The following is a 54974-nucleotide window of genomic DNA, read 5'->3' as shown; positions in this document are numbered from 1 at the left end:
GCCAGGGCCTCGTAGGCGACCCGGACGCCGTGCTCCTCGGCGGCTCCGGCCAGTCGGTGGAGCTGCTCGGCGGCCAGCGCGTCGTCGTCCACGGCGAGCGGGGAGACACTGGAGCAGACCAGCACGGTGTCGGCCCCGAGGCGGCGCATCAGGGCGAACTTGTGGCGGGCGCGGCGCAGGTTGCGCGCGAACTCCTCGGGCGGCACCGCCTCGATGTCGCGCATCGGCTGGTAGAGCTCGATCCGCAGACCGAGGTCGGCGCACCGGTCGCGGATCTCCTCGGGGGTGAGCGGGCTGGCCAGCAGGTCGTTCTCGAAGATCTCCACACCGTCGAATCCGGCGCGGGAGGCGGCGGTCAGCTTCTCGGTGAGCGAGCCGCTGAGCGAGACGGTGGCGATGGACGTGCGCACGGGATGCTCCTTGCACGGCGACGGGCAGAGTGACGGGCGGCGTGACGGGACTGGACGGTGCGGCCCGGCGGGCCGGGGGTTCAGCCGCGGGTCCCCGCCGCGCCGGCCAGGGCGGCGAACTCCGCGAGCATCCGCTCGGCGTCCGGCTCCCGGCCCGTGAAGAGGCGGAACGCGTCGACGGCCTGGAAGACGGCCATGCCCCCGCCGTCGAGGGTGGCGCAGCCGGCCGCGCGGGCGGCCCGCAGCAGTTCGGTCTCCAGCGGGCGGTAGACCACCTCGGCCACCCACAGCCGGGGGTCGAGGAGTTCGGCGGGGAACGGCAGACCGGGGTGGTGGGCCATGCCGGTGGGGGTGGCGTGGACGACGCCGTCGGCCCGGGCCAGCAGCCCGGCCAGCGTGTCCGTGCCGGCGGGTGCCGCGGTGGCGCGGCCGTCGCCGAAGTGCGCGGTCAGCGCGGCGGCGAGGGCTTCGGCGCGGCCGGGCAGGGCGTCCACCACGGTGATCCGCCCCGCGCCGAGGGTGAGCAGGGCGTGGGCGACGGCGGCGCCCGCTCCCCCGGCGCCGAGCTGGACCACGTGCTCCAGCGGCGCATCGGGCAGGCCGCGGGCGAAGGAGGCGGCGAACCCGGTGACGTCGGTGTTGTGACCGGTGGCCCGTCCGTCCCGGAACACCACGGTGTTGACCGCGCCGAGCGCCTCGGCCTGCGGCGAGAGCGCGTCGAGGTGCTCGACGACCAACTGCTTGCACGGGTGGGTGATGTTGAGGCCGTCGAAGCCGAGCTCCCGCGCGGCGCGCACCAGGCGGCCGACGTCCTCGGGGGCGGCCCCGAGGACGTCGATGTCGATCAGGCGGTAGAGACAGCGCAGCCCCTGTCGGCCGGCCTCCTGTTCGTGGAGCGCCGGACTCAGCGACGGCCCGATCCCCGACCCGATCAGTCCCACCAGATACGAGCCCTCGGCCACTGCGCCTCCTAATGTACGAACTAGTACGTTACTCATATCAGCTGCGCCTGCTCGACCGGAAGCCTCGGGGCGTTTCCTAGAATCACGCTGACACCCTCCGGCCGCCGGGCGGCCGGCAGCACCTAGCCCTGCGAGGATCCGCATTGACCAGCGTCGACAAGCCCGCGGGGAAGACCGGCGGCCGGGTACGGGACGCCGCCCGCACCCAGGCCGAGATCCTCGAGGTGGCCACCGAGGAGTTCGCCCGCGCCGGGTACGCGGGGGCGAGGGTGGACGAGATCGCCGCCCGCACCCGCACCACCAAGCGGATGATCTACTACTACTTCGGCGGCAAGGAGCAGCTCTTCACCGCGGTGCTGGAACGCGCCTACGCCGTGATCCGCGAGGCCGAGCAGGACCTGGACGTCGACCACCTCGACCCGGTGTCGGCGATCCGCCGGCTGTGCGAGGTCACCTTCGACCACCATGAGCGGCACCCGGACTTCATCCGGCTGGTGAGCATCGAGAACATCCACGAGGCCGAGCACATCGTCTCGTCGGAGCGGCTGACGCGGATGGGCAGTCCGGCGCTGGACGTGATCGGGCGCATCCTGGCGTCGGGCCGGGCGGCCGGCGTCTTCCGGGACGACGTGGACGCCGTGGACCTGCACGCCATGATCAGCGCGTTCTGCTTCTTCCGGGTCTCCAACCGGCATACGTTCGGCGCCCTGTTCGGACGGGACCTGGTGGCCGAGGAGCGGCGCGAGCACTACCGGAACATGCTCTGCGACACGGTCGTCGCCTATCTGACCGCCGCCTGACCGGCCGGGGGCCGCACCGCCGGAGGACGGAACACACCCCCTTGACACCCGCGACACCTCGGCGCAACATCACTGCCCAACCCCTAGTAACTATCCAGTGGGTTAATTAGCCGGGGTCGCACCGGGACCCCGGTCCGGCCGCCCAGCACCACAGGGTTCCGGCTCCCCGTCCCCTCCCCCCTTCCTCCGCCTCACGCCGGAGTTCGCCGAAGGAGCACGCCCGTGTCCGTCCCCGCCGCACCGCCCGAGACGCCGACGGCCCAGCCGAGAAAGGCCGCCGCCGCGGCCTGGATCGGCAGCGCGCTGGAGTACTACGACTTCTTCATCTACGGCAGCGCGGCGGCCCTGATCTTCCCGAAGATCTTCTTCGACGAGTCCGATCCGGCGACCGCGACGCTGCTCTCGCTGGGCTCGTTCGGCGTCGCCTACGCGGCACGGCCACTGGGTGCGCTCTTCCTGGGCCACTACGGCGACCGGCTGGGCCGCAAGAAGATCATGGTGTTCACCCTGTTCCTCATGGGCATCTCGACCTTCCTGATCGGATGTCTGCCGACGTACGAGCAGGTCGGCGTGCTCGCCCCGACGCTGCTGGTGTTCTGCCGCGTCCTGCAGGGCATATCCGCCGCCGGTGAGCAGGCCAGCGCGAGTTCGATGACGCTCGAGCACGCGCCGCCGGGCAGGCGCGGGTTCTTCACCAGCTTCACCCTCAGCGGCACCCAGGGCGGTCAGCTGATCGCCACGCTGGTCTTCATCCCGGTCGCGGCGCTCCCCGAGGAGCAGCTGATGAGCTGGGGCTGGCGGGTGCCGTTCTGGCTGAGCGTCGCGGTGATGGTGGTGGGTTACGTGATCCGCCGCCGTCTGGACGAGACCCCCGCGTTCACCGAGCAGGCCGCCACCGAGGGCGTGGTGAAGCTGCCGCTGGTGGTGCTGATGCGCGAGCACTGGCAGGACGTGCTGCGGGTGGTGGCCGGCGCGCTGGTCGCCTCGGTGTCCACCATCTTCACGGTGTGGGCGCTCTCGTACGCCACCAGCGACGCGGTCGGCATGTCGCGGACCGGGATGCTGTGGGTGGCGGCGCTCGCCAACGCCGTGGCGCTGGCGGCGATTCCGCTGTGGGCCTCGCTGTCCGACCGGATCGGGCGGCGGCCGGTGTACCTGATCGGCGCGGTGGGCAGCCCGGTGCTGATGTTCGCCTACCTGTGGGCCATCTCCACCGGTTCGTTCCCGCTGGTCCTGGTGCTCGGCATCCTGCTCTTCGGCGTGGTCTACAGCGCGGCGAACGGCATCTGGCCGGCCTTCTACGGCGAGATGTTCTCCACCCGGGTGCGCCTGTCCGGCATGGCGATCGGCACCCAGATCGGCTTCGCGATCTCCGGTTTCGCGGTCACCTTCGCGGCGGAGTTCGCCGGGCCGAACGGTGACGACTGGTCCGCGGTGGCCCTGTTCACCGCCGTCCTGTGCCTGGGCCCGCTGGTGGCGGGGCTCACCGCGCGGGAGACGGCCCAGGTGCCGACCGAGCGGCTGGGTCTGCGGCAGGCCGCCTGACCCGACCGGTGACCGGCGTGTCCCGGCGCGGTCCGCGCCGCGGCACGCCGGTCGTCGCGTCGTCCGCCCGCCCGCACCCGCGGCCCGCACCGCGCCCTTCGCGATGCGGGGCGTGCGGGGCTGGACGATCCTGGAACGGGCCGTGTGCGCGGCGACGGGCGTGAGGACGACGACGGGAGCGGACCGATGAGCGAGGAGCCCCGGGGCGGCGCGGCGCCGCGCTGCCTGGTCACCGGTGCGACCGGTTACATCGGGGGGCGTCTGGTCCCCGAACTGCTGGCCGCCGGGTACCGGGTGCGCTGCCTGGCGCGCTCCCCCGGCAAGCTCCGCGACCATCCGTGGGCCGGGCAGGTGGAGGTGGTCCGCGGTGACGTCACCGACGCCGCCTCCACGGCGGACGCCCTGCGGGACGTCGACGTGGCGTACTACCTGGTCCACGCGCTGGGGACCGGCCCGGGCTTCGAGGACACCGACCGGCGGGCCGCGACGATCTTCGGCGAGCGGGCCCGCGCAGCGGGTGTCCGCAGGATCGTCTACCTGGGCGGCCTCACCCCGGCGGGCGTGCCGGAGGAGGAGCTGTCGCCGCACCTGCGCTCGCGGGCGGAGGTGGGCCGGGTCCTGCTGGCCTCGGGCGTGCCGACGGCGGTGCTGCGGGCCGCCGTGATCATCGGCTCCGGCTCGGCCTCCTTCGAGATGCTGCGCTACCTGACCGAGCGGCTGCCGGTGATGGTCACCCCGAGCTGGGTGCGGACGCGGATCCAGCCCGTCGCGGTCCGCGACGTCCTGCGGCTGCTGGTGGGCTGCGCCCGGCTGCCCGAGGACGTCAACCGGACCTTCGACGTCGGGGGGCCGGACATCCTCACGTACCGGGACATGATGCGGGGCTACGCGGAGGTGGCGGGCCTGCCGCACCGGGTGATCGTGCCGGTCCCGGTGCTCACACCGCGCCTGTCCAGCCACTGGGTGGGCCTGGTGACGCCGGTGCCGGCGTCGATCGCCAAGCCGCTGACCGAGTCGCTGCGGCACGAGGTGGTGTGCCGGGAGCAGGACATCAGCCGGTACGTGCCGGACCCGCCCGGCGGCATGTTGAGCTTCGAGCAGGCGGTACGGCTGGCGCTGCGCAACGTCCGGGAGGCGCGGGTGGACACCCGCTGGTCGAACGCCGCGGTGCCGGGAGCGCCCAGCGACCCGCTGCCCACGGACCCGGACTGGGCGGGCGGCAGCCTGTACACGGACGAACGGGAGCGGACGGTGGACGCCCCGCCGGAGGCGTTGTGGCGGGTGGTGGAGGGCATCGGTGGCGAGAACGGCTGGTACTCGTTCCCGCTGGCCTGGTCGGTGCGGGGTCTGCTCGACCGGCTGGCGGGCGGTGTCGGCCTGCGCCGTGGCCGCCGGGACGCGACACGGCTGCGGGCGGGGGACTCCCTCGACTTCTGGCGGGTCGAGGAGATCGACCGCGGCCGGTCCCTGCGGCTGCGGGCGGAGATGCGGCTGCCGGGGCTCGCCTGGCTGGAGATGTGCGTGGACACCGGGCCGGACGGCCGCACCCGGTACCGGCAGCGGGCCCTGTTCCATCCGCACGGTCTGCTGGGCCACGCCTACTGGTGGGGGGTGTCGCCCTTCCACGCGGTGGTCTTCGGCGGCATGGCCCGCAACATCGCCCGCACGGCAGAACGCGGCGGCACCGCCCCGCGGTCCGGCCGCCGCGCCCGGCGGCAACACCGCGGGTAGCGGGTGAGCGGGGCGGGGGCCGTTCGTGCGAGGACCGCACGAGGCTCCGGTCGGCCCGGCCGCGCGGTCCGGCCACAGGAGTACGACCGGTCGGCCTGCGTCGTATCCACCTCGGTGTTCCGGGCGGCGCGTGCGTGGGTTCAGCCGGTGGAGGAGGATCCGGCGCCGTCCGCGCATCACCCGCACATGGACGGCTCCTGTAGCTCTCGCGGGGGATGCGCCCCGGGAAGGGATCGGGCACCCGTGCCTGAGCCGGACACCGTGACCGCCGCCGCGGCGGCGAGGTCCGCTCCTCTCAGTGGTGCGCCCCGGAACGGTAGAGCCGCCCGATCACCTCCGGCAGCAGCCGTTCCGCCAGGGCGGGTGGCATGGCCTGGAGCACGGCCAGGACCGGCGCGGTCCGCCCGGGCAGGGTGCCGTCGTCGGCGACCCCGGCGAGCGCGAGGGCGGCGGCGACCTCCTCGGGTCCGAGCGTGTCCGGGTCCAGGGCGGCCGCGAGGGCGGCGATCCGCGGGTCCACCACCGCGGGCCCCACCGCCCTGGCCCGCTGGGCCGCCTTCTCCAGCTCGGCCAGCAGCTCGCCCGTCCGGGACTCGTCGGCGGCGGCCGCGGTGACGGTCAGGTGCAGGTTGGCCGGGGAGGAACCGCGGGCCGGCTGGGGCTGCAGGTACCAGCCGGCCGTCCTCATCTCGTCGGCCAGCACGAACGGGTCCAGCGCCGGGTCGTCGGAGGCCACGGCGAGCAGGGAGGCGCGGGGCCGCCCCAGCACCCGCAGGCCGTCCACGGCGGCGATGCCCTCGGCGAGCCGGGCCGTGGCCGCGTGGACGCGCCGGGCGAGCGCGGTGTACCCGTCCGTGCCGATGTGTTCCAGCACCGCCCAGGCGCCGGCCAGCGGCGCGGCCGAACGCGTGCCCTGCAGCGTGGGGTTGACCACCGGATACCCCGGCCATCCGGCGTGGGCGAACCAGCCGTGGCGCCGGAGGTCCGCGTCCTGGAACAGGAGCACCGAGGCGCCCTTGGGGGTGTACCCGTACTTGTGCAGGTCCACGGAGAGCGAGGTGACGCCGGGTACGGAGAGGTCGAAGGCGGGCAGCTCCGGGGCGTCGGGGGCGAGCCGGAGATGGCCGAGGTACCAGCCGCCGATGCAGGCGTCGACGTGGCAGAGCACCCCGCGGGCGGCCGCCGCGGCGGCGACCTCGGCGACGGGGTCGATCACGCCGTGCGGGTAGGACGGGGCGGAGACCACCACCAGGGCGGTGCGGCCGGTGATCGCGGCGGCCATGTCCTCGGCCCTCGCCTCGCAGGTCACCGGGTCGACGGGCACCTCCACGACGTCCAGCCCGAAGAGGTGCGCGGCCTTGTGGAAGGCGGCGTGCGCGGTGGTGGGCAGCACCAGCTCGGCGCCGGCCCGCGGGCCGCGCGTGCGGCGGGCGTGCTCGCGCGCCGTCAGGACGGCGAGCAGGCAGCTCTCGGTCCCGCCGCTGGTGAACACGCCCGCGGTGCGCCCGTCGCCGCCGAGCAGCCGGGCCGCGCGGGCGACCACCTCGTTCTCCAGGGCGACGACGCTGGGGAACACGGTCATGTCCAGCCCGTTGACGCCGGCCGCCCGGGCCTGGGCCGCGAGCGCCAGTTCCTCGGTCTCGTCGAGTCCGGAGTCGTAGACGTACGCCATGGTCCGGCCGCCGCGCACGGGCAGGTCGGCGGCGCGCAGCGCGTCGAGGCGGGCGAGGACGTCGGCCGTGGTCCGGCCCGGCAGATCTGGCATGCGCGCAACCTAGAACACGCGGGCGGCGGCGGACCAGACCTCGGACGGCGCCCGCCGCGCCCCCGGTGCCGGGGGCGCGGCGGGCGCCCTGGCGCGGCGGGGCCGGTCAGGCCGGTTCGTCGGCCCAGGCCGGGTCGTCGTCCTCGAGGAATCCGCCGGACTGGTGCTCCCACAGCTTGGCGTAGACGCCGCCGGCGGTGAGCAGTTCCTGGTGGGCGCCCTGCTCGATGATCCGTCCCCGGTCCAGGACCACCAGGCGGTCCATGCCGGCCACCGTGCTGAGCCGGTGGGCCACCACCAGTGCCGTGCGGCCCTCCATCAGCCGCCAGAGCGCCTCCTGGATGAGGATCTCGCTCTCCGAGTCGAGCGCGCTGGTGGCCTCGTCGAGGAGCAGCACCGGCGCGTCGCGCAGGATGGCCCGGGCGAGCGCCACCCGCTGGCGCTGGCCTCCGGAGAGCTTGACGCCGCGTTCGCCCACCATGGTGTCGAAGCCGTCGGGCAGGGCGTCGGCGAACTCGGTGACGTGCGCGGCCTCGGCCGCGCGGCGGATCTCCGCGTCCGTGGCGTCCGGCCTGGCGAAGGCGATGTTCTCCTTCAGGGTGCGGTGGAACATCGCCGGTTCCTGCGGGACGTAGGCGATCATGCTGCGCAGGTCGGCCTGGCGCAGCTTGCTGATGTCCTGACCGCCGATCAGGATGCGGCCCCGGTCGATGTCGGTCATCCGCAGCAGCAGCCGGGTCAGGGTGGTCTTGCCGCCGCCGGAGCGGCCGACCAGGCCGATCTTGGACCCGCCGGGGACCGTGAGGTCCAGGTCCTCGAAGAGCGGCTTGCCGCCCCCGTGCGCGGGCGGCTTGCCGCCCCCGTGCGCGAACGTCACCCGCTCGAAGCGGACGTCGGACCCGTCGGGCCGCAGCGGCTCGGGCTCCGGCGGGTCGAGCACCGTCGGGGGGTCCAGGAGCAGCTCGGTGAACTGGGCGGCCTCGGTCATCGAGCTCTCCAGACGGCGGTAGATCTGGTTGAACTCGAACATGATGCGGGTGGCGTTGGTGTAGTAGGTGAAGGCGACGACGACGGCCTCCACGCTGTGGGAGCCGCCGCCGAGCGACACCGCCAGCGTCAGTCCCAGCAGGTTGGTGAGGACGGACATGGGGGCGATCAGCGTGTCGATGCGCAGGTTGCCGTAGTCCCACGACCGCAGGGTGAGCCGTCGTGACTCGGCCACCCGGGCGCGGTGTTCGGCGGCTTCGCGCCGCTCGGCGGCGAAGGCGCGGACGGTCTCCATGTTCATCAGGCTGTCGGCGACGTGTCCGGAGACGCGGGCGATGGCCTCCTCCCGCCGGGCGACCAGCCTCTGGCGGCGGCGGATCAGCGGCACCACGCAGACGGCGGTCACCGCGAGCATGGTCAGCAGCCCGACGACGAGCAGCGGGTCGTAGTTCCACAGGACCACGGAACCGAAGGCGAGCGGCACGAAGCTGCCCATGATGTTGAAGGTCAGTGTGTCGGCGAACTCCTCGAAGCGGGTGGCGAAGCTGAGGACCCGTTTGGTGAGGGAGCCGGCGAAGTTGTCGTGGAAGAAGGCCGAGTCCTTGGCGTAGAGCTCGTCCATGCCGACGACGTAGAGGTGCTCGATGCCGTAGGAGTCGACGCGGTTCAGGCAGTGCAGGCCCAGCCGCCAGAGCGCCTCGGCGAACAGCAGCACGCCGGCGAAGCCGAGGACGTAGGGCAGCGCGGAGCCGGCCCCGGCGGTGGTGCCCGCGTCGTCGTCACCGGCGACGTGGCCGATGAGCTTGGCGACGATCAGCGGCGCGACGTAGTAGAGGCCGATGTTGCCCAGCGCCGGGAGGAGCAGGGCGGGGACGGTGAAGCGCCGCAGGCGGGCGAGTTCCCGGCCGTAGTGGCGGAGTGCGAGGAGGACGGGCCCTCGGCGAGGGCCCTGCGGTTTCTCAGGCGAGTCCATGTGTGCGCCTCGGGGTCGTGGTGCGTCCGGGCAGGACAATTGGGATGAACCCGGAGCGGGAAGTCTTCCGTGGGGCGCTTCGCCTCGTCCAAGCGTTTTTTTCGGCCGCGGGCCGCGGGCCGGGGAAGGGCCGGATGCGGTGGCGGAAGGGGCCGTCGGGGGCCTGTCCGCGCCGCGGAGGTCCCCCACCCGAATGGCTCCCCGTACCCCCGTGCGTATCCGGGGGCGCGCAGGATACCCGGCGTACATGGCGAAAATGCATCTTCCAGGAAGTGGCGACCACGGCGAGGGCGACGCCGACCGCGGTGGGCGTCCCGTAGGGCCGGCCGATGCCGGCCGGGAACGGCGTCACGGCGACGAAGGCTCCGGTGCGAGGGAGTTCGGGCCTTCCGACGCGGTGGAGCGCAACGCCCCCGGCAGTCCGACCGACCTGCCGAAACCCCGCTGGGGCAAGGTCTTCAAGGGCGCCCTCAAGGAGTTCAAGGACGACGAACTCACCGACCGGGCGGCGGCGCTGACCTACTACGCGGTGCTTTCGCTCTTTCCCGCCCTGCTGGTCCTGGTCTCCCTGCTGGGCATCATGGGCCGGAGCGCCACGGACCGGGTGATGGACAACGTCACCAAGCTGGCCCCCGGGCCCGCCCGGGACGTCCTGACCCGTGCGGTGGACCAACTGCAGGGCAGTGCCGGGGTCGGCTCGATCGTGGCGGTCGTCGGTCTGGTGCTCGCGATCTGGTCGGCGTCCGGGTACGTCGCGGCGTTCATCCGCTCGGCCAACGCCGTCTACGACATCCCGGAGGGCCGTCCGGTGTGGAAGGTCCTGCCGGTGCGGGTCGGGATCACCGTGGTGCTGATGGTGATGACCGCGGTCAGCGCGATCATCGTGGTCTTCACCGGCGGTCTGGCCCGCCAGGTGGGCACCACCCTCGGCATCGGGGACACGGCCCTGACGGTGTGGTCGTTCGCCAAGTGGCCGGTGCTGATCATCCTCGTGACACTGATGATCGCGCTCCTCTACTGGGCGGCCCCGAACGCCAAGGTGAAGGGCTTCCGGTGGATCACCCCGGGCAGTTTCCTGGCCTTGTTCCTCTGGATGATCGCCTCGGCCGGTTTCGCGTTCTACGTGGCGAACTTCGGCTCGTACAACAAGACCTACGGGACGATGGCCGGTGTGGTGATCTTCTTGATCTGGCTGTGGATCACCAACCTGGCCATCCTGCTGGGTCTGGAGTTCGACGCGGAGACGGTCCGGCAGCGGGCCGTCGCGGGCGGTCACCCGCCGACGGAGGAGCCGTACACCCAGCCCCGTGACACAACCGCCTGGGACGAGGAGGACCGTCGCCGCATGGAGGGCGACGACCGGGCGTGACGTCCGCCAGCCCAGGGTGACGGGGACGATCGGAACCCGGAACTCCGGTTCGTTCCGCGCGGTCCGGAAACCCGAGGAACGGCAATCGCGCACGCACCCTTCGAGGAGGAGTGACGACATGACGACGGCGAAGGACATCATGCACCCCGGCGCCCGGTGGATCCCCGCGGGCGAGACGCTGGACCGGGCCGCCCAGCTGATGCGGGAGCTCGACGTGGGGGCGCTGCCGGTCGCCGGCGACGGCGAGCGGATGCAGGGCATCATCACCGACCGCGACATCGTGGTGAAGTGCGTCGCCGCGGGCAAGGACCCCTCCAAGGTCACCTGCGCCGACCTCACCGAGGGCACGCCGCGCTGGGTGGACGCCTCGGCCGACGTCGACGAGGTGCTCCAGGAGATGCGGGAGCACCAGATCAAGCGGCTGCCGGTGATCGAGAACAAGAAGCTGATCGGCATGATCAGCGAGGCGGACCTGGCGCACCACCTGACGGACGACAAGCTCGCCGACTTCGTGGAGAGCGTCTACTCCCAGTCCTGACCCCGCCGAACCGTGCGACGCCCGCCCCTCCCGCGCCGAAGCGCCGAGGGGGCGGGCGTCGCCGTTCCCGGGTCGGCCGTGTCAGCCGAGGCCGAGCACCGCCATGGTGCGGTCGGCCATCCGGCTCTCGCCGAGCGCGTTGGGGTGGACGGGCACGATGCTGTTGCCGCCGAGGACCGGCTCGATCCAGCGGGTCCCGGCCGGCTTGCAGGCGTCGTGGCCCTCGGAGGCCTGGGCGAAGTCGACGTACTCGGCGCCCGACTCACGGGCGGCGCGGGCGATGGTGTCGTTGAGGTGGCCCTGGAGGTTCCGCAGGTAGGGGATGTCGCCGCGGGCGATGGGCAGCTTGGCGAAGCAGGTGGGGTCGAAGGTCGCGGGGGTGATCCAGGGGTAGCCGAGGACGGCGATCCGCGCGTTCGGCGCCTTGGCCCTGACGGCCGCGAGGGCGCTCTTCAGCGCCGGGTAGGTGCTCTCGTCGACGGCGTCGGTGAACCGGCTGCCGTGCAGGGTCTCGCAGGGGTTGCCGTATCCGCCGGTGACCACGCCGGCGGAGCCGCAGGCGAGCAGCGCGCCGATGAAGGTGCTGTTGTCGTTGCCGCCGATGGTCAGCGTGATCAGGTCGGTGTCGGCGGTGACCGCGTTCACCTGCGGCGGGACCAGCGGGTACTGGGACTGGGTGAAGTGCTTGGTCTGGGCGGCGCCGCAGGTGACGTCCTTGAGCCGGGCGCCGGTCCGCTCGGCGATCACCTTGGGGTAGTTCACCTGGGAACGCAGGCAGAGCGGGCTGCTGAAGTCGGTGGGCGAGACGCCCGATCCGGCGCTGTAGCTGTCGCCGAGGGCGACGTAGTCGAGCGGGTCGGCGGCCTGGGCGGGCTGGACGGCGAGCCCGAGGGCGACGGCGCTCGCCGCGAGGGCGGCGGCGAGGGTTCTGCGCAGGCGGCGGGTGGGGTGCGGCATCGGTTCCTCCTGGGAAACGGCACGGTGGTGCCGTGCCGTGGGCGCGTGCGGGCGGCGAACGGTGGCGGCTCCGGGCGACGCGCGCGTGGTGGTCACCCGCGCGTCACTCGTGGGGTTACTCGTGTGGTTACTCGCACGTAATGTCGAGCCCTGACAGGGACTTGTCAACAATCTGGACGTGTCTCGTCGTGACAAGAAGTCCGCCGGGGCCCTCACGGCGGGCAGGAATAGGCCGCGCCCGCGCGGGGTTCAGGCGGGCGAAGGGAGGTCGACGTGGAGACGACCAGGTCGTACTACGACTACGGAACGCCGGCCGAGCGCTGGGAGCGGGCACGGAAGTACTTCGACCGGAAGAACTACGCGGGCGCGGCGAGGGTGCTCGGCCCGCTGGTGGAGGAGGTCCCGGAGCAGAGCGGCCCGCGGCTGCTGCTCGCGCGGGCCTACTACCACTCGGCGCAGCTGCGGCGGGCGGAGGCGGAGTGCCGCCGGCTGGTGGAGCGCGACCCGGTGGAGCACTACGCGCGGCTGCTCCTCGGACGCACCCTGGAGCGGCAGGGCCGTCATGAGGAGGCGCGGCCCCACCTGCGGCTGGCCGCGGCGATGGCCGGGGAGTTCGAGGACGCGTGAGCCGTCCCCGCCCCGGGCGGGCACGGCTCGCACGTGTCCGTCCGGGGCGGCGCCCGGCGGTCAGCCGCGGTAGGCCTCCAGGAGGCGCAGCCACACCTCGCTGATCGTCGGGTAGGCCGGGACGGCGTGCCAGAGCCGGGGCACCGGCACCTGTCCCACCACGGCGACGGTCGCCGAGTGCAGCAGTTCGGCCACGCCGGGGCCGGCGAAGGTGACGCCCCGGAGGGTCTCCTTGTCGAGGTCGACGATCATCCGGGCCCGCCCCCGGTAGCCGTCGACGTAGAGTCCGGCGCCCGCCACGGTTGCGAGGTCGACGTCCACCGCGCGCACCCGGTGGCCGGCCCGCTCCGCCTCGGCGAGGGTGAGCCCCACGGAGGCCACCTCGGGGTCGGTGAAGACCACCTGCGGCACGGCGCCGTCGTCGGCGGTGGCGGCGGTCGGCGGCGCCTGCCCGCGGGAGCGGGCGGCGATCGCGTCGCCGGCGATCCGCGCCTGGTACTTCCCCTGGTGGGTGAGGAGTGCGCGGTGGTTGACGTCGCCCGCCGCGTACAGCCAGTCGCTGCCGACGACGCGCAGCGTGTCGTCGACCCCGATCCAGGAGCCGGGGTCGATCCCGACCGTCTCCAGCCCGAGGTCGTCGGTGCGGGGCCGGCGGCCGGTGGCGAAGAGGATCTCGTCCGCCTCCAGCCGGTCGCCCCCGTCGGTGGTGGCGACGACGGTGCCGTTCTCCCGGGTCACCTCGGTGACGGAGACACCGGTGCGCACCTCGGCCCCGGCCTCGCGCAGCGTCTCGGCGACGAGTTCCCCGGCGAACGGCTCCATCCGCTCCAGCAGCCCGCCGCCGCGCACCAGCACGGTGACCTTGCTGCCGAGCGCCTGCCAGGCGGTGGCCATCTCGGTGGCGACCACTCCCCCGCCGACCACGAGCAGCCGGCCCGGGACCTCGCGCGCGGACGTCGCCTCCCTGCTGGTCCAAGGGGCGACGGCGCCGTCGCGGAGCCCGGGCAGGCCGGGCAGCGCGGCGGCGCTGCCGGTGCAGACGGCCACCGCGTGCCGGGCCGTCAGGGTCTCGGTACGGCCGTCGGGCGTGGTGACGGTGACGGTGCGGGGGCCGGCGAGTCGGCCGTGGCCCCGGTGCAGGCGCGCCCCGATGCCGTCGAGCCACTCGACCTGCCCGTCGTCCTTCCAGTGCGCCGCGTACTCGTCGCGGTGGGCGAGCACCTCGGCGACGCCGAGGGGTTCGCGGGCGGCGGCCCGCAGGCCGGGGGTGCGGCGGGCGTCGGCGTGGGCGATCACCGGGCGCAGCAGCGCCTTGCTGGGCATGCACGCCCAGTAGGAGCACTCGCCGCCGACGAGTTCGCTCTCCACCACCGCGGTGGAGAGTCCGGCGGCGAGCGTGCGGTCGGCGACGTTCTCGCCGACGGGTCCGGCGCCGATCACCACGACGTCGTAGGAGAAGGTCTCGGTCATGCCGTCAGTCTTCCGGGTGGTGTGGGTCCTGGCCACCTCGGGTAGGCGCGCCGGACCGTCCGCTGGGCCGGACGGGTCCGCCCGGTCGCGGCGGCGGCACGGAGTGGGCCGAATGGGGGGAACGGAATACCCCGTCGGGCCGCGCCGTTGTCGTCGATGGCCGGGCGGAGACAGCCGCACCGACACCCAGGAAGAGGAATTCAGCTCATGAGCAGCACCGTGGAGCTCACCAAGGAGAACTTCGACCGGACGGTCACCGAGAACGAGTTCATTCTCATCGACTTCTGGGCCGACTGGTGCGGGCCGTGCAAGCAGTTCGCGCCGGTGTACGAGAAGGCCGCCCAGGACAACCCCGACCTGCTGTTCGCCAAGGTGGACACGGAGGCGCAGCCGGAGCTCGCCCAGGCCTTCGGCATCCAGTCGATCCCGACGCTGATGATCGTGCGGGACCAGGTGGCCGTGTTCGCCCAGCCCGGCGCCCTGCCGGGTCCGGTGCTGGAGGACCTGATCGGCCAGGCGCGCGGGCTGGACATGGAGGAGGTCCGCCGCTCGGTCGCCGCGCAGCAGGCCAAGGAGGAGCAGGGTGGCGGCGCCGGGGACCAGGCCGGCGGGACGGTCTGAGCCGGGTGCCCCGCCGGGGCGGCCGGAGCGAAGGACCCGGCGTGTTCGGCACGGTGCGCCGGCTGCGCGACCTGTTGCGTGGCCGGCGGTCCGGCCGCCGCGCCGACCCCGCCGCCGCCGCTGGTCAACGGCCCTTCTACGGTGGGGCGATGACCGTTCCCATCGACGAAGTCCCGGGCCGCGCCGGCCCGTCGGCGACCACCGAGGCGGACCCCCGTTCCGTCGGCAAGGTCCGCACCGAGTACTCCCCGGCCCATGACGGCGACCCGGATCCGGGTGAGGTCGTCTGGACGTGGGTGCCCTACGAGGAGAACGACGGCCGGGGCAAGGACCGTCCCGTGCTGGTGGTGGCCCGTGAGCCGGGCGGCACGCTCCTCGCGGTGCAGCTCTCCAGCAAGGACCACGACGGCGACCGCGACTGGGTCCCGATCGGCAGCGGTCCCTGGGACCGTTCCGGGCGCCCCTCGTGGGTGGCGGTGGACCGTGTCCTGCGGGTCCACGACGGCGGCATGCGGCGTGAGGCGTGCGCGCTGGACCGCATGCGGTTCAACCTGGTGGTCCACCGCCTGCGCGAACGGTACGGGTGGCGGTAGGCCCGCCTGCGGCTGGGCGACCAGGGCGTACATGTACATGTCCCGCCGCTGGTCGCCCACCCGCTGCCATGAGCGGAGGAGTCCCTCGCGGGTGAACCCGGTGTGCTCGGCCGTGCGCAGCGAGGCGGTGTTCCAGGGCTCGACGTACAGCTCCAGGCGGGCCGGCCGCAGCGTGGCCGACGCCCAGCGGGTGAGCGTCCGCAGGGCGGCTCCGGCGGCGCCCCGGCCCCGGCCGGAGGCGGCGATCCAGTGGCCGAGCGAGGCCCGGTGCGGGTCGTCGGCGACGGGCCACAGTCCGATGGCGCCCAACGGCCGCGCGTCTTCGGCCCGTTCGGTGTCGAGGACGGGGACGTCGAAGGCGGTCGTCATGGCGGTGATCATGGCGCGGTGCGCGCGGCGGGGCAACCGGCGGTGCCCTGACTCCGCGCCGCGGCACGGCGGAAGTCCGTGAGGGCGCGGAGGTCGTCGTCGAGGAGGCCCCGGCGCGGGTCGACGTGGTGCAGGAGGGCCGGGGCGGGGTGCCGGGCGGCCACGTACGCGAGGTCGCGCTCGCCCTGTTCGTCGTCCACCCAGGCGAACGGCCTGCCGGCGGCGTGAGCCAGCAGGGGGTCGGTCTTCCAGTGGAGGCCGTCGGGCCGCTCGCGGAACAGGGCGTCGCCGAAGTCGACGTGGGGCAGCTGGGGGAGTCCGAGAACCGGGGCGATCCAGCGGTTGGCGTCCGCCATCCACGTGGTGGCCCAGCAGAGTTCGTAGTCGAGGCGCAGCAGGGCGGGTCCGTGTGCGGGGTTGAGCCAGACCCGCAGGGGGCGGCGGGTGCCCTCCTGCGGCACGCGGAGCGTGGTGTACCCGTCGGGGCGCCGTTCCGGCTTGGCCGCGTACGGGTTGAGGGGGCCGTCGACGTCGAGGAACAGCAGTGGCCGGCTCATGGTCCCCTCCCTGGCCGCCCCCTGCGGTCCCGCCGGGCGAGCGTAACCGCGGGGCGCCCCCGCGGGCACGCTGTTTCCCCCGGCCACGTCTCGTCCCTCACGGTGCGGTTCCCCGCACCGGGACCTTCTCGGGTGCGGCGTGGCCGGTGGAGGCGGCCACCGGGGCGACGCGAACCGCGGCACGGGCGCGCCGGCGGCGGGTGACGCGGACCGAGAGGAGGGCCGCGCAGGTCACCAGGAGCGGCCAGGCGAGGTGGAGGCCGGAGAGGGCCAGCAGGGCCAGCACCGCCGCGAGTGCGGACCAGGCGCAGCGGCGGCCCCAACTGCGCGGCGGCAGCAGGCGGATGGCGGCGGCCACGCCGATCGCGTACACCACGGCGAACGACGCGGCGGAAAGCATCACCGCCGCTTCCGCCCCTGTGCCGGAGAGCCCGACGGCGACCAGGGTGAGCAGGGTGAGGGAGGCCACGAAGAACAGGCTGCGGCGCGGTGTCTCGCCCGCCGTGCTGCCCCGGGCGAACCAGCGGGGCAGGCCGCCGTCCCGGCCGAGGGCTGCTCCCAGCTTGGCGGCCCCGGCGTAGTAGGTGTTCATGGTGCCGAAGGTGAGCAGCACCGCGGCCACCGCGGCGAGCGGGCGGAAGCCCTCGCCGAGGCCGCGGGCCATCAGGTCGCCGAGCGGCGCCGCGGAGCGGCCCGCGCCTGGGCCGAGGACGGCGACGACCGCGAAGGCGGCCGCCAGGTAGACGACGCCGACGATCACCACGGCGGCGGCCGTGGCCCGCGGCAGGTCCCGGTCGGGGCGGCGGAACTCGCCCGCGAGGTGGGTGACGGCCTCCCAGCCGGCGAAGCAGAACACCAGCATGGCCGCGGCGGGGCCGACGGCGGCCCAGCCGTGGGGGGCGACGGGGCGCAGGTGGGCGGTGTCGGCGTGCGGGAGGGAGAACAGCACGGCGGCGGCGAGGAGGGTCAGCAGGAGCGCGAAGAGGACGACCTGGAGCCGTCCGCCGAGCCGGACCCCGGCGGCGTTGACCGCGGTGACCAGGAGCATCAGGCCGGCGGCGGTGGTCACGGTGGTGGCCGTTCCGCCGCCGAGCGCGGAGGAGACGTAGGAGCCGCCGAAGAGGGCCGCGGCGGTGGCCCCCGGGGGTATCGCGAAGTAGAAGCACCAGCCGGCGACGGCGGCGGCCCGCTCGCCGAAGGCCAGCCGGGCGTAGGTGGACACGCCGCCGGCGTCGGCGTGACGCGCGCCCAGGGCGGCGAAGGCGGCGGCCAGTGGGACGGAGAGGAGCACGAGGGCGAGCCAGGCCAGCAGCGAGGCCGGCCCGGCGATGTCCGCGGCGAGCGCGGGGAGGGCGATGACGCCGGTGCCGAGCACGGCGCCCACGGACAGGGCCGTGCCCTGGGCCAGGGTGAGCCGTCCGGCCGGACGGGAGGTGGGCTGTGACATGGCTCCAGCCTGCTGTCCGCCGTCCGCCTCGGACAGTGGCGGAAACGACGCCGTGCGCTACATTCCTGCCATGAACGAGAGCGGTGCGCACGACGGTTCCGGCGTTTCCGGGGCGTCCGGCCGGCGTCACGTGGTGGCGGTGGCGGTGCCCGACGGCACGGCGACCTTCGAACTCGCCGTGCCCTGCGAGGTGTTCGGCATCGACCGCAGCGACGTCGTCGACCCCTGGTACGAGTTGCGGCTCTGCGCGGCCGAGCCGGGGCCGCTGCGGACCGCCGCCGGGCTGGTCCTGAGCACGCCGTACGGTCTCGACGACCTGGTGGAGGCCGACACCGTGGTGGTCGCCGCCTGTCCGCGGCGGGTGCAACTCGACCCGCCGCCGGCCCTGATGGAGGCGCTGCGCGCGGCGCACGCGCGGGGCCGGCGGATCGTCTCGCTGTGCAGCGGGGCCTACGTGCTCGCCGCGGCCGGGCTGCTCGACGGGCGGCGGGCGACCACGCACTGGATGAACGCGGTGGACTTCGCGCACCGTTTCCCCCGGGTGACCTACGACCCGTCGGTGCTCTACATCGAGGACGGCAACGTGCTGACGTCGGCCGGCACCGGCGCCGTGATCGACCTCTGCCTGCACCTGGTCCGCCAGGACCACGGCTCGGCGGTCGCCAACGAGGTGGCCCGGCGGATGGTGGTGCCGCCGCACCGGGAGGGCGGACAGAAGCAGTTCGCCACGCCTCTGCCGCCCCGCGCCCGGCACCGGGAGGAGGGCCTCGGGCCGGTGCTGGACTGGGCGCGCCGGCGGCTCCACGAACCGCTGACGGTGGCCGGGCTGGCGAGGGAGGCCCACCTGAGCGAGCGCACCTTCGCCCGCCGCTTCCGGGAGGCGCTGGGCACCACGCCGCTGCAGTGGATCCTGCAGGAACGGGTGCGCCTGGCGCAGGAGTTGCTGGAGACCACGGACGATCCGGTGGAGTCCGTGGCCCGCCGGACCGGCTTCGGCAACGCGGCGAACCTGCGGCGTCACTTCGGGCGGCTGACCACGGTCTCCCCGCAGACCTACCGGCACGTCTTCCGGCACCGCACCGCCGCGGACCGGCCGTCGTGACGGCTCAGCTCCAGGTCATGTTGATCTCCCGTTCGAAGTCGACGTAGCCGGCCCGGGCGAAGGCGGCGGCCATGGGCGCGTTGCCGAGGTCGGTGGAGGCCCGGATGCGCGGGACGTCCTGCGCGGTGAGGACCCGGGTTCCCTCGGCGAGGATCTCGTCGACGTATCCCCTGCCTCGGTGTTCGGGGAGCACGGCGAGGTAGGCGATGATCGGGTTGTAGCCGTTGTGGGCCGGCACCACGAAGCCGACCGGGTCGCCGTCCGGCAGCGTGGCGACCCGCCACCAGTCCCGGGGGCTGCGGTAGCGGGCCAGTTCGTCGGCGTACTGGGCGGCCGCCGCCTCCTGGGGCGTCATGGTGGTCAGGTCGTGCACGCTGTGGGCGTCGAGGGTGCCGTCGAGCACGCGGGCCATGAGTCCGGTCAACTCCTCCTCGCCGCGGGGCGTGCGGAAGAGCAGACGGCCCGTGGGGGCGGGGACGGGGAGGCCGGGGGAACGGTTCAGCCGGAGCCGTTCGACGAAGAGGCGGGCGCCGGTGCGTCCGGCGATCGCCATGCGGTCCTCCACCGCGTGCCGGACCTCCGGTCTGTCGCGCCAGTCGGAGGGCACGAACCGGGTGTACTCCGGGATCTGCGCCCCGGCCCGCAGCACGGCGGACATGGCGGTGCGCAGCAGGTGTTCGCCGACCGCGAGGCGGTCCGCGGCGGGGAGGCTGTCGTCGACGTCGAGGACGTCGAGCAGCAGTGGTTCCCCGGCGCCGGGGCGGCTCCACCAGGCGAGCCGGGCGAGGAGCCGGTCCCCCTGGAGGGCGACCCAGAGCCAGCCGGGGCGGCGGCGCCCCTGCTCGAGGTCGGCGCCGAGTTCCGCGTCGAGCGCGTACGACAGGCTGAGGAAGAGGCCGAGTTCGTCCGGCCCGGCGAGGGGACGGACGGTGACGGACGGAAGGGGCACGGAGGGAAGGGATGCGGAGGGCGGGGATGCGGAGGGCGGGGATGCGGAGGGCGGGGATGCGGAGGGCGGGGATGCGGAGGGCGGGGATGCGGATGCGGGGTTCACGGTCGGGTCTCTCTGTCGAGGGGTGCTCGGCCGTCCAGGGCCGGGTTCAGGCCGGTCGGGCCTTCCGGGGTGGACGAGCGTGGGTGCGGTGCGGGCGAGGACATGGCTTACCCCTCCTCTCGGCAGCGGGCCGTGGACGCGGGCCCGGTGATCTCCGGGCCCGCGTATGCCTATCAGGCCGCGCGCGTGCCGCACCACCGGTTTCCCTCCCCCGCGGCGGTGGACGGGTGTCTTGCCAGGCCCGGCCGCGACCCATAAGTTACTGACTAGTAGGTTGGTCTCACCGCCTCGGACCCGCGCACACCCGACCCCGCGCAAAGGAGCACCCATGCCCACGCTCGACCGTCAGGGCGACGTTTTCGTCCTGGATCTCGGCGACGGCGAGAACCGGTTCCACCCGGACTGGATCGCCTCGGTGAACACCGCCCTGGACGAGGTGGAGAAGGCGGAGGGCCCGCGGGCCCTGGTGACCGCCGCGACGGGGAAGTTCTGGTCCAACGGCCTCGACCTGGACTGGCTGTTCGCCCACGCCGAGCAGCACCAGGAGTACGTGGTGTCGGTCCACGCGCTGTTCGCCCGGATGCTGTCGCTGCCGGTGGTGACGGTGGCGGCGCTGCAGGGGCACACCTTCGCGGCCGGTGCGATGCTCTCGCTGGCCCACGACTTCCGCGTGATGCGCGCGGACCGCGGTTTCTGGTGCCTGCCCGAGGCGGACATCCACATCCCGTTCACCCCGGGCATGTCCGCCCTCATTCAGGCGCGTCTGACGCCGCAGACCGCGCACGAGGCGATGGTGACGGCACGCCGCTTCGGCGGCGAGCAGGCGCTGGCCGCGGGCATCGTGGACCGGGCGGTCCCGGAGGACGCCGTCCGCGCAACGGCGCTGGAGCTGGCGGGCGAGCTGGCCGGCAAGGCGAGCGGGACGATCGGCACGATCAAGTCGCGGATGTACGGCCGGGCACTGGAGCTGCTCCGCGACACGACCGACCCGATGGGCTGACCCCTCCCCCACCGCCCTCGGACGCCCCGCCGTACACCAGGGGGCGCCCGAGGGGCACGTGGTCAGGACGGACCGGCCGAACCGGGACCGACGCGGCGTCAGGCGACCTTCGTCGGCACCGGCGCCTCGAGGGCGCGGACGCCGCGGGAGGCGACGGCGGCCAGGGACGACCCGGAGATGACCGCGGCGACCACCAGCAGCCACGTGTCGACGCCCACCGCCGCGGCGACCGGTCCGGTCAGGGCGAGGCCGAGGGGCCTGGCCACGAAGGACCCGACCGAGTCGAAGGCGTACACCCGGGCCAGCCTGTCCTCCGGGACATGGGTCTGGATGGACTGGTCCCAGTACACGCTGAACATCTGCAGGCCCACGCCGTGCACGAACGCGCCCAGCATCACCGGCCACAGGCTGTCCGAGAGGGCCATGGCCAGCGGGAAGACGCCGGTGAGGGCGAGCAGCACCGCGCCGCCCGCCAGCGGCCGCCGGAGCCTGACCCGCAGGGCGAGCAGTCCGCCCACCACGAAGCCGGCCATCAGGGCGGAGAGGGCGAAGCCCCAGGCGGAGCGTCCGACCCCCTCGCCCACCACCACCGGGCCGAGCACGGCCTGCGCCCCGCCGTAGAACAGGTGGTAGAGCAGCGCCTGCAGGATCAGCAGCCACAGCCAGCTGTGCCGCACGACCTCGGCGAAGCCCTCGCCGAGGTCCGCGAGCGGGGACGTGGTGCGGGGGGCGCGGGCGTCGGGCGCGCCCAGCCGGCCGAAGGCGACGGCGGCGACGGCGAAGGTGGCGGCGTCCACCATCACGGCCCACCCCGGACCCACCACGGCGACGAGGACTCCGGCCACCGCGTAGCCGAGGGTCCGGCAGAGGCTGTCCAGCAGGGAGCGCAGCGCGACCGCGTCGGCGAGATCGTCCGGCGGGACGACCACCCGGGTCATCGCCTTGGAGGAGGGGCGGCTGAGCGCGGTGACCACGCCGCCGATGCCGCCGAGGAGGGCGATCAGGCCGATCGAGTCGACGTCCAGCAGCACGGAACCGGCGAGGACGGCCATCACCACGGCGCTGACGGCGGAGGCCCCCTCCATCATCAGCTTGCGCGAGAAGCGGTCGCCCAGGACGCCGCCGGCGAGCATGGTGACCAGCTGGCAGGTCGCGAAGACGGCCTCGACCAGGCCCAGGTCGGTGAGCGAGCCGCCGAGGTCGAGCACCGCGAAGGCGAGCGCGACGGGGGTGATGGCGTTGCCCAGGGCGCTCACCGACACTCCGGTGACCAGGAGCCGGAAGTCGCGGTGCTGGAAGACGTGTCTGCTGCTCACGCCGGGAAGCTAGTTCGCCATCTAATTACCGGTCAATAATTTATCCGGCCAACCGACAACTCCGCCTAGGATCGCGCCATGGGAACGCCGGAGACCGTGAGCGACGGTCGCGAGGACTGGGTGGACCGGCACCTCACCCGGCGGCGGGGCCGGGAGCTCGGCGTTCCCTTCGACGACGAGGTGGAGGCCATCACCGTCCGGGTGGTCCGCATCGTCCGCCATCTCCGGCGCGCCACCCGGCTCGCGCTCGAGGAGGTGGGCCTGCAGAACTGCGAGTACGAGACGCTGCACGAGCTGATGGTGCGGGACACCCCCGGCCGGGCCACGCCCTCCGCGCTCGCGGCCGACCTCGGCGTGAGCGGCGCCGGCATGACCGGGCGCCTGGACGCCCTGGAGAGGTCCGGCTGGGTCCGGCGCACCCCGGCGGCCACCGACCGGCGCCGGGTCCACGTGGAGATCACGGAGGCCGGAGAGCACGTCTGGCGCAGGGCGGTGACCCTGCGGGGCCGGGCGGAGCGGGAGATCGTCGCCTCGCTTCCCGCGGAGGAACGCGCCCGGCTGGCGGAGCTGCTGCGCGAGATCACCCTGCGGATCGATCCCCCGGGCCGACCCCACGACAGCTGACCCCCGCACATCCCCGCCCGCCGCGCGCGCTGACCTGCCCCGCCGCGCGCACTCGTCCGCGCCGTACGGCGCGAGGAGCGCGGCACGCGCCGCCACCGCGCCCTGGCGCACCAAGACGGCGTGGTGACCGGTCGCCCCGCAGGCAACCCGCACGCACCGGACACTCCCGACACGCCGGATCACCCGGACGGAACCGGACATCCACCCCGTGCGGCCCTACGATGACGCCGCCCCACGCCTCCGTACTCCGCATGGACGTCACATGATCAAGGTCAGCGTCGTGGTTCCCGTCTACAACGCGGGTCCGTACGTCGAACGCACCGCCCCCAGCCTGCTCCACCAGAGTCTCGGTCCCGAGTCGTACGAAGTGGTCTACGTGAACGACGGGTCGACCGACGACTCCGCCGAGCGGCTGGAGCGCCTGGCCTCCAAGTACGCGCACGTGCGGGTGATCCACCAGGAGAACTCCGGCTGGCCCGGCAAGCCGCGCAACGTCGGGGTGCGGGCGGCGCGCGGCGAGTACGTCCAGTTCGTCGACCAGGACGACGAGTTGACGCCCGAGGCGCTGGACCGGCTGCACCGCATGGGGGTCCGCAACGGCTCCGACATCGTGATGGGCCGGACCATCGGCACCATGCAGGGCCCGCACAGCCTCTACAAGCGGGACGTCGAGCGCTGCTCGGTCGAGGACATGCCGCTGATGGAGAGCCTGACGCCGCACAAGATGTTCCGGCGGGCCTTCCTCCTGGAGCACGGCATCGAGTTCCCCGAGGGACGGGTCCGCCTCGAGGACCAGCTCTTCATGGCCCGCGCCTACGTGCGGGCGAAGACGGTCTCCATCCTCGGCTCGTACCCCTGCTACGTGTGGAACCGCCGCGAGGACGGCGGGAACAACAGCGGCGGCGCGACCACCCCGGAGGTGTACTACGGCCACCTCCGTTCCGTGGTGGAGGCGATCAGGCAGGGCACGGAGCCGGGGCCGCTCCAGGACTTCCTGCTGCGCCGCTCCTACCGGGTCGAGCTGCTCCGGCCGGTGACCGAACCGCGGGTGCTGCAGCGGACCGGCGCGGACCTGGAGCGCCACTTCGAGGTGGTGCGGCGGATGGCGCTCGAGTGCTACCCGCCGGGCGTGCGCGAGGGGCTGCCCGCGCTGACCCGTCTGCGCGCCACCCTGCTCGAGGAGGGCCGGCTGGACTCGCTGGTCGAACTGGCCCGCCGCATCAGGGGCATCCGCCCGCAGGTCACGGTGGACGGCATGCGCTGGCGGGACGGCAGGCTGCTCATCTCCACCACGATCGCCATGCTCCGCCCCGACGGCGAGCCGCTGACCCTGGTGGAGCGGCACGGGCGCCTGGTGATGGACCCCGAACTGCTGGAGGGCGTCCAGGGGGCGGGCGACTGGGAGGTCCCGCACCCGCTGGCCTACGCCCGGGGCGAGTTGCTGGTCCACGACACGGTGCGGGACCGGTGGTGGTTCCCCGACGCCGACATGAGCCCCCGCACCGAGCCGGTCGGCGGCGGACGCCACCGGGTGGTCGTCTCGGGCGAGACCGCGATCGACCCGCTGACGCTGACCACCGAACCGTGCCTGGAGCCCGGGGTTCACGAGGTGTGGGCGTACGGGCAGTTGCTCGGCGTGGGGCGGCGGCCCCGCCTCACCGCGGGCGGCCGCGGGCCGGTGCTGCCCCCCGCGCTCGTGGGCTCCCCCTCGCGCGCCGTGGCCCCGGCGTGGACCGGCACGGGAGGGCAACTGCGGCTGCTGGTCGGCCGTTCCCCCGGCCCCGGGGTCCCGCGCCGGGTGGTGTGGCACGCGGCGGCCCACCCGCTGGTCCGCCGCGGCGGCGGAGCGCTGGTCCGCCGGCTGCCCTCGCACCTGCGCCGCCCGGTCCGGCGTCTGGTGCGCCAGGCCACCACCTGGACCTCGCCCTCCTGACCGCCCCGCCCGACGGAGCCCGGCTCGCGGCGGACACCATGGGCGGATTCGCCCGCCGGTCGTGCGGCGCTCGCGGCGTTGCGGGCGGCCGGGTTCTCCTACTCCCCGGCGCGGTCCCCGCTCACCTTGGAGGGCTTCCGGCGGCCCGTGCTCGCGTTCCGTCACCTGGGCGCGGATTCGGACGTGGGGCCGGGGTGCGCGGGGCAGCCCGCGGTCGGATCCCTTTACGCCCCCGCGGCGGACGACGCCGGCCAGGACAGCCGTCTGCCCTGGGCAGATTCCCTTGGCCCGCGACCGAACTCCCTGATTGGGTCGGGGACATGGAGATTCTTGTTCTGGGTGGGACCGCATGGCTGGGCCGGGAGATCGCGCGGCAGGCGCTGGAGCGGGGGCACCGGGTGACCTGCCTGGCGCGCGGGAAGAGCGGCGAGGTCGCCGAGGGCGCGCGGCTGGTGGCGGCCGACCGCGCGGAGGCGTCGGCGTACGAGGGGCTGCTGGACCGGGAGTGGGACGCGGTCTTCGACGTGTCCTGGCAACCCGCCTTCGTGCGCGGGGCGTTGAAGGCGCTGGGTGACCGTGCCCGGTACTGGTCGTACGTCTCCACGGGGAACGTCTACGCCTCGCACGCGGCGCTCGGCGACGACGAGTCGGCCGAACTCCTGGCCCCCACCGACCGGGAGGAGGTCGACCGGGAGCTGTACGGGGAGGCCAAGGTGGCCTGCGAGGCGGCGTGCCGTGCGGCCGTCGGGGACCGGCTGCTGGTGGCCCGGGCCGGGCTGATCGGCGGCCCGGGGGACGCCAGCGACCGGGCCGGCTACTGGGTGGCGCGTGCCGCGCGGGCGCCGCGGGAACCGATGCTGGTGCCCGACGTGCCGCGGAGCCCGGTGCAGGTGGTCGACGTCCGTGACCTGGCCCTGTGGCTGGTGGAGTCGGCGGAGCGGGGCCTGACCGGGATCTACGACAGCGTGGGCCCCGTGATCCCCTTCGCCGAGTGGGTCGAGCTGGCGCGGGCGGCGGGCGGCCACACCGGTCCGGTGGTGAGCGCCCCGTCCGCGTGGCTGCTGGAGCGGGGCGTCGCCGAGTGGGCGGGCGAGGACTCGCTGCCGCTGTGGCTGGTCGAGGAGGGCTGGGAGGGCTGGATGGCCCGCGACGGCTCGGCGGCCCGGGCGGCCGGGCTGCGGCACCGCCCGTACGCCGAGCTGATGGCGGACACCCTCGCCTGGGAGCGGGAGTCGGGCCTGGATCGCCCCCGGCGCGCGGGGCTCGGCGCGGAGCGGGAGCGGCGCCTCCTGGAGGAGTACGCCGGCCCCCGCTGACCTCAGCCACCCCCTCCGACCTCAGCCCCCGCTGATCTCAGCCCTCGCTGACCGCCGCCGCGACCTGCTCCAGGAGGAGGCCCGGTTCGGCTCCCCAGCGGGAGACCAGCACCAGGTCGCGGGCGGGGTCGACCCACAGCAGGTGGGCGCCGCCGTTGCCGCGGGCGCAGCGGCCGGTGGCGGGCGCGCCGGGCCAGACGGTGCGGTGGTCGTTGAGCCACCAGGACAGGCCGTAGTCCTCCTTGACGGCGCCGGGTGTCCACAGTTCCTCGATCCAGCGCGAGGACAGCACCCGGCGCCCGTCCCACCGGCCGCCGTCGAGGCAGAGCCGGCCGATGCGGGCGAGGTCACGGGCGGTGATCCACAGACCGCCGCCCCAGTGCGCCCCGCCGGAGACGACGGGCAGCGTGGTGCCGCCCAGGCGCAGCACGGAGTCGCGGTAGCCGTGCCAGGCCCAGGTGTCCGAGGCGCCCACCGGGTCCATGATCCGCTCCCGCAGTACCTCGGGGAGGGGGCGCCGGTACAGGGCGGTGAGGGCGAGGGCGGCGAGGTTGACCCGGACGTCGTTGTACGCCCAGCCCGTGCCGGGCGGCCCTCCCGCGGGGCCGGCGTTCCTGGTGACGCTCTGGGCGTCGACGTGGGTGGGCTTGCCCCACAGCTCGCCCTCCCACTGGCTGGTCTGGTCGAGCAGGTGGCGCCAGGTGATGTCCCGGGCGTGGCCCTCGGCGAACTGCGGGAGGTCGAGCGTGCGGGAGACGGGCTCGTCGAGGCGGAGCAGCCCGTCGTCGAAGGCCGGGCCGGCGGCCAGCGACAGCACGCTCTTGGTGGCGCTGTAGGCCATCTCGACGCGGTCCGGGTCGCCCCAGGCGGCGATCACCGTGCCCCGCCGCTCGACGAGCCCGCCGGGGCCGCCGCCGTCCAGGAGCGGGCCGAGCACCTCCCGGTGCGAGGTGTCGTCCACCTGGGCCGCGAGGTAGGACGCCATGTCCTCGACGCCGGCGACCGGCCTGTCCTCCTGCGCCCGGACGGCGCGGCGCAGCGCCTCGCCGTCCACGCCGTCCCAGGGGCCGCCCTGCGCCGTGGCGGGCGGCATCTCTGTCTCGGGCATCGACGCTCTCCTCACTGCCGGGACTGCCGGGCCGGCGGGCCGGCGGTCCGCTGCCCATCATGATCGTCGGCGGTGGTTCCCGTCGAGGAATCGGGTGATCCGGTCGCGGAGCCGGGGGGCGTCGAGGCCGTGGGCGGCGATGTGTTCGGCCATCGTGCCGTAGCGCCGCAGTTCCCGGCGGCCCACGCCCAGGCCGAGGATCCGGTGCGGGACGTCGGCGAGGGCCTCGGCCGCGGCGGTGGTGGAGGTGCCGGCCAGGTAGGGCTCGACCAGGACCACGTCGGAGCCCGCGGCCCCGGTGGCCTCGCGCAGGGCCCGCGCGTCGAAGGGCCGCACGGTGGTGGCGTACAGGACGGTGACGTCCAGTCCCTCGGTGGCCTCCGTCACCGCCTCGAGCATCGGTCCCACGGCGACGACCACGCCCGCGCGGCCCCGGCGCACGGTCAGGAACTCGGCGCCGTCCACGGGGCGGGCCACGGTGTTGGACTGGGCGGACAACCGGACGTACACCTTGTCGTCGCCGGCCGCGACCGCGTGCCGCAGCAGGGTCTCGGCCTCGTCCGGGTGTCCGGGGACGTGCACGGTCCAGCCGTCGAGGGTGTCGAGCAGCGCCACGTCACCGGGTGACATGTGGGTGAAGCCGCCGGCCGGCCAGTCGTAGGAGCCGAGGGCGCTCACCAGGACGGCGCCCACGTCCTGGTGTCCCAGGTCCAGCTTGACCTGCTCGAAGGGCCGCTCGACGAGGAAGCTGCCGAAGGTGTGCAGCACGGGTCGCATGCCGGTGAGGGCCAGGCCCGCTCCCGCGCCGATCAGCAGCTGCTCCCGGATGCCGACGTTGATCACCCGTTCGGGGTGGCGGCGGGCGGCCTCGGCGAAGCCGTCCCGGCCGATCTCCGCGAGGACGACCGCGACGCGTGGGTCCTCGGCGAGCAATTGGGTCGTCACCTGGCTGAAGCGGTCGCGCATGGTGTCCATCTGAGGGTTCTCCCGTTCTCGTTCGGCTGCTCGGCCGCGCGTGCCTTTGCCGCGCGGGGGGGTTCGTCGTGCCCGCGTTCGTCGCGCGGGGGTCCGCCCGGGGTCAGGCGTCGCGGGGCCGCACGCGCGCCACGAGGGCGTGCGGGCGGCCGGGGTGGGGCCGCGTGAGGGCCGCGTGGAGCGCCTCGTGGTCGTGGCCGTCCGCCGTGGCCACGGACCAGCCGGCCGCCTCGAAGCGGGCGGCGATGCCGCCGGGCCGGGCGTGGCTGGCGGAGGCGTTGTCGACGACGACCACGTGCAGCCGGTCCAGGGCCGCGGGGCCCGCGAAGGCGACGGCCTCGTGGTTGCTGCCCTCGTCGAGCTCGGCGTCGCCGATCAGCGCCCAGACGGCCGGGCCGGTCCGTCCCTGGGCGCGCAGTCCCAGGGCCTCGCCGACGGCGATGGGCAGGCCGTGGCCGAGCGATCCGCTGCCGATCTCGACGCCGGGCAGCAGGGTGCGGTCGGGGTGGTGGCCCAGCGGCGAGTCGTACGCGCCGAAGCCGGGCAGCCATTCCTCGGGGAGGAAGCCCTTGGCGGCGAGGACCGCGTAGTAGGCCATCGGGCCGTGTCCCTTGGAGAGCAGGAACCGGTCCCGGTCGGGGTCCTCGGCCCGTTCGGGCGAGACCCGCAGGACGCGGTCGTGGAGCACCCACAGGACGTCCAGGGTGGAGGTGGCGGCGGGGCCGTGCTTCTCGTCGCCGGTCATCAGGCCCATCAGGCGGGGCAGGTCGGCGTAGGTGCGGGGGTGTACGTGCGCGGTCGTGGTGGTCATACGACGAGCGTGCGACCTCGAGCAAGGTTGAGGTCAAGTGCGGCGGCGCGGTGTCGTAGCGTGGCGGCATGGCCGTCTCCGACGCCGAGCCCCGGCTCGACACCCCCGACCCGTCCGCCCAGTTCGTCGCCTACCTCGACTACTACCGCGCCGCCGCGGCGCGGAAGGTCGGGGGCCTCTCCGAGGAGCGGCTGCGGTCCTCCGCGCTGCCTTCCGGCTGGACGCCGCTGGAACTGCTGGCCCATCTGGTGCACATGGAGCGGCGGTGGTTCGTCTGGGGGTTCCTCGCCGAGCCCGTGGAGGACCCCTGGGGCGATCACGAGGGCGGCCGGGACGGCGGGCGCTGGGCGGTGCCGGAGGGTGTGACCGCAGGGGAGCTGGTCGCGCGGTTGCACGCGGGCGGGGAGCGCACCCGGGAGATCCTCGCCGCGCATCCGCTGGAGGCGCGGGGCGCGCTCGGCGGCCGGTTCACCTCGGCTCCCACGCCCACCCTCTCGTGGATCGCCTTCCACGTGCTGCAGGAGTACGCCCGGCACGTCGGGCATCTGGACGTCGTGCGGGAACTGGCCGACGGGGCGATCGGGGAGTAACCCCGGGGAGACCGGCGGTGACGCCCGGCCGCGGTGGTGGAGGTGACACCTCTCGCCCGGTCCGCCTACCCTGATCACCCCATGGAATCGCGACCGCTTCACCCCCAACCTCCGCCCGGGGAAGGGTGGTGGCGTGCGCTGCGCGAGGGGCTGCGGGAGTTCGGGCAGGCGCTCGTCACCCCTTCCGCCCCCGGCGCGCCTCCGCTCTCCGGGGCCCGCCGGCAGTGGGTTCGTGCCGTGCCGTACCTGGTGGCCCTCGGTTTCGTGGCGTCCCTGCTGCCCGTCACGGTCACCGTCCTCGTCCAGGACTACGGGGTGAACGGGGTGACCGCGGGCGCGCTCGCCACGGCGCAGACCGCGCCGCTCCTCCTCGCCCTGACCCGGCCGCTGCCCGCCTGGTGGGTGATCTTCACCGCGGACGTCCTGGGCGCCCTCGCGCTGATGGCGGCGCCCGGCACGGAGGGCCGCTCCTGGCCCTGGACGCCCATGGTGGTGGTGGGCTATCCGCTGCTGATGGTGCTGCTCGGGCTCCGTGAGTCGCGCCGTACCCTGACCGCCGTCTGGCTGGCCACCGGCGCGGCCGGGCTGGCGTTCGAGGCCGCGGGGCAGGAGCGGGGCGACGGCATCCATCTGCTGCTGTTCGTGCTCAGCGGCGTCACGCTGGTCCTCACCTATGCCCTGCGGTCACGCGGCGAGGCGCGGCAACGGCTCGCCGAGCAGGAGACCATCAGCGAGGCCGAGCGGTCACGGCGCACGCTGCTGGAGGAACGTGCCCGGATAGCGCGGGAGTTGCACGACGTGGTGGCGCACCACATGTCGGTGATCACCGTGCAGGCGGACTCCGCGCCGTACCGCGTGCAGGGGCTGCCGCCCGAGGCCGTGGAGGAGTTCGGCAGCATCGCCGCGGCTGCGCGGGAGTCGCTGGCGGAGATGCGGCGGCTGCTCGTCGTCCTCCGCAACGAGGACTCCGGGGGCGAGCGGGCCCCGCAGCCGGGCCTCGACAAGCTGCAGCAGCTCGTCGAGGCCACCGTGCGGGCCGGGGTGCCCGCCCGGCTGTCCCTCGCCGCGGACGTGGGCGATGTGGGGCAGGCGGTGGGCCTGTCGGCCTACCGCATCGTGCAGGAGGCCCTCTCCAACGTGGTGCGGCACGCGCCCGGGGCGCCGACCACGGTGTCGGTGCGCGGGGACGGCGCCGACCTGACGGTGCTGGTCGTCAACGGTCCCGCCGCCGAGCCGGTGACGCCGCTCGAACACGGCGGTACCGGTCACGGCCTGATCGGGATGCGCGAGCGGGTGCGGCTCACCGGCGGCACGCTCGACGTGGGACCGCTGCCCGACGGCGGGTTCCGCGTCGCGGCCCGCATCCCCCTGCGCCCCGACCCCGCCGACGGCCCCGACGGCCCCGGCGACCCGGGCGACCCCGGCCATCCCGGCGGTCCTGGCGACCCCGGCGCCCCTGGCGACCCCGGCAACCCCCGCGACCGCGACCTCCCGAAGGGCTCCTCGTGACCATCCGTGTGATCATCGTCGACGACCAGGCCATGGTCCGCGCGGGCTTCGCCGCCCTGCTCTCCGCCCAGGCCGACATCGACGTGGTGGGCGAGGCCGCGAACGGGCGACAGGGCGTCGAGGTCAGCCGGTCGGCCCACCCCGACGTCGTGCTGATGGACGTGCGGATGCCGGAGATGGACGGACTGGCCGCGGCCCGGGCGCTGCTCGATCCCCCGCCGGGTGTCGTCCACCGGCCGAAGGTCCTGATGCTGACCACCTTCGACATCGACGACTACGTCTACGAGGCGCTGCGCTCCGGGGCCTCCGGCTTCCTGCTGAAGGACGCGCCGCCCGCCGACCTGATCTCCGCGGTCCGGGTGGTGGCCTCCGGCGACGCCCTCCTCGCGCCGTCGGTGACGCGCCGCCTCATCGCGGACTTCGCGCGGCAGCGCCCCGCCCCGTCCCGCGGGAAGCCCTCGCTGCGCCTCAACGGGCTGACGCCGCGGGAGACCGAGGTGCTCCAGCTGATGGCCCGCGGGCTCTCCAACCAGGAGATCGCGGGGCGGCTGGTCCTCGCCGAGCAGACCGTCAAGACCCATGTGGGGCGGGTGCTCGCCAAGCTGGACCTGCGGGACCGGGCCCAGGCGGTGGTCTTCGCCTACGAGTCGGGGCTGGTCGCGCCCGGAGACACCGCCTGACGGCGGGCGCCGGGCGGCCGTGGTGCGGTCGCGCTCCGCGCACCCCCTACCCGGGTAGCATCCGCGCCGCCCCGGCCACCCCTGGGTACGACACCCGACTTGGCTCCCCGGTGTGACGTCCCGCGGCAGGGCCCCTTCCTACCTTCCCTCCGTCATCACACGGAGCGGACGGGACAGGGGGACGGGTCATGGGGCCACGTGCCGAGCGGTGGAAGAGGCGCGGCAGGAGGACGCTGGTCGCGGCCGTGATCACGGCGTCGGTGGTGGCCGGCACCACGGGATGGGCGGCCGGCACCGAGCAGCGGGCGGTCACCGGTGCCGTGCCGGGCGCCGCCGCCTGGCGCGCCGAGCGCGGCCCGGTGCCGCTGCCCGATCCGGCGACGGCGACGCCCGCCGAGGTGGCCGCGTTCTTCGCCGGGCTCGACGACGAGCGGCGTCGGGCGCTCGTCCGCCGGCACGCCCTGGTGGTCGGCAATCTCGACGGGGCGCCGCTGTCGCTGCGGTACGAGGCGAACGCGCTGGCGCTGACGCGGGAGCGGGACCGGCAGCTGGCCCTGGCCCGGGACCCGGCGGCCGGCCCCTGGGAGCGGAAGGCGGCACGCGCCCGCGCCGAACGCTACGAGCGGCTGCTGGGCGGGCAGCGGGACGGGCGCCGGATCCTCGCCTTCGACCCGCGCGGACGCGGGCAGGTGGCCGAGGTGTTCGGCGACCTGGACGGCGCCGAACACGTGGCCGTGATCGTGCCGGGCTCCGACATCGACCTGGACACCTTCGACCGTGCCGGCGACCGGTACGGCACGCCCGCGGGCATGGCCGGCGCGCTGCACGCCGCCACCGGGCGCCGCACGGCCGTCGTGGCGTGGGCCGGGTACACCACGCCGGTGGGGCTCGGACCGGACGCCGCCACGGGCCGTCTCGCGGAGGCGGGCGCGCCCCGCCTGGCGCGGTTCGTGCGGGGCCTGGTGGCCACCGGCTCGCCACGGCCCGCCGTGTTCTGCCACAGCTACGGCTCCGTGGTCTGCGGACTGGCGGCGCACCGGATGCCCGTGGCCGACCTGGTCGTCGCCGGGTCGCCCGGCATGCGTGCCGACACCGTCGCGGAGCTGCGGACGGGGGCGCGGGTGTGGGCGGCGAAGGCCCCCGGGGACTGGATCGACAACGTGCCCCACGTCGAGTTCCTGGGCCTCGGGCACGGCTCCGACCCGGCCGACCCGGCCTTCGGCGCCCGGCGGGTGCCGGCCGGCGGGGCGGTCGGCCACACCGGCTACTTCGTGCCCGGCACGGACTCGCTGCGGGCCTTCGCCCGGATCGCCCTGGGGGTGGCGGCGTGACGACCCACCGCACCCCGTCGGCGCCGGCGGACACGGCGCGCACCGCACCGGCCGGCCTCCGGGACAGGGCGGCCCGGGCGGCCGCCGCCGTCGAGGCCCGCACGCCCGCCCACCGGGACCGCGCGGTCGACGGCCTGCGCGCCCTGGCGCTGCTCGCCGTGCCGACCGGCCACTGGCTGCTCGGCGGCTTCACGCACGACCCGGACGGCGCCCTGCGCAACGCCAGCCCGCTCTCGGCGTTCGGTTTCCTGGCGCCGATGAGCTGGGTCCTGCAGATGCTCGGCGTCTTCTTCCTGGTCGGCGGGTACGCCTCGGTCGTCTCGTACCGCCGGACGCTGGAGCGCGGAGGGTCCCGCGGCACGTGGCTGCGCGGCCGGGTGGCCCGGCTGGGCAGGCCGGTGCTCGGCGTGACCGCCGTGTGGGGCGCGCTGGTCCCGCTCCTGTACGTCCTCGGCGTGCCGGTCACGACCCTGCGGACCGGCTCGACGCTGGTGATCCAGCCCCTCTGGTTCGTCGGCGTGTACACGTTGATCACCGCCCTCACGCCGTACTGCGTCCGCGCCGCCGAACGCCTCGGCGTCCGGTCCGCCTTCCCGTTGGCGGCCGTGGTCGCCGTCGTCGACCTCCTGCGCTACGGCCCGTACGCGGAGGCCGTGCCGTCCTGGCTGAGCGTCCTGAACATCCTGCCGGGCTGGATGTTCGCCTACCAGCTGGGCGTCTGCTGGGGCGGGAACCGGCTCACCGCGCGGCACGCCCGGGTGCTCCTGGTCGGCGGCACAGCACTGTTCGCGACGCTCCTGCTGGTCTTCGACTACCCCGCGTCCATGGTGGGCGTCCCCGGCGAGTCCCGCACCAACTCGCACCCGCCGTCGCTGCTGGTGCTGGCCCTCGCGGCGGCGCAGAGCGGTGCGGCGATCCTGCTCCGCGACCGCATCGGCCGGGCCCTGCGGCGGCCCGCCCTCTGGGCCCCGGTCGTCGTGATCAACCTGTCCGCGATGACGATCCTCTGCTGGCACCAGACCGCGATGTTCACGGTGGCGGCCTCCGGATCGCTCGCGCGGTCCTTCCTGGGCACGGTCCCCGGTCTGACGGAGGCGCCCGACTCGCTGCCCTGGATCGCGGCGCGGCTGCTCTGGCTGCCGGTGTTCGCGGTGCTCCTGGTGGCGATCGCGCGGTACGCGCGCCGGTTCGAGGCCCCGTGGCCCACCGGCCGCGGCTCGGTGGGGCCGCGCGTGGCGGCCGGCGTCCTCGCGGCGGGCTTCGCGGTCTTCGCCCTCGGCCTGGCGGGCTGAACCGCGTGATGCGCCCCTGGCATGTCGGTCGTGTCCGCTTCAATGCCGGCATGGATCAACGGGAAGCGCTCCTCTCGGCCGTCGACCGCCTCACCCGGACGGACGCGGGGCGCCTGCGGTGCGAGGTGGCCGGGCACCTGGCGGGCCACACGTGCCTGGTGGCGGACGGGAACGGCTTTCCGGCGCTGCGGCAGGAGCTCCGCCGGGCGCTCACCGCCCGGTTCGGGCGGTCCCGCAGTCTCGCCATGGGCGGGTACGCCGACCCGAGGGCGACCGACCGGACCGGGCTCCCGCTGCTGGCGCCGTTCGGCGAGCGCGTCGTGGAGATGCGGGCGTGGACGGACGTGGGCCGGTGGATCGGCTGCGGCGCCGCCCGCCTCGACGGCGGTGTGCGCACCGTCGTGGTCGTCGCCGAGCGGGAGGATCCGGCGGTGGACCTGTCGCAGGTGACGTCCTGGGTGGACCGGGTCGTCGCCGTCACCCGGTGGGGCGCCGGTCGTACGCGCGCGATCGACTGGCCGACGGTGGAGGACGCTCTCGGGACCCGGCTGCCCGGCGACTACCGGCGGCTGGCGGAGACCTTCGGGCACGGCGCCTTCGACGGTCTTCTCCACCTCCTCGTGCCCGGCGCGGATCACCCCGAGGGAGACCTCGTCCGCAACGCCCGGTGGCTCGGCGGACCGGCCGGGCAGGACGGCGGAAACCTGTGGAAGCCGTACGCGGTCCACCCGGCGCCCGGCGGGCTGCTGCAGTGGGGGGTCTTCGAGTCGGACGCGGAGTTCTTCTGGCTCACCGAGGACCCCGACCCCGACCGGTGGCCCGTGGTGGCCCGGGGCGACGGCCCAGGCTCGTGGCAGCGGTTCGCCTGCACGGCCGCGGAGTTCGTGTACCGCGTGCTCACCGACCCGCTGCACCCCTTCTCCACCGCCCGGCACCACGAGCTCTCCACCGCCCGGCACCACGGGGAGCACCGGTTCGAGCGCCACGACGGCCCCGGGGGGACGGACGCCGGCTCCGCGCCCGCGTGACCGGCGACGGAGCCACCGTGCGCGCCCGGTGCCACATCACCGGTCGGCGGACCATGCCCCGCCGAGGAGCACAGGCCGCCGCCGCCCTCACCACTGTGTCAGGAAACGTTCCACCGAGGTCGCGAGGGCGACGGGCGTCTCGTCCATGGCGTAGTGCCCGGCATTGGCCAGCACCTCGACCTCGCAGCGCGGGTACCACTGCCGGAAGGTGGCCTCCATGACCCCCGCGCCGAGCGCCGGGTCGTGCTCGCCGACGATCGCCTTGACCGCCACCTCGCTGCCCTTGATCTCCGTGTGGAAGTCGGTGTTCGCCCAGGCCTCGAGGTAGCCGGCCACGGCGGCGCGGGTGGAGTTGCGCACCGAGTGCTCGACCACGGCGTCCAGCCAGACACCGGTCAGCCGGCCGCCGGTGGTGAAATCGACGATGGCCCGGCGGTTGGCGGGTTCGTCGGCCGCTCCGGAGAAGAGCGCCCAGGCCTGCTCGTCGAAGGGCACCCCGCCGGCCGGCACCGGGGAGACCCCGGCCATGGCGCGCACCCGGTGCGGCGCGTCGGCCAGCACCCGCTGCATGACCGTGCCGCCCATCGAGTGGCCGAGCAGCGAGAACCGCTCCACCCCGAGCCGGTCGGCCAGCGCCAGCACGTCGGCCGACGCCTCGGCGAGCGTGTATGCGCCGGTCTCCCCGAGCCGCGACCCGTAGCCGCGGTGGTCGGGGAAGACGTAGCGGAACGCTGCGCCGTCGAGATGCCGGTGCAGCGGACGCCATGCCGCCGCCGAGCCCAACCAGCCGTGCAGGGCGATGACCGTGTGGGGGCCGTCGCCGTACTCCTCGTGTCCCACGCCGTGTGTCCTCTCCTGGGTCCCGGCCGCACGGGGCGGCCCGAAATGACCGGCTGGGCCGGTAGCTCCGCCATTGTCCGGTGCGGGTGCGCGCTTGAGAAGAGCCCGGCCGGTCCCGGAACCCGGGGGCGGGTCCGTCCGGCCCCGGCGGGCGGGCATGATGGGCCGGTGACCTCGACCGCGACGTGCCCGCCCGACGACCGCGTGACGGTCCGTCGGACACGCTCCCGCCTCCTGGCGGCCGGCGCGGCGGTGGTGGTCGTCTGCGCGGGCCTGGGGCTGCGGGCCGTGGCCGGGGGTGACGTCGCCAAGTACGGGGGCGTGGCGCTGTACACGCTGATGGTGATGACGCTGTGGCTCGTGGTGGCGCCCGCGTCGTCCGCGCCGCGGGCTGCCTCGGTGGCGCTGGCGGTGAGCTGGGCGGTGGAGTTCCTCCAGCTCACCGGTGTCCCCGCCGAGTTGGCCGGCCGCAGCGTGCTCGCCCGGCTGGTGCTGGGGTCGACGTTCCACGCGCCCGATCTGTTCTGGTACGTCGTGGGCGCCGTGGCGGGGTGGGCCGCGCTGGTCGTCGCGCGGCGGACCGCGACGCCGCCCTGAACGCTCGGCCGCGACGCCCTGAACGCTCGGCCGTGACGCGAACCGCCGGCCGCGGCGCGGATGGAAGCCCCGTGGGCCGGAGTCGAGCCTCGGCCTCCGGCCCACGGGGCGGTTCGGGAGGGGTCAGCGGCGGCCGACCCCGGAGGTGACCGCCTCACGGAGGTTGTCGTGTGCGTCGCCCGGCAGGAGGTAGCCGGCGCGGACGTTGCGGGTGTCGGTGCGGACCACGTCGGCGACGTAGCCGCCGTGGGTGGGGTACAGCTCGGCCAGCCGTTCCGCGCCGAACGGTTCGTGGCGTCCGAAGAGGAAGCAGAAGGTCTCGCCCGCGTTGTCACCGGTGTTCAGGGCGGTGGGCGCCTCCACCTGGGAGAGCCGGATGCCGCCGCGTGCCAGCCCCAGCCCGTCGCGGGCCTTGGTGCCGTCGGGGGCGAAGTCCAGCGGCGGCGCGGACGGCGGGAGCACGCCCCGCTCGGCCCACCGGGTCAGGTGGCCGTAGGCCGCGGCGATCACGTGGTGCAGCGGGACGCGGCTGAACGGGGGCCGCTCGCACCGGTAGGAGGGCGCGGCGCCGAGGTCGCGGGTGAGTACGGGCCGGCGGTACTCCTGGCCGCTCCAGCCGGAGTGGGCGCTGCCGGCCACCTCCCAGCGGCGGAAGCGGTCGTCGTCGGCCCGGCGGACGGGGGTGCGGACGTCGGTCTCGGAGAGGATCTGGAAGACCGGTTCGGTGCCCTTGCGGGTGGGCGCGGTGCCGACGACGAAGGCGAAGCCGTCGAAGACCGGCTCGGTGCGGGGCAGGACGTGGTCGTGGTAGACGGTCATCCGCATCGCGGACTGGGAGGCGCCCACGCCGAGCACGGTCCTGGCGCGCAGCGGTCCAAGCGGGTCCGTCCGGCCCGCCCGGCCCGCCCGGCCGTCCAGCGCGCGGGCGGCCTGGGCGAAGACGTCGTAGGACAGCTGGTCGGTGGTGAACCGCCCGCCGCCGGTGACGTCCAGGCCGCCGTAGCGGGCGGGGCTCCAGCCGCGGAGCTGGTCGACGCCGACGCGCTGGGCGGAGACGCCGACCCAGGCGTAGCCCTCGCGCAGGATCTGGTCCGGGTTCCACAGCGCGTCCAGGTCGTACCCGGCGGTGACGTTCTGCCACTCGGTGAGGACCGTCCCGTTGAAGTCCTTCTGCCGCGCGGGGCGGCGGACGATCATCCGGGTGCGGTAGGGCACGTCCTCGGCGAGGAGTTCGCCGGTGGTGCTGTAGGCGTCGGCCTCGCCGGAGAGCTCGAACTCCTCCTCGACGTAGCCGGCGGAGGCCAGGTCCGTGACGGTGGACATCCACGGGTAGGTGTCCTCGACGTCGGGGGCCGCGGGGTCGCCGGGCACGGTGCCGGGGATGACCCGGACGGACGGCGTCCGTGCCCCCGCGGCGGCCGCCTCCCCGTCCGCCTCCGGGGCCGCCTGGGCCGGTACCCCGGCCAGTGCGGCCGCCACCAGCGCGGCCACCAGGATGCGTGACGTTCTGCGCCGTGCGCTCATCTGCGTCTGGCTCCTCTCCGGTCCGTCCTGTGCGGGGCCGGACGCCCGCCCCGCACAGGATGGACCGGGCGGACTCCGGGTCACATCGGCGGAATCACCGGCCGTGCGCGGAAACCCCGGTGCGTCCGCCACCGTTCGTCGAGGAGAATCGCGCGGTGACGATCAGACCCGTCCGCCCGGACGAACTCCCCCTGCTGCAGGACATCGAGCGCGCCGCCGGGCGCTGGTTCGCCGAGGTCGGCATGCGGGCCGTCGCGGAGGACGAGCCGCTTCCCCTGGACCGGCTCGACCGGTACCGGACCGCCGGGCTAGCCTGGGTGGCCGTGGACGGGGCGGACGCGCCCGTCGCCTACCTGGTGGCGGATCACCTGGACGGCGCGCTGCACATCGAGCAGGTCACCGTCCACCCCGACAGCGCCCGCCGCGGGATCGGCCGGCGCCTCGTCGAGCATCTGGAGCGGTACGCGGCGGCCGAGGGTGTGGCCGCGCTGACCCTGACGACCTACGCCGAGGTGCCGTGGAACGCGCCCTACTACGCGCGCCTCGGCTTCACTCTGCTCCCCGAGGGGGACTGGGGCCCCGGGCTGCGGGAGGTCCGGCGGCAGGAGGCGGCGCACGGGCTCGACCGGTGGCCCCGGGTCGCGATGCGCAGGGCGGTGTCCGCCACGCCGGCGCCGGCCGCGGAGGCGCCGGCCGCGGAGGCGCGGGCCGCCTCCCGTCTCGCGGAGGCGGTGGGGCTGCGCGAGACGGGTGAGCCGGAGAAGGCACGGCGGCTGCTGCTCGCCCTGGCCGCCGAGTTCCCCGGTGACGCCCGGGTGGCGTACCAGACCGCCTGGGCGCACGACGTGCTGGGCCTGGAGGCGGAGGCCGTGCCCTTCTACGAGCGGGCCGTCGCCCTCCCCGGCCTGCCCGACGAGGACCGGCGCGGCGCGCTGCTGGGCCTGGGCAGCACCTACCGGGTGCTCGGGCGGTACGCCGACGCCGTGCGCACCCTGCGCCGGGGCGTCGCGGAGTTCCCGGACGACGGCGCGCTGGGCGCCTTCCTCGCCATGGCGCTGTACAACACCGGGGAGCACCACGAGTCGACGGCCCTGCTGCTCCGGCTCCTGGCCGCCACCAGCGAGGACCCCTCGGTGCGGGCCTACCGGCGGGCGATCGGCTTCTACGCGGGCGACCTCGACGCCACGGTGTAGTCGCACACCGGGTGCCCTCCCCCGGTTCAGCCGCGGCGGCCGAGCGCCTTGGCGCGGCCGTGGGCCCGGCCGGTCAGCAGGATCCCGGCCGCCGTGAGCACGACGTGGGCGGCGAGTGCCGGAGCGAAGCCGCCGGGAAGGCCGCCCATGATCCCCAGGTCCTGGTGGTCCACCAGGAGCCTGACGAGCCCTTGGCCGCCGACCACCGTCATCACCATGCCCACGACCTGCAGAAGGTCGTACTTCACCGTGCCTCCTCGTCACTCATGTCCTGTACGTTACGAACGTATCCATGAGACAGCGGACGAAAGCGGTGACGGAAGCCCTTTCGCCCCACATCCTTCCCGGGAGGAAACGCCGACCGTGCGTGACGAAAGGCCGGACGGGGGGCAGCGCCCCTGCCAGGTCTGCCGTGCTCCCGTCACGGTGACCGGGCGCGGGCGGCCCGCTCTGTACTGTTCGCGCGGCTGCCAGGCCAGGGCCTACCGGCGGCGCAGGGCGGCGGCCGCGGAACCCGCGGCGGCTCCGGCGGTGTCGCGGGCCGACGCCCGGTCCGCGAAGCGGCAGCGCGTCGCCGAGGCGGTCTGGCGGATCGCGGCGGAGCACGGACTGGACGCCGCGTCCATGCGCCGGATGGCGGACACGGCGGGGATGTCGCTGCGGATGGTGCAGTACCAGTACGTCTCCAAGCCCGCCCTGCTGGTCGACGCCCTGCGCAGGCTGCACGCGCGGAACGAGCGGCTGGCCCGGCGGCGGATCCCCTCGGGCACCGCCGACCCGCGGGACCTGCTGACCGCCGTGCTGTACGAGTTCCTGCCCGTCGACGCGGAACGCGCCTTCGCGCTGCGCGTGCTGAACGCGTACTACGCGCGCAGCCTCACCGACCCCGCCCTCGCGGCGGTCTTCCTGCCGGACGAGCACCCGCTGGAGGACCTGGTCGCCTCCCTGCTGGACGCGGCACGGGCCGCGGGCCGTACGGCGCCGGGCACGGACCCGGCCCACGAGGCCGATCTGCTGGTGGCGGGGGCCACCGGCCTGGGCATCGACGTGCTGCACGGCCGACGGCGGCTCGCCGAGGCCGAGGCGGTGCTGGCGTACCACCTGGACCGGATCCTGGGGCCGGCCGCCCCCTGACGGACCGGTCGCACCCGCCGGGCACGCTGTCCGGGGGGCGGTCGCGGCCGGCGCCGGACGGGGGTGGGGTGCGCTCGCTCAGTCGTCCCGCGACGTGTCGATGACGCAGAACCGGTTGCCGTCCGGGTCCTCGAGGACGACGAAGTCGGGGTCCTGCGGGTAGAGGTCCCAGTCGGCCCGCCGGGCGCCGAGGGCCACCAGCCGCTCCACCTCGGCGGCCTGGTCCTCGGCGTCGCCGGCGTACAGGTCGAGGTGGATCCGGGGGTGGCGGTGGACCGGGGTCCGGCTCCGCATGAGGGCCAGCTGGGGTCCGGGGGTGCCGTCCGCGGGCACCAGCACCGCCCAGTCGTCGTCGGGTTCCTCGCGCGGCACGTAGCCGAGCGCCTCGGTCCAGAAGGCGAGGGCCCTGGGCAGGTCGTCGACGCCCAGGACCAGTGATCCGATCTTCAGCATGGCGGCCATTCTTCACGCCGTGACGCCCGTTGTCCGGCGAACGCGATGGCGTCGGCGTCGGCGGCGGCGGCGACCCCCAGCAGATCCGCCTCCCGTCCGGGGCGGGCGACCAGGTGGAGCCCCACCGGGTCGCCGGCCGGCGTCGTGCCCGCGGGGAGGCTCAGGGCGGGGTGGCCGGTGATGTTGAACGCCCAGGTGAGCGCCACACTGAGGACCTCGCCGGGTCCCTGGTGGCCGTGCGGCGCATTCGGCGTGGTCGGTGTCGCCAGCAGGTCGTGCCGGGCGAACAGGTCGTCCACGGCCCGTGTGAGCGCCCGGCGGAGCGGCTCGGCGGCCTCCGGGTCGCCCCCGCGCAGCGCCGTCCAGCAGGGGGCCGGGTCGGGAAGCCGCACCTCGGCCTCCCGGACGTCGACCGCCCCCGCCCGCGCGAGCCGGTCCAGGGCCGCCCGGACCGTCGCGGCCACCGCCGGGTCGGTGTCCGTGAGGCCGAGGGTGGGCGACCACAGGGCACGCCACGGCCGGGCGGGGGGCGTCGCCCCGCCGAAGGCACCGGTGCCGGTCAGGACGTCCAGCGCGGCGGCGGCGTCCGCGGCGCAACGGGTCAGCGGGCCCGGCGTGTTCAGGCCGGCGCGGTCCCGGGCGGGCAGCCTGCCGTTGGTGGGCTTGAGGCCGATCACGGAGCACCAGGCCGCGGGGACGCGGACCGAGCCGGCGCCGTCGCTCCCGGTGGCGAGCGGCACCATGCCGCGGGCCACGGCCGCCGCCGAGCCGGCGGAGGAGCCGCCGGGGCTGCGTTCCGGGTCGTGCGGGTTGAGGGTCGGTCCGCCTGGCGTGGTGCCCCACGTCTTCCACGGGGTGCCGGGGCCGGGGGTGGCCGTGGCGCCGACGGGGACGCAGCCGGCGGCGACCAGCCGGACGGTCTGGAAGGCGGTGGGCCCTTCGGTGGCCTTCACCCCGATCGGCACCCCGGCCAGGGGCAGCGCCTCTCCGGCCCGCAGCCGCCGCTCCACCTCGGCAGCGGCCTCGGCGGCGCGGCGCGGCCAGAGTTCGGTGAAGGCGCGGGTGCGCGGCTCCTCCTGCCCGATCCGGGCGAACGCCGCGGCGACCACCTCACCGGGCCGTACCCGCCCGTCGCGCACCAGCGAGGCGACGCGCAGGGCGGACAGCTCGGGGTAGGCGTCGGCGAAGCTCATGCCGCGCCCAGGAGCCGGAGCACCGCCTGCCGGTACACGCCGTACACGCGGGGCAGTTCGGCGAGGTGGACCCGCTCGTCGGTGCCGTGCAGCCCTTCGTGGGGGAGCCCGAAGCCGGCGGTGGCGGGCACGCCCTCCCCGGCCAGCAGGTTGCCGATGTTGGACGGTCCCGCCACCTTGGCCCGCACCGCGAGCCCGGCCTCCGCGGCGGCGTCCAGCAGGGCGGCGGCAGGCTGCCGGTCCCGGGGCAGCCGGTAGGCGGGCCAGGAGGCCACCGGGGTCACCCGGGTGGGCCGCGGCCCCGGGGCGCCGGCGTCGAACTCCCCGACCAGCCGCCGCACCAGCCGTTCGGCGTCGGCGGGGCCGAAGCCGGGGGTGGTCCGCACGTCGACGTTGATCTCGCAGCGGTCCGGCACCACGGAGAAGCCCTCGCCGCCGCCGATCGCGGTCACGGTGAGCCGCGGCGGGACGGGGAAGTCGTCGCGCGGCAGCGGGGCCTCGTCCAGCGTCCGCACCAGACGCGCCGCCCGGGAGACCGCGCCCGTCACCGCGCGTCGCGCCCCCGAGTGGCCGGCGACGGCGTGCACCGTGAGCACGGCACGCCACAGCCCCCGCCCGCCGACCACGACGTCGTCGATGCCGGGGTAGCCGATCAGCACGCCCGCCGGCCGCTGCGCCCGGGGGTCGGCGAGGTAGGCCCGGGCGCCACCGAAGCGCCCGGTGTGCTCGTCCACGTCCAGCAACACGGCCAGGCCGCCGGTCAACTCGTGTGCCCGGGGGGCGAGTTCGGCGGCCAGGTGGCAGAACATGGCGGCCGCCGTCTTGGAGTCGGCCGCGCCCCGCCCGCGCAGCCACCCGTCCACGACGTCCGCGGCGGTCGGCGGGAACGACCAGGCGCGCTCGTCACCGAAGGTCGCGGTGTCCACACAGGCGTCCAGCGTCCACCAGGGTCCCGGCCGGCCGCCGGGGATCTCCACCAGCAGCCCCACCGTGGACCCGTCCGCCTCCCGCAGGCGGCGGTGGGGCAGTTCCCGGCGCGTGAGCCACCGTTCCAGGACGGCCAGCACCGGCGCGTAGTCGTCGACGCCGCCCCTGCTGGGTGTGCGCACCAGCTCCGCCGCCAGGTCGACGACCGGGCCGAAAACGTCGTCCACAGGCAAATCCCTTCGCCGTGCCGCTCGCGAGCACCGTACGCTGCCCGGGCGACATCCCGGCATCCCCGCATTCCCGCATTCCCGCATCCCGACGGCACGACGGAAGGCACGACCCCCATGACCCACCCCTGGCTGGTCCGCGCGGAGACGGAGGCGGACGCGGCGGCCGTCCGCACGGTCGACCTGGCGGCGTTCCCCACCGCCGAGGAGGCCGACCTGGTGGAGGCGCTGCGCGCCGATCCCGCGGCCTGGTTCGGCGACCTGGCCCTGGTGGCGGAGGACGGGCGGGGCGCGGTGGTCGGCCACACCGTGCTGACCCGCTGTCACATCGGCGCGGCCCCGGCGCTCGCGCTGGCGCCGGTGGCGGTGCTGCCCGGCCATCAGGACCAAGGGGTGGGCACGGCCCTGGTCCGGGCGGCGCTGGCCGCGGCGGAGCGACGCGGCGAACACCACGTGGTCGTGCTGGGGCATCCGTCGTACTACCCGCGCTTCGGCTTCGCGCGCGCCTCCCTGTACGGCATCCGGGTGGGCTTCGACGTCCCCGACGAGGCGCTGATGGCCCTCACCCTGGACCCGGACCGCCCCCTGCCCGCGGGCACCGTGCGCTACGCCGCGGCGTTCGGCGTCTGACCGGCCCGCCGTGGCACCCGCGGGACCGGAAGGCCCTCTTGCGCCTCCTTTCCGGCACGGCGGAGGCTGAGGCCATGGTGACGACACGTACGGCAGCCGCCTCGCGGGAGACGTTCGAGATCGCCCCGGTGGCCGGTCACATCGGCGCCGAGGTGGGAGGGGTGGACCTGGCGGGCGACCTGTCCGCGTCCACGGTCGCCGGGATCCGGGCGGCGCTGCTGCGGTGGAAGGTGCTGTTCTTCCGCGGGCAGGACCTCGACCACGCCGCCCATGTGGCGCTGGCCCGGCGGTTCGGCGAACCGGTGGTGCTCCCCCGGCGCGGCAGCGCCTCCCCGCCCGGCCACCCGGAGGTGGAGACCACGGCGGACCGGCTGGAGCTCGGCGACCGGTTCGGGATGGACCACGACGAGTGGCTTGACCGCCGCCGCCACAGCCTGCTGCGGGGCTGGCACTGCGACCACGGGGCGCGGGTCGACCCGCCGGCCGCGACCGTGCTGCGGGCGGAGCGGGTCCCGCCGTACGGGGGCGACACCACCTGGTCGAACCTGGCCGCCGCCTACGCCGGCCTCTCCGCGCCGGTGCGCGCCTTCGTGGACGGGCTGCGTGCCGAGCACCGCCTCGGGGTCGGCTACCAGCCCCGCCCGGGCGAGGACGCCTACGTGCGTCACCTGCTGGACCGCCAGGTGGCGAGCGTGCATCCGCTGGTGCGGGTGCACCCGGAGTCCGGCGAGCGGTCCCTGTTCGTCAACGGCTACTACCTGGAGCGGATCCAGGGACTGTCCCGGGCGGAGAGCGCCCGGGTGCTGGAGATGCTGCTGGAGCAGGCGGTACGCCCCGAGTACACGGTCCGGTTCCGCTGGGAGCCGGGCAGCGTGGCCTTCTGGGACAACCGGTCCACCGTCCATCTGGCCCCCTCCGACCACACCCTCTCCGGCGCCCCGCGGATCATGCACCGGGTGATGCTGGCCGGCGACGTGCCGGTGGGCGTGGACGGCCGCCCGTCCGAGGCGCTCACCGGGAGCGCCCCGGGGGTGTGGTGACCGGGCCGCCGGAGGTTGCCTCCGGCGGCCCCGGCGGCTACTCGAACGGCGTCGGGTCGCCCGCGCCCCGGCGGACGATCTCGGGGTACCCCTCGGAGAAGTCGACCACGGTGGTCGGGGTGGTGCCGCACTCGCCGGAGTCCAGCACCGCGTCGACCACGTGGTCGAGCCGTTCCTTGACCTCCCAGCCGATGGTCATGGGCTCCTCGTCGCCCGGCAGGAGCAGCGTGCTGGAGAGCAGGGGCTCGCCGAGTTCCTCCAGCAGCGCCCGCACCACCGGGTGCTCGGGGATGCGCACGCCCACGGTCCGCTTCTTGGGGTGGGCCAGCTTCCGGGGCACCTCACGGGTGGCGGGGAGGATGAACGTGTACTGGCCCGGCGTCGCGGCCTTCACCGACCGGAACACGTCGTTGTCGATCTGCGTGTACTGGCCGAGCTGGGCGAAGTCGCGGCAGACGAGGGTGAAGTGGTGCCGGTCGTCGAGCTGCCGGATCGCGCGGATCCGGTCGACGCCGTCCTTGCTGCCCGGCCGGCACCCCAGCGCGAAGCAGGAGTCGGTGGGATAGACGATCAGCGCGTCCTCCCGGAGGCTCTGCGCCACCTGGGCGATGGTGCGCGGCTGGGGGTTGTCGGGGTGAACGTCGAAGTACTTGGCCATTCGACGAGCTTAGGGCCGGTCCCCCGGGGAGGGGGACCGGCCCTGCCGTCTACGGGCGTTCGCGGCGCGCCTTCTGGGCGTCCTTCATCCGTTCCAGCGACCGGGCGAACGGGCGGAGCGAGAAGCCGCCGGTGCCCTGCTGCGCCTGCCGCCGCGCCGCGTCGTCGCCGTCCGCCGGGGCGTCCGCGCGCGGTGCGGGCAGCGCCGGGGGGCCGGCCGAGGCGCGCAGGGCGGCGAGGGCCTCGTGGGCCTGTTCCGCCGCCTCCCGGTAGAGGTCCCGGGAGCGGGTCATCGCGTCCAGCGCCTCCCGGTACATGACGACGAGCTGCTCGGCGTGGACGAGGCGCTCCTGGAGGGTGACCAGGTGCCACTGCTCCCGCATCACCCGGACGCCCTCGGCGGCGCCCTCGGGAAGCGTCGCGGGCAGCGCCACGAAGCGGTGCAGCGCGTCGATCAGCGCGGTGGGCTCGGAGCCGTCCAGGAAGACGGTTCGCACCGTGTGGTCCGCGCGGTCGTAGCCGGGGCGGACCGGGTCGCCCGGCAGGATCACCGCGCCGCCGCGCGGCACCTCGATGCCGTGGTCCTTCAGCGCCCAGTTGACCGCGCGGTACTGCTCCGGGGCGGCCCGGTGCTCGATCACCCGGTGCCGCAGTCCGGCCGGGAGCCGCCGCACCAGGGGGCGCAGGCCGCGGGCGTCGGGGGTCATCGCCTCGTGCACGACCACGTGGACGTTCCAGCCGTCGCGCGCGCAGTCCTTGAGCAGTCTGCGCAGTTCCTTGTCGTCGTCGGGCAGCCGGTTGATCTCCAGCGTCCTGAGGTCCGCGCCGCGCAGGCCCCCCACATGGACGCAGTCCCAGGCGTCGGCGTCCTCCCGCGGCCAGAACATGTCGGCGGGCGAGGGCCACCGCGGATCCCACACGCTCTCCGCCTCGGCGACCAGCAGCCACTCGCGGCCCTCGGGGGCGCGGCCGAGGGCGTGCGCCAGTCCGGCCGGGGCGAGGGTGAGACCGGGCGCGGCGCCGGGCAGGAAGCCGCCCTCCGGTCCCACGGTGAGCCGGGCGCGGACGGTCACTCCGCCGGGCGCGCGCCAGCGCGCCTCGAACGACCGGACGCCGTGGTCCGCCGGTCCGGGCGTCGCGGCGTCGGCGGCCGGGCCGCCGGACGGGGTCCGCTCCCCCGCCGCGGGGGGCGCGGGCGACGACGGGTGGGTCAGGTACGGGATCTCCGCTGGGTCCAGCTCCAGGTGGGCGTCGACGACGGCCGCGTCCTGCATGCGGCGCAGGTACCTGCGCACGGCTTCGTCGGCGAGCGGCCGGGTGCACCGGCCGCGGGCGTACCAGACGGCCGTCGGGGCCGGGCCGCCGTTCGAGGGCGCTGGGTGGGCGGTGGGGGAGTCGCTCATGGGAGGGGTGCGCGAGGACCTTCCGTGCTGTGCTGCGGTGCGGGGGTGCATCAGTATCGTCCCCCTCCTGCCGCCGGACCCTTCATCCGGGTCCCTGACCACCCTTGTGAGAAACGCCACCTGCCGGTGGATCGCCGTGACCCACGGGCGAGTTGACCCGAAAGGGGGCCGCCTGGACACCCGTGCGGAAAGCACTGCGGGGTCCGCCGGGCCATCATTACCCGTCGCCGTCCGCCACAGGGCGGTCTCCCCTGCCCCGTCCTCAAGGCGTTCCCTCCCGTGCTCACCTCTCCCCCGGCCGGCCGGCCCTCTCCGGCCGCCCGCCCGCGCGCCCTCCGCCCCGCCCGCCCGCGGGTCCGCCGTTCCGAAGGCGGCCGCGGTCCCTGGCGGTCGCTGCGCCACCGGTCCATGCGCTGGTGGTCCCTGGCCAACCTGGTCTCCAACGTCGGCACCTGGATGCAGCTCACCGCGCAGAACCTGCTGGTGCTGCAGATCACCGGCTCGGCGGCGCTGACCGGCCTGTCGGTCTCCCTCCAGGCGGCTCCGGGCCTGCTGCTGGGCCTGGCCGGGGGCGCGGCGGTCGACGCCTGGCCGCGCAAGCTCACCGCCGCGGTCAGCCAGGCGCTGCTCGGCGTGGTCGCGGTCGTCACCGCCGTGCTGATCGCCCTCGGCCAGCTGAACGTGGGCGTGCTGATGGCGCTGGCGGTGGTCACCGGGCTGATCGCCACGGTCGACGCGCCCGCCTGCGCCCTCCTCGGCAACGACCTGGTGCCGCCGCGCGACGTCCCCTCGGCCATCGCGGTGGGCTCGCTGGTGCACAGCGTCGGGCGGCTCGGCGGGGCCGCGGCGGCGGGCGTGCTGGTCAGCTGGTGGGGCGCGGGGGCGGCGTACGCGGCCAACGGGCTCTCCTTCCTGTTCGTCGCCGCGGTGATCCCGTTCCTGCGCCCCGCGGCGGGGGCGGTGACGGTCGAACCGGTCGCCGCTCCGGCGGCCCGGGCGGGGAAGCCCGCGCTCCCGGCTACCGCCCGGCGGCGCGGCACCGGGGCGCGCGACGGCCTGGTCTTCTTCCTGCGGCGCCCCCGCCTGGTCGCGCTGGCCGGCATCACCGCGCTGAGCAGCGTCTTCGGCCGCAACTACACGCTGACCCTGGCGGTCCTGGTGACCGGACCGCTGGCCGGCGGGGCGGCCGAGTTCGGCGCGGTCTCCACGGTGCTGGCGGTTGGCGGCGTGGTCGGCGCGGTGCTGGCCGGGCGGCTGACGGCGCCGACGGTCCGGCTGGTCGGCACGATGGCGGCGGCGGGCGGGGTGCTGCAGGTCGCGGCGGGCCTGTCGCCGAGCGTGCTGGTCCTGCTGGTGCTGCTGGTGCCGATGGCGATCGTGGAGTCGGTCTCCGACACGGCAGGGACGACGGTGCTGCAGACGGATCCGCCGCCGCGGATGCGGGGGCGGGTGCTGGGCGTGTGGCGCAGCGTGAGCACGGGCTGGGGTCTCGCGGGGCCTCCGCTGCTGGGCCTGCTCATGGAGTGGGCGGGGGTGCGCGGCGCCCTCGTCGTCGGCGGGGTCGTCATCGCCGGCGCGGTCCTCGCGGGCGCGTTCCTCCACACCCGCCGCAGCACACCCGTCCCGCCCTTTCCCACTTCGACGCCCGCCGCCACCCACGCGCCCGCCGCCACTCCGACGCCCGCCGCCACTTCGACGCCCGCGTCCACTCCGACGCCCGCGTCCACACCGGCGCCCGCGTCCACACCGGCATCCACGTCCACTCCGGCGCCCGCTTCCGCACCGGCGCCCGCGTCCGCGTCGTCGGCACCCGCGTCCACGCCCGCACCGCTCCCGCTGTTCCCGTCCCCCCGCGCCGCCCCGCACGACTCCCTGACCCGCGTCCCCTGACCTCCGCGGAACGGGAGGCCGAGCGGGCTTGCCGGTGACGTAACGGCAGCGCCTAGCGTGACGCACGCCGCCACCCGCGGCACACCACCGGCGAGGAAGGACGAGGCGCACCATGCCCGAGGAATGGTCGATCGCCCGGCTGGCGAAGGCCTCCGGCGTGACCGTACGGACCCTGCGGCACTACGACGCCATCGGCCTCCTGCCCGCCGACCACCAGGGCCCGGGCGGCATCCGGCACTACACCGCGGCCTCGGCCCTCCGCCTGCAGCGGATCCTTCTGCTCCGTGAGCTCGGGCTCGGCCTGGCCGAGATCGCCGCGGTCGTCGACGAGGAGAAGGACGCCGCGGAGGCGCTCCGGTCCCATCTGACCGGGCTGCTCGCCGAGCGCCGGCGGATGGACCGGCTGGTGGAGACGGTGGCGGCGACCATCGCACATCTGGAAGGGGAAAGAGACATGGCACTCGAGGACCTGTTCGACGGGATCGATCCGGCACGTCAGGCGGTGCACGAGGCCGAGCTGGTGGACCGGTTCGGCGAGGAGGCCCGGCACCACATCGAGGAGAGCCGCCGCCGCACCGCCGGATGGGACCGCGCCCGGGCCGTCCAGGCCGTCGCCGAGTACGAGGCGGTGGAGGACGCCGCGGTCGGGCTGATCGAGGCGGGCGTCGCTCCCGACGACCCGCGCGCCGTCGAGCTCATGGACCGGCAGTACCGCGCGGTGGCCGCGTTCTGGACCCCGAACCGGGAGTCCTTCACCGGGCTGGGCCGGATGTACGCCGACTCGCCGGAGTTCCGGGCCCGCTACGACGCCAAGCACCCGGAGCTCGCGGACTTCCTGTCCGCCGCCATGGCCGCCTACGCGCGGCAGCGGCTCGGCTGACGGACGCGGGAGGGCGTGGGTGTGGGCCGGTCGGGGGAAGCGGCCCGCGCCCCCGCGTGGCGGCCCGCGCCGCGGTGGAGAACTCTGCCGTGACGCTCGTGACGCTGCCACGGATCTCCCCCATGCTCGCGACCCCCGGCCGTCTGCCCCCGGCGGCTCAGGACGACCGGTGGGCCTACGAGACCAAGCAGGACGGCCAGCGCGCCGTGGTCTACCTCGCCGGCGACGGCTCCCTGACCCTCAGGGCCCGCTCCGGCGAGGACATCACGGCCGCCTACCCCGAGCTGGCCCCGCTGGGCGCCGCCCTGGGCACGTCCGCGGCCGTGCTGGACGGAGAGATCCTGGTCCTCGACGACCGGGGCCGCGCCGACTTCCAGCTGCTCCAGTCCCGGATGGGCCTGGCCCACTCCCCCGCCGTGGCGGCCCGCCGCGCCGCGACGGCCCCCGCCCACCTGGTGCTGTTCGACGTGATGCACCGCGACGACCGGTCCCTGCTCCGGCTGCCCTACGCGCGGCGTCGCCGGGAGCTGGAGGCGCTGGGCCTGTCCGGGCCGTTCTGGTCCACGCCCTCGGCGGTCGTCGGGCACGGGGAACAGGCGCTGGCCCTCACCCGGGAGCACGGCCTCGAGGGCCTGGTCTGCAAGCGGCTGGACTCGGTCTACGAGCCCGGCGTGCGCTCCCGCGCCTGGATCAAGATCCGGCACATGACCGGGGTCGACGTGGTGGTGGGGGGCTGGCTGCCCGGCAGGGGGCGGCTGTCCGGACTGCCCGGCGCGGTGCTGATGGGCCAGCGCGACGAGGAGGGGCTGCTGCGCTACGTGGGCAGCGTCGGCACCGGGTGGAGCGAGGCGGAGCGGGAGGACCTGGCCCGGCTGCTGGCCGCCGCGGCGACGGACGTCTGCCCGTTCACGCCGGCCCCGAAGGCGGCCGGGGCGCGGTGGGTGGTGCCGAGGCTGGTCGGCGAGGTCCGCCACAGCACCCGGACCCGCGCGGGCATGCTGCGTCAGCCCTCCTGGGTCCGGCTGCGGCCAGACCTGGCCCCGGAGGAGTCCTCGGCCCGTCTCCCGGCCGGTCCGGTGCCCCCTTCCGGCGCGCCGGGCCCGCACGGCGCATAGGCGCGCGGCGGGCGCCACGGACCGCACGCGGCCCGGGAATTGCCCGTCGCTTCGGCGCCACAACCCCCTCGGGCCGCTATCGTGGCGGCATGTCGGCTCCCGAGATCGTCCGCATCGTCTCCCGCGACTCCCCGATGGCGCTCGCCCAGGTGGAACGCGTCCGCGCCGAACTGGCGGAGCACCACCCCCGCACGCGCACCGAGGTCGTCCCGGTGAGGACGACCGGTGACAAGTGGATGGGCGACCTGTCGCAGGTCGAGGGCAAGGGGGCGTTCACCAAGGAGGTGGACGCCGCGCTGCTGGCCGGCGAGGCGGACCTGGCCGTGCACTGCGTGAAGGACATCCCGGCCGACCGCCCGCTGCCCGCCGGCACGGTCTTCGCCGCCTTCCTGCGGCGCGACGACGTCCGCGACGCCCTGATCCACCCCGGCGGACTCACCCTGGACGAGCTTCCCCCCGGCACCCGCGTCGGCACCTCCTCGGTGCGCCGGGTGGCCCAGCTCGCCGCCTCGCACCCGCACCTGACCTGCGTGCCGATGCGCGGGAACGCCAACCGGCGGCTGGAGAAGCTGGCGGCCGGCGAGGCCGACGCGCTGCTGCTGGCGCTGGCGGGCCTGGAGCGGATCGGCCGGACCGACACGGTCACCGAGGTGCTCTCCACCGAGACGATGATGCCGCCGATCGGCGCGGGCATCCTCGCCCTCCAGTGCCGGGAGGAGGACACCGCGCTGATCGAGGCCGTCAGCGCGCTCGGCGACCCGGACACCCACCGCGAGGCCGCCGCGGAGCGGATGTTCCTCCACGTGCTCCAGGGCCACTGCAACAGCCCGATCGCCGGTGTCGCCCGGGTCGACCGCACCGGCGAGCTCTCGCTGCGCGCCTGCGTCTTCACCCCGGACGGCAAGACCAGGCTGAACGCGCACGAGTGGGCGGGACCGCTCGACCCGGCCACGCTCGGCACCTCGGTCGCCGTCACCCTGCTCCGCCAGGGGGCCCGCGACCTCATCGACTCGATCGAGCACTGACCGGCGGCGCCCCGGCCACCCCGAAACACTTTTGCCACTCTTCGCCCGATTTGTTTCGGTTCCTCCATCGGAGGGAATTCCTCCACCAGTGCTTCGGACAGGAGGCACGTCCGCGGGTACGGGTCCGCCACGACCCCCGGCGTTCCGGACCTGTCCGTGTGCGCGCCCCTCCCGCGGTGACCGCCCTGCCGGCCCCTGCCGAGGGAGGTGCCCATGCCGGCAACCAGCACCACCCGCACCCGGACCACCCGGTCCCGCGGCCATCCGCACGACGACGCCCCGGACACCGCGGCGGACTTCGCGCGCCTGGCCTCCCTCTCCGAGGGACCCGAACGCCAGGCCCTGCGCGACGACCTGGTCCGCGCCTGGCTCCCCATGGCCGAACGCATCGCCGTCAACTTCCGCGGCCGCGGCGAGGCCCTCGAGGACCTCTACCAGGTGGCGGCCCTCGGCCTCGTGAAGGCCGTCGACCACTACGACCCGGCCCGCGGCTGCGCCTTCGAGTCGTACGCGGTCCCGACGGTCACCGGTGAGATCAAACGCCATTTCCGCGACCACCTGTGGACCCTGCACGTGCCCCGGCGGGTCCAGGACCTGCGCAACCGGGTCCGGCGGGCCGCCAAGGAGCTCTCCCAGACCACCCAGGGCCGCGCGCCCACCGTCGGTGAGATCGCCGCGTACACCGGGCTCACCGAGGACGAGGTGAAGACGGGCATGGAGGCCCTGGAGTGCTTCCACGCCCTGTCCCTGGAGGCGGAGCTGCCCGGCACCGAGGGCTACGCGCTGGAGGACGCGCTCGGGACCGTGGAGACCGGTTACGACCTGGTGGTCGACCGGGTGGCGGTGCGTCCCTGTCTGGAGGCGCTCTCCGAGCGCGACCGGGTCATCCTCTACCTGCGGTTCTTCCGCGGGATGACGCAGAGCCGGATAGCGCAGCAGCTCGGCATCTCGCAGATGCACGTGTCACGGCTGCTCAGCGGCTGCTTCGACCGGCTGCGGGCGGAACTGGACGCGTCCGGGGAGGAGGGCTGGTGACCACCGCCCACCCGGTGGCGGCCGACCCGGCCGCCACCCCGGCCGTTCCCGGGGCGCCCCCGTGGACGGCGCCGACAACGGCAGTCGCCCGGCCTGGCGGCCGGGCGGCTGGGACGGGCTCACTGCCGAACCGTCCCGGGAGCCGTTCGAAAGCGAGCTCAGGAACCGGAGTGACCGGGCCCGGCGCCGTTGAAACGCGGGCGGGCGGCGGCGGGGCGGCCGACCGGGCCGCGGCGTTCCAGGGCCTGCTGCAGGGCCGTGCGGATCTCCTCGGGAAGGTCGCCGGTCCGCGCCCAGAGCAGGACCGTCTCGGCGACCAGGCGCAGCTTGGTGTTGGTGTGCTGGGAGACCTCCTTGAGGACGGCCCAGCCCTGGTCGGGCGTCACCCGTGCGAGTGCCACCAGGCTGCCGATCGCCTGGTCGACCACCGCGTGGGAGGTGACCGCCTCTTTGAGCTGCGCGACCTCGGCCTGCAGGGCGAAGACGCGGTCGGCCTCCGCGCCGGCGACGGTTCCCGGCGGCGGTGCCACGGGCGTCGCGTTCTTCCCGCTGTCACCCGGACGGCCCTCCGTGTGCATGGCGACCTCCGGCGTCCGTCGTAGGCTCCCTGGGCTCCCGTAGGCTCCTGGGGCTCACCTACATCGTCGCCATTCGTCCGGCCGCCTGCCACCGGGGGAACCGGGCGGCGCCGGGCCACCGTTTCGGCCGAGCGCCCCGGGTACTCGACAGGCACCGGGGCCGGGCGCGGCCGGACACCGGTGTCCGGCCGGTGTGCGCCGGGCCCACCTCGGGCGCCTCTTCCACTTCGGGCCCCTCCCCCTCCAGGACGTGGACTGCCATGACTGCCATGAACGACGACAGCACGCCCCCGGGCACCCGCACCGGCGGGGCGCGCACCACCCAGGCCGTCTCGGGCGCCCCCGGCTGGGTGAGCCTGACCAGCAACGACCTCGAGCTCACCCAGGCGTTCTACACGGCCGTCCTGGGCTGGGGCTGGCGCACGATCAAGCTCGGGGACCCGTTCCGGGTGGCCGAGGTGGACGGCGTGCCGGTGGCGGGCGTGGCGGCGGTCGCCGGGCAGTGGCGGATGGCGGTGAGCTGGACGGCGTACTTCGCGGTGGAGAGCGCCGACGAGACGGCCTCCCGGATCCAGGAGCGGGGCGGCACCCTCGCGGTCGGGCCGCTCTCCCTGCCGATCGGCCGCACCGCCCTGCTCGCCGACCGGGACGGCGCCACCTTCGGCATCTGGGAGGGCAGGCTCTCCAGCACCTGGGAGACCTGGCGCAAGGCCGCCCCGGTCGTCATCCGCCTGCGCACCCGGGACGCCTTCGACGCCGCGATCTTCTACGGGGAGGTCCTCGACTGGGCCTCCGGCCGGCCCGGGAGCTGCGAGGTCCGCTACGACGGCGCGGAGGTCGTCGTGATGAGCCACGGCGAGGAAGTGGCGCGGATCGAGTCCGGTGCGCTGGGCGCGGCCCCCGACCCCACGATCCGGCCGCACTGGCAGGTCCAGTTCGCGGTCCAGGACGTCCCCGCCTGTGTCCGCGCCACCGAGGCGCACGGCGGCTCGGTGCTGCGTTCGAGCGACCGGGAGGCGGTGCTGCGCGACCCGGAGGGCGCCCTGTTCACGGTCTTCCACCGGCCGACCGGCCCGCTGGGCGGCCGCGGCGGCTGAGCCCCTCTCCGGCCGGTGACGCGTACGAGGAGGCGGGGGGGGGGGGGGCGGGCCGGGGGGGGGGGGGGGCCCCCCCCCGCCCCCGGGGGGCGGGTGGGGGGGGGCGGGGGGGGGGGGGGGGGGCCCCCCCCCGCCCGGCGGCGCGC

52 protein-coding genes and 2 pseudogenes (1 of these 54 running past the window's edge) are annotated in these 54974 nt (G+C 75.0%); 31 read left to right on the top strand and 23 right to left on the bottom strand.

The features are described 5' to 3' along the window. Positions 1-410, bottom strand: the 5' end (the start) of a protein-coding gene (locus ACWD3O_RS30145) for a bifunctional sugar phosphate isomerase/epimerase/4-hydroxyphenylpyruvate dioxygenase family protein (RefSeq protein ID WP_451410092.1). 1381 nt of this gene lie to the left of the window's left edge; only the first 410 of its 1791 coding nucleotides appear in the window; its start codon is at positions 408-410; the stop codon falls past the left edge of the window. 80 nt (positions 411-490) lie between these two features. After that, positions 491-1372 carry a shikimate dehydrogenase gene (locus ACWD3O_RS30140; RefSeq protein ID WP_451418090.1) on the bottom strand — a complete coding sequence of 294 codons (882 nt, stop codon included), beginning with the start codon at positions 1370-1372 and terminating at the stop codon, positions 491-493. Positions 1373-1515: 143 nt separating this feature from the next. Between ACWD3O_RS30140 and ACWD3O_RS30135 the strand changes: the two genes are divergently transcribed. The 3 genes from ACWD3O_RS30135 to ACWD3O_RS30125 all read left to right on the top strand — a co-directional run bounded on the left by ACWD3O_RS30135 (position 1516) and on the right by ACWD3O_RS30125 (position 5448). Further along, positions 1516-2172 (top strand): TetR/AcrR family transcriptional regulator, encoded by a 657-nt coding sequence (locus ACWD3O_RS30135; protein ID WP_451410090.1) that lies wholly within the window; start codon positions 1516-1518, stop codon positions 2170-2172. A gap of 222 nt (positions 2173-2394) precedes the next feature. Beyond that, entirely contained in the window at positions 2395-3717 is a 1323-nt protein-coding gene (locus ACWD3O_RS30130) for an MFS transporter (RefSeq protein WP_451418089.1), read from the top strand. A gap of 186 nt (positions 3718-3903) precedes the next feature. Then, a complete protein-coding gene (locus ACWD3O_RS30125; protein WP_451418088.1) occupies positions 3904-5448 on the top strand; it encodes an SDR family oxidoreductase in 1545 nt (514 codons plus the stop codon). A 295-nt stretch (positions 5449-5743) separates the two neighbouring features. Here the strand turns inward: ACWD3O_RS30125 and ACWD3O_RS30120 are convergent, their stop codons facing one another. Continuing rightward, positions 5744-7213, bottom strand: coding sequence for a pyridoxal phosphate-dependent decarboxylase family protein (locus tag ACWD3O_RS30120; protein ID WP_451418087.1), 1470 nt, complete (start codon positions 7211-7213; stop codon positions 5744-5746). 106 nt (positions 7214-7319) lie between these two features. Beyond that, a complete protein-coding gene (locus tag ACWD3O_RS30115) occupies positions 7320-9173 on the bottom strand; it encodes an ABC transporter ATP-binding protein (RefSeq protein WP_451418086.1) in 1854 nt (617 codons plus the stop codon). Between the two features lie 247 nt (positions 9174-9420). Here ACWD3O_RS30115 and ACWD3O_RS30110 point away from each other — a divergent pair, with 247 nt between their 5' ends. Next, a complete protein-coding gene (locus tag ACWD3O_RS30110) occupies positions 9421-10542 on the top strand; it encodes a YihY/virulence factor BrkB family protein (protein WP_451418085.1) in 1122 nt (373 codons plus the stop codon). A 118-nt stretch (positions 10543-10660) separates the two neighbouring features. Continuing rightward, on the top strand, positions 10661-11080 hold the full coding sequence (locus ACWD3O_RS30105; RefSeq protein WP_451418084.1) for a CBS domain-containing protein: 420 nt from the start codon (positions 10661-10663) through the stop codon (positions 11078-11080). A gap of 81 nt (positions 11081-11161) precedes the next feature. Here the strand turns inward: ACWD3O_RS30105 and ACWD3O_RS30100 are convergent, their stop codons facing one another. Further along, positions 11162-12037, bottom strand: coding sequence for an SGNH/GDSL hydrolase family protein (locus ACWD3O_RS30100; RefSeq protein WP_451418083.1), 876 nt, complete (start codon positions 12035-12037; stop codon positions 11162-11164). A 273-nt stretch (positions 12038-12310) separates the two neighbouring features. On the opposite strand from ACWD3O_RS30100, the gene ACWD3O_RS30095 reads away from it, so the two are divergent. Then, on the top strand, positions 12311-12664 hold the full coding sequence (locus ACWD3O_RS30095) for a tetratricopeptide repeat protein (RefSeq protein WP_451418082.1): 354 nt from the start codon (positions 12311-12313) through the stop codon (positions 12662-12664). Between the two features lie 60 nt (positions 12665-12724). On the opposite strand, the gene ACWD3O_RS30090 is transcribed toward ACWD3O_RS30095, so the two are convergent. Further along, on the bottom strand, positions 12725-14134 hold the full coding sequence (locus tag ACWD3O_RS30090) for a dihydrolipoyl dehydrogenase family protein (protein ID WP_451418081.1): 1410 nt from the start codon (positions 14132-14134) through the stop codon (positions 12725-12727). 207 nt (positions 14135-14341) lie between these two features. Between ACWD3O_RS30090 and trxA the strand changes: the two genes are divergently transcribed. Further along, the gene (trxA, locus tag ACWD3O_RS30085; RefSeq protein WP_451410080.1) at positions 14342-14755 is read left to right on the top strand and encodes a thioredoxin; all 414 of its coding nucleotides are present in this window, start codon (positions 14342-14344) and stop codon (positions 14753-14755) included. Between the two features lie 149 nt (positions 14756-14904). Continuing rightward, positions 14905-15348 carry a type II toxin-antitoxin system PemK/MazF family toxin gene (locus ACWD3O_RS30080; protein WP_451410079.1) on the top strand — a complete coding sequence of 148 codons (444 nt, stop codon included), beginning with the start codon at positions 14905-14907 and terminating at the stop codon, positions 15346-15348. Positions 15349-15450: 102 nt separating this feature from the next. Here the strand turns inward: ACWD3O_RS30080 and ACWD3O_RS30075 are convergent. The 3 genes and pseudogenes from ACWD3O_RS30075 to ACWD3O_RS30065 all read right to left on the bottom strand — a co-directional run. Continuing rightward, positions 15451-15717 (bottom strand): annotated as a pseudogene (locus tag ACWD3O_RS30075) (GNAT family N-acetyltransferase); the annotation flags it as partial. A gap of 8 nt (positions 15718-15725) precedes the next feature. Beyond that, the gene (locus ACWD3O_RS30070) at positions 15726-16274 is read right to left on the bottom strand and encodes a hypothetical protein (protein WP_451410077.1); all 549 of its coding nucleotides are present in this window, start codon (positions 16272-16274) and stop codon (positions 15726-15728) included. 97 nt (positions 16275-16371) lie between these two features. Continuing rightward, complete coding sequence (locus ACWD3O_RS30065; RefSeq protein WP_451418080.1) at positions 16372-17721, bottom strand: APC family permease; 1350 nt, start codon at positions 17719-17721, stop codon at positions 16372-16374. Between the two features lie 70 nt (positions 17722-17791). Between ACWD3O_RS30065 and ACWD3O_RS30060 the strand changes: the two genes are divergently transcribed. After that, positions 17792-18823 (top strand): GlxA family transcriptional regulator, encoded by a 1032-nt coding sequence (locus ACWD3O_RS30060; RefSeq protein WP_451418079.1) that lies wholly within the window; start codon positions 17792-17794, stop codon positions 18821-18823. 4 nt (positions 18824-18827) lie between these two features. Here the strand turns inward: ACWD3O_RS30060 and ACWD3O_RS30055 are convergent, their stop codons facing one another. Beyond that, positions 18828-19772, bottom strand: coding sequence for a GNAT family N-acetyltransferase (locus tag ACWD3O_RS30055; RefSeq protein WP_451418078.1), 945 nt, complete (start codon positions 19770-19772; stop codon positions 18828-18830). Positions 19773-20205: 433 nt separating this feature from the next. On the opposite strand from ACWD3O_RS30055, the gene ACWD3O_RS30050 reads away from it, so the two are divergent. Continuing rightward, positions 20206-20877 (top strand): enoyl-CoA hydratase-related protein, encoded by a 672-nt coding sequence (locus ACWD3O_RS30050; RefSeq protein ID WP_451418077.1) that lies wholly within the window; start codon positions 20206-20208, stop codon positions 20875-20877. A 98-nt stretch (positions 20878-20975) separates the two neighbouring features. Here ACWD3O_RS30050 and ACWD3O_RS30045 read toward each other — a convergent pair whose 3' ends face one another. Next, positions 20976-22193: an MFS transporter gene (locus ACWD3O_RS30045; RefSeq protein ID WP_451418076.1), complete on the bottom strand. Its 1218-nt coding sequence runs from the start codon at positions 22191-22193 to the stop codon at positions 20976-20978. A gap of 78 nt (positions 22194-22271) precedes the next feature. Here ACWD3O_RS30045 and ACWD3O_RS30040 point away from each other — a divergent pair, with 78 nt between their 5' ends. The 3 genes from ACWD3O_RS30040 (at position 22272) to ACWD3O_RS30030 (ending at position 26066) form a co-directional block, all read left to right on the top strand. Further along, entirely contained in the window at positions 22272-22817 is a 546-nt protein-coding gene (locus ACWD3O_RS30040) for a MarR family winged helix-turn-helix transcriptional regulator (protein ID WP_451410071.1), read from the top strand. 262 nt (positions 22818-23079) lie between these two features. Further along, positions 23080-24750 carry a glycosyltransferase gene (locus tag ACWD3O_RS30035; protein WP_451418075.1) on the top strand — a complete coding sequence of 557 codons (1671 nt, stop codon included), beginning with the start codon at positions 23080-23082 and terminating at the stop codon, positions 24748-24750. 320 nt (positions 24751-25070) lie between these two features. Then, entirely contained in the window at positions 25071-26066 is a 996-nt protein-coding gene (locus ACWD3O_RS30030) for an NAD-dependent epimerase/dehydratase family protein (protein ID WP_451410069.1), read from the top strand. A gap of 37 nt (positions 26067-26103) precedes the next feature. Here ACWD3O_RS30030 and ACWD3O_RS30025 read toward each other — a convergent pair whose 3' ends face one another. The 3 genes from ACWD3O_RS30025 to ACWD3O_RS30015 all read right to left on the bottom strand — a co-directional run bounded on the left by ACWD3O_RS30025 (position 26104) and on the right by ACWD3O_RS30015 (position 28960). Then, a complete protein-coding gene (locus ACWD3O_RS30025; protein WP_451410068.1) occupies positions 26104-27174 on the bottom strand; it encodes a serine hydrolase domain-containing protein in 1071 nt (356 codons plus the stop codon). A 57-nt stretch (positions 27175-27231) separates the two neighbouring features. Beyond that, the gene (locus tag ACWD3O_RS30020; protein WP_451410067.1) at positions 27232-28149 is read right to left on the bottom strand and encodes a transketolase family protein; all 918 of its coding nucleotides are present in this window, start codon (positions 28147-28149) and stop codon (positions 27232-27234) included. A 103-nt stretch (positions 28150-28252) separates the two neighbouring features. Next, on the bottom strand, positions 28253-28960 hold the full coding sequence (locus ACWD3O_RS30015; RefSeq protein WP_451418074.1) for a transketolase: 708 nt from the start codon (positions 28958-28960) through the stop codon (positions 28253-28255). A gap of 68 nt (positions 28961-29028) precedes the next feature. Here ACWD3O_RS30015 and ACWD3O_RS30010 point away from each other — a divergent pair, with 68 nt between their 5' ends. The 6 genes from ACWD3O_RS30010 to ACWD3O_RS29985 all read left to right on the top strand — a co-directional run bounded on the left by ACWD3O_RS30010 (position 29029) and on the right by ACWD3O_RS29985 (position 35390). Continuing rightward, complete coding sequence (locus tag ACWD3O_RS30010; protein WP_451418073.1) at positions 29029-29550, top strand: DinB family protein; 522 nt, start codon at positions 29029-29031, stop codon at positions 29548-29550. Positions 29551-29631: 81 nt separating this feature from the next. After that, positions 29632-31059, top strand: coding sequence for a sensor histidine kinase (locus ACWD3O_RS30005; protein ID WP_451418072.1), 1428 nt, complete (start codon positions 29632-29634; stop codon positions 31057-31059). Continuing rightward, positions 31056-31739, top strand: coding sequence for a response regulator (locus tag ACWD3O_RS30000; protein ID WP_451418071.1), 684 nt, complete (start codon positions 31056-31058; stop codon positions 31737-31739). Before ACWD3O_RS30005 ends, ACWD3O_RS30000 begins: the two co-directional genes overlap by 4 nt. Positions 31740-31927: 188 nt before the next feature. After that, a complete protein-coding gene (locus ACWD3O_RS29995) occupies positions 31928-33070 on the top strand; it encodes an alpha/beta hydrolase (protein WP_451418070.1) in 1143 nt (380 codons plus the stop codon). Continuing rightward, a complete protein-coding gene (locus ACWD3O_RS29990) occupies positions 33067-34362 on the top strand; it encodes an acyltransferase family protein (RefSeq protein ID WP_451418069.1) in 1296 nt (431 codons plus the stop codon). The genes ACWD3O_RS29995 and ACWD3O_RS29990 overlap by 4 nt, the downstream gene beginning before the upstream one ends. Positions 34363-34412: 50 nt before the next feature. Continuing rightward, complete coding sequence (locus ACWD3O_RS29985) at positions 34413-35390, top strand: hypothetical protein (protein WP_451418068.1); 978 nt, start codon at positions 34413-34415, stop codon at positions 35388-35390. 87 nt (positions 35391-35477) lie between these two features. On the opposite strand, the gene ACWD3O_RS29980 is transcribed toward ACWD3O_RS29985, so the two are convergent. After that, positions 35478-36230 carry an alpha/beta fold hydrolase gene (locus ACWD3O_RS29980; protein ID WP_451418067.1) on the bottom strand — a complete coding sequence of 251 codons (753 nt, stop codon included), beginning with the start codon at positions 36228-36230 and terminating at the stop codon, positions 35478-35480. A 168-nt stretch (positions 36231-36398) separates the two neighbouring features. On the opposite strand from ACWD3O_RS29980, the gene ACWD3O_RS29975 reads away from it, so the two are divergent. Further along, entirely contained in the window at positions 36399-36827 is a 429-nt protein-coding gene (locus ACWD3O_RS29975) for a ribosomal maturation YjgA family protein (RefSeq protein WP_451410058.1), read from the top strand. A 123-nt stretch (positions 36828-36950) separates the two neighbouring features. On the opposite strand, the gene ACWD3O_RS29970 is transcribed toward ACWD3O_RS29975, so the two are convergent. Beyond that, positions 36951-38351 (bottom strand): alpha/beta hydrolase domain-containing protein, encoded by a 1401-nt coding sequence (locus ACWD3O_RS29970; protein ID WP_451418066.1) that lies wholly within the window; start codon positions 38349-38351, stop codon positions 36951-36953. Between the two features lie 155 nt (positions 38352-38506). On the opposite strand from ACWD3O_RS29970, the pseudogene ACWD3O_RS29965 reads away from it, so the two are divergent. Then, positions 38507-39010: pseudogene (locus ACWD3O_RS29965) on the top strand (GNAT family N-acetyltransferase); the annotation flags it as partial. Beyond that, positions 38996-39544: a tetratricopeptide repeat protein gene (locus ACWD3O_RS29960; protein ID WP_451418109.1), complete on the top strand. Its 549-nt coding sequence runs from the start codon at positions 38996-38998 to the stop codon at positions 39542-39544. The pseudogene ACWD3O_RS29965 and the gene ACWD3O_RS29960, both read left to right, overlap by 15 nt. Before the next feature lie 26 nt (positions 39545-39570). Here ACWD3O_RS29960 and ACWD3O_RS29955 read toward each other — a convergent pair whose 3' ends face one another. Next, positions 39571-39792 carry a hypothetical protein gene (locus tag ACWD3O_RS29955; RefSeq protein WP_451410056.1) on the bottom strand — a complete coding sequence of 74 codons (222 nt, stop codon included), beginning with the start codon at positions 39790-39792 and terminating at the stop codon, positions 39571-39573. Between the two features lie 115 nt (positions 39793-39907). On the opposite strand from ACWD3O_RS29955, the gene ACWD3O_RS29950 reads away from it, so the two are divergent. Then, positions 39908-40678 (top strand): TetR/AcrR family transcriptional regulator, encoded by a 771-nt coding sequence (locus ACWD3O_RS29950; protein WP_451418065.1) that lies wholly within the window; start codon positions 39908-39910, stop codon positions 40676-40678. 78 nt (positions 40679-40756) lie between these two features. Here ACWD3O_RS29950 and ACWD3O_RS29945 read toward each other — a convergent pair whose 3' ends face one another. The 3 genes from ACWD3O_RS29945 to ACWD3O_RS29935 are packed head-to-tail and all read right to left on the bottom strand — an operon-like array spanning position 40757 to position 43478. Next, a complete protein-coding gene (locus ACWD3O_RS29945; protein WP_451410054.1) occupies positions 40757-41131 on the bottom strand; it encodes a VOC family protein in 375 nt (124 codons plus the stop codon). Beyond that, positions 41125-42324: an amidase gene (locus tag ACWD3O_RS29940; RefSeq protein ID WP_451418064.1), complete on the bottom strand. Its 1200-nt coding sequence runs from the start codon at positions 42322-42324 to the stop codon at positions 41125-41127. The genes ACWD3O_RS29945 and ACWD3O_RS29940 overlap by 7 nt, the downstream gene beginning before the upstream one ends. After that, the gene (locus ACWD3O_RS29935) at positions 42321-43478 is read right to left on the bottom strand and encodes a M20 family metallopeptidase (protein ID WP_451410052.1); all 1158 of its coding nucleotides are present in this window, start codon (positions 43476-43478) and stop codon (positions 42321-42323) included. The genes ACWD3O_RS29940 and ACWD3O_RS29935 overlap by 4 nt, the downstream gene beginning before the upstream one ends. Before the next feature lie 117 nt (positions 43479-43595). Here ACWD3O_RS29935 and ACWD3O_RS29930 point away from each other — a divergent pair, with 117 nt between their 5' ends. Then, complete coding sequence (locus ACWD3O_RS29930; RefSeq protein WP_451410051.1) at positions 43596-44108, top strand: GNAT family N-acetyltransferase; 513 nt, start codon at positions 43596-43598, stop codon at positions 44106-44108. Between the two features lie 74 nt (positions 44109-44182). After that, positions 44183-45148 (top strand): TauD/TfdA dioxygenase family protein, encoded by a 966-nt coding sequence (locus ACWD3O_RS29925; protein ID WP_451410050.1) that lies wholly within the window; start codon positions 44183-44185, stop codon positions 45146-45148. Positions 45149-45185: 37 nt separating this feature from the next. On the opposite strand, the gene ACWD3O_RS29920 is transcribed toward ACWD3O_RS29925, so the two are convergent. Both ACWD3O_RS29920 and ACWD3O_RS29915 read right to left on the bottom strand, forming a co-directional pair. After that, positions 45186-45806 carry an L-threonylcarbamoyladenylate synthase gene (locus tag ACWD3O_RS29920; protein WP_451410049.1) on the bottom strand — a complete coding sequence of 207 codons (621 nt, stop codon included), beginning with the start codon at positions 45804-45806 and terminating at the stop codon, positions 45186-45188. A 49-nt stretch (positions 45807-45855) separates the two neighbouring features. Continuing rightward, positions 45856-47208: a hypothetical protein gene (locus tag ACWD3O_RS29915; protein WP_451418063.1), complete on the bottom strand. Its 1353-nt coding sequence runs from the start codon at positions 47206-47208 to the stop codon at positions 45856-45858. 408 nt (positions 47209-47616) lie between these two features. Here ACWD3O_RS29915 and ACWD3O_RS29910 point away from each other — a divergent pair, with 408 nt between their 5' ends. From ACWD3O_RS29910 to ACWD3O_RS29890, 5 genes are all read left to right on the top strand, one after another. Continuing rightward, complete coding sequence (locus tag ACWD3O_RS29910) at positions 47617-49098, top strand: MFS transporter (protein ID WP_451418062.1); 1482 nt, start codon at positions 47617-47619, stop codon at positions 49096-49098. 112 nt (positions 49099-49210) lie between these two features. Continuing rightward, a complete protein-coding gene (locus ACWD3O_RS29905) occupies positions 49211-49978 on the top strand; it encodes a MerR family transcriptional regulator (protein WP_451410046.1) in 768 nt (255 codons plus the stop codon). A gap of 98 nt (positions 49979-50076) precedes the next feature. Beyond that, positions 50077-51093, top strand: coding sequence for an ATP-dependent DNA ligase (locus tag ACWD3O_RS29900; RefSeq protein WP_451418108.1), 1017 nt, complete (start codon positions 50077-50079; stop codon positions 51091-51093). Between the two features lie 89 nt (positions 51094-51182). Then, the gene (gene hemC / locus ACWD3O_RS29895) at positions 51183-52118 is read left to right on the top strand and encodes a hydroxymethylbilane synthase (protein ID WP_451418061.1); all 936 of its coding nucleotides are present in this window, start codon (positions 51183-51185) and stop codon (positions 52116-52118) included. A 213-nt stretch (positions 52119-52331) separates the two neighbouring features. Further along, entirely contained in the window at positions 52332-53153 is an 822-nt protein-coding gene (locus tag ACWD3O_RS29890) for a SigB/SigF/SigG family RNA polymerase sigma factor (RefSeq protein WP_451410044.1), read from the top strand. A 158-nt stretch (positions 53154-53311) separates the two neighbouring features. Here ACWD3O_RS29890 and ACWD3O_RS29885 read toward each other — a convergent pair whose 3' ends face one another. Further along, positions 53312-53731 (bottom strand): ANTAR domain-containing protein, encoded by a 420-nt coding sequence (locus ACWD3O_RS29885; RefSeq protein ID WP_451418060.1) that lies wholly within the window; start codon positions 53729-53731, stop codon positions 53312-53314. Positions 53732-54000: 269 nt separating this feature from the next. Here ACWD3O_RS29885 and ACWD3O_RS29880 point away from each other — a divergent pair, with 269 nt between their 5' ends. Continuing rightward, positions 54001-54828, top strand: coding sequence for a VOC family protein (locus ACWD3O_RS29880; RefSeq protein WP_451418059.1), 828 nt, complete (start codon positions 54001-54003; stop codon positions 54826-54828). Positions 54829-54974 lie beyond the last annotated feature (146 nt).

The organism is Streptomyces sp. NPDC002640 (assembly GCF_053592575.1).
Note: the sequence above shows the minus strand (reverse complement) of the source record. Positions and strands in the feature narration are given on the sequence as shown.

Coding starts and splice junctions, on each gene's coding strand:
- ACWD3O_RS29960 (WP_451418109.1), top strand. CDS start 38,996: ATGCGCAGGGCGGTGTCCGCCACGCCGGCGCCGGCCGCGGAGGCGCCG.
- ACWD3O_RS29970 (WP_451418066.1), bottom strand. CDS start 38,351: ATGAGCGCACGGCGCAGAACGTCACGCATCCTGGTGGCCGCGCTGGTG.
- ACWD3O_RS29890 (WP_451410044.1), top strand. CDS start 52,332: ATGCCGGCAACCAGCACCACCCGCACCCGGACCACCCGGTCCCGCGGC.
- ACWD3O_RS29885 (WP_451418060.1), bottom strand. CDS start 53,731: ATGCACACGGAGGGCCGTCCGGGTGACAGCGGGAAGAACGCGACGCCC.
- ACWD3O_RS30020 (WP_451410067.1), bottom strand. CDS start 28,149: ATGGACACCATGCGCGACCGCTTCAGCCAGGTGACGACCCAATTGCTC.
- ACWD3O_RS29985 (WP_451418068.1), top strand. CDS start 34,413: ATGGATCAACGGGAAGCGCTCCTCTCGGCCGTCGACCGCCTCACCCGG.
- ACWD3O_RS30105 (WP_451418084.1), top strand. CDS start 10,661: ATGACGACGGCGAAGGACATCATGCACCCCGGCGCCCGGTGGATCCCC.
- hemC (WP_451418061.1), top strand. CDS start 51,183: ATGTCGGCTCCCGAGATCGTCCGCATCGTCTCCCGCGACTCCCCGATG.
- ACWD3O_RS29940 (WP_451418064.1), bottom strand. CDS start 42,324: ATGAGCTTCGCCGACGCCTACCCCGAGCTGTCCGCCCTGCGCGTCGCC.
- trxA (WP_451410080.1), top strand. CDS start 14,342: ATGAGCAGCACCGTGGAGCTCACCAAGGAGAACTTCGACCGGACGGTC.
- ACWD3O_RS29910 (WP_451418062.1), top strand. CDS start 47,617: ATGCGCTGGTGGTCCCTGGCCAACCTGGTCTCCAACGTCGGCACCTGG.
- ACWD3O_RS30030 (WP_451410069.1), top strand. CDS start 25,071: ATGGAGATTCTTGTTCTGGGTGGGACCGCATGGCTGGGCCGGGAGATC.
- ACWD3O_RS29925 (WP_451410050.1), top strand. CDS start 44,183: ATGGTGACGACACGTACGGCAGCCGCCTCGCGGGAGACGTTCGAGATC.
- ACWD3O_RS30040 (WP_451410071.1), top strand. CDS start 22,272: ATGGGAACGCCGGAGACCGTGAGCGACGGTCGCGAGGACTGGGTGGAC.
- ACWD3O_RS30125 (WP_451418088.1), top strand. CDS start 3,904: ATGAGCGAGGAGCCCCGGGGCGGCGCGGCGCCGCGCTGCCTGGTCACC.
- ACWD3O_RS29995 (WP_451418070.1), top strand. CDS start 31,928: ATGGGGCCACGTGCCGAGCGGTGGAAGAGGCGCGGCAGGAGGACGCTG.
- ACWD3O_RS30070 (WP_451410077.1), bottom strand. CDS start 16,274: ATGAGCCGGCCACTGCTGTTCCTCGACGTCGACGGCCCCCTCAACCCG.
- ACWD3O_RS30120 (WP_451418087.1), bottom strand. CDS start 7,213: ATGCCAGATCTGCCGGGCCGGACCACGGCCGACGTCCTCGCCCGCCTC.
- ACWD3O_RS30035 (WP_451418075.1), top strand. CDS start 23,080: ATGATCAAGGTCAGCGTCGTGGTTCCCGTCTACAACGCGGGTCCGTAC.
- ACWD3O_RS29880 (WP_451418059.1), top strand. CDS start 54,001: ATGAACGACGACAGCACGCCCCCGGGCACCCGCACCGGCGGGGCGCGC.
- ACWD3O_RS30015 (WP_451418074.1), bottom strand. CDS start 28,960: ATGACCACCACGACCGCGCACGTACACCCCCGCACCTACGCCGACCTG.
- ACWD3O_RS30010 (WP_451418073.1), top strand. CDS start 29,029: ATGGCCGTCTCCGACGCCGAGCCCCGGCTCGACACCCCCGACCCGTCC.
- ACWD3O_RS30100 (WP_451418083.1), bottom strand. CDS start 12,037: ATGCCGCACCCCACCCGCCGCCTGCGCAGAACCCTCGCCGCCGCCCTC.
- ACWD3O_RS30025 (WP_451410068.1), bottom strand. CDS start 27,174: ATGCCCGAGACAGAGATGCCGCCCGCCACGGCGCAGGGCGGCCCCTGG.
- ACWD3O_RS29905 (WP_451410046.1), top strand. CDS start 49,211: ATGCCCGAGGAATGGTCGATCGCCCGGCTGGCGAAGGCCTCCGGCGTG.
- ACWD3O_RS30060 (WP_451418079.1), top strand. CDS start 17,792: ATGAACGAGAGCGGTGCGCACGACGGTTCCGGCGTTTCCGGGGCGTCC.
- ACWD3O_RS29930 (WP_451410051.1), top strand. CDS start 43,596: ATGACCCACCCCTGGCTGGTCCGCGCGGAGACGGAGGCGGACGCGGCG.
- ACWD3O_RS29945 (WP_451410054.1), bottom strand. CDS start 41,131: ATGCTGAAGATCGGATCACTGGTCCTGGGCGTCGACGACCTGCCCAGG.
- ACWD3O_RS30110 (WP_451418085.1), top strand. CDS start 9,421: ATGGCGAAAATGCATCTTCCAGGAAGTGGCGACCACGGCGAGGGCGAC.
- ACWD3O_RS29920 (WP_451410049.1), bottom strand. CDS start 45,806: ATGGCCAAGTACTTCGACGTTCACCCCGACAACCCCCAGCCGCGCACC.
- ACWD3O_RS29915 (WP_451418063.1), bottom strand. CDS start 47,208: ATGAGCGACTCCCCCACCGCCCACCCAGCGCCCTCGAACGGCGGCCCG.
- ACWD3O_RS30050 (WP_451418077.1), top strand. CDS start 20,206: ATGCCCACGCTCGACCGTCAGGGCGACGTTTTCGTCCTGGATCTCGGC.
- ACWD3O_RS30090 (WP_451418081.1), bottom strand. CDS start 14,134: ATGACCGAGACCTTCTCCTACGACGTCGTGGTGATCGGCGCCGGACCC.
- ACWD3O_RS30080 (WP_451410079.1), top strand. CDS start 14,905: ATGACCGTTCCCATCGACGAAGTCCCGGGCCGCGCCGGCCCGTCGGCG.
- ACWD3O_RS30005 (WP_451418072.1), top strand. CDS start 29,632: ATGGAATCGCGACCGCTTCACCCCCAACCTCCGCCCGGGGAAGGGTGG.
- ACWD3O_RS30115 (WP_451418086.1), bottom strand. CDS start 9,173: ATGGACTCGCCTGAGAAACCGCAGGGCCCTCGCCGAGGGCCCGTCCTC.
- ACWD3O_RS30065 (WP_451418080.1), bottom strand. CDS start 17,721: ATGTCACAGCCCACCTCCCGTCCGGCCGGACGGCTCACCCTGGCCCAG.